Source organism: Methylobacterium sp. 22177 (assembly GCF_052045615.1).
Lineage (GTDB): Bacteria > Pseudomonadota > Alphaproteobacteria > Rhizobiales > Beijerinckiaceae > Methylobacterium > Methylobacterium radiotolerans.
On sequence record NZ_JBQEPK010000011.1, the window covers coordinates 1 to 55911 of the forward strand.

Genomic DNA, 55911 nt, shown 5'->3' on the forward strand with positions numbered 1-55911 from the left:
ACCCGGGTCTTCGACCAGAGGTGATGGTTCTCGTCGATCTTCACGTAGCCTTCGGGCGCGCCCTTGAACTCGATCCCGGGCGAGGCCGCCACCACCTTGTCGACGTCGAACGAGCCGGCCTTCTCGCAGGCCATCTTCCACAGGAACGGGCCGAGATAGGCCGCCTGCGTCACGTCGCCGATGACCGTCTTCTCGCCCCACATCTTCTTGAAGGCGGCGACGAACGCCTTGTTGTTCTCGTTCTGGATCGACTCGAAGTACTTCATGCAGGCGTAGGCCCCGGCGATGTTCTCGCCGCCGATGCCGTCGATCTCGTCCTCGGTGACCGAGATCGTCATCAGCACCTGCTTCGACAGGTCGATGCCGGCCGCCTTCAGCTGCTTGTAGAACGCCACGTTCGAGCCGCCGACCACGTCGGCGAAGATCACCTTCGGCTTGGTCAGCTTGATCTTGTTGATGACCGAGTTGAACTGCGTGTGGCCGAGGGGGAAGTACTCCTCGCCGACGACCTTGCCCTTGAGCACGGTCTCGATGTGCCTGCGGGCGATCTTGTTGGAGGTGCGCGGCCAGATGTAGTCGGAACCGATGAAGTAGAAGCTGTCGCCGCCCTTCTCCTTGTGGACCCAGTCGAGGCCGGCGAGGATCTGCTGGGTGGCCTCCTGGCCCGTGTAGAAGACGTTCTTCGACTGCTCCAGGCCCTCGTAGAAGGTCGGGTAGTAGAGGAGGCCGTTGTACTGCTCGAAGACCGGCAGCACCGCCTTGCGCGACGCCGAGGTCCAGCAGCCCATCACGGCGGCGCAGTGGTCGTTGACGAGGAGCTTCTTGGCCTTCTCGGCGAAGGTCGGCCAGTCGGAGGCGCCGTCCTCCTGGATGATCTTGATCTTGCGGCCGAGCACGCCGCCGGCGTCGTTGATCTGCTGGATCGCCAGCTTCTCGCCCTGGCTCGGCCCGGTCTCGGAGATCGCCATGGTGCCGGTGATCGAGTGCAGGATGCCGACCGTCACCTCGCGGTCGGTCACCGCCAGCCCGCCGGCATCGGCGGCCGCCGCGACGCGCGGCAGCGAGGCCGCCAGCGGCGCCGCCGCCAGGCCGAGCAGCAGGCGCCGGCGGAGGGTGAAGTGCGCGGGATCGTCTGTCACCATGGCGGGCTGATCCTTCCGATCGTCCGAGAGGGTTGAGCCGCCCCATCCGCAGCGGATCAGCCGTCACGCAGGGGATCGTCTCCGCACGCATATTTCTTCCAAAGAAAATATCTTTCCTCAAGATGAAAACATCGGCAGCCTGCCCATATCGCCGGCGGCGTGCCGCCCTCGGGGGCTATTTGCGGCGGCGCGCCGGCGCGAGGCCGGTCAGCGCCGCGAAGGCGCAACCGGCGGCCGCCTCCAGGCCCGCCGCGAGGGTCCCGCCGTCGGGCGCGAGGAGCCGGAGGCCGAGGCCGGCCGCGTTCGGCAGCGGGCTGAGCCCGGCCCGGCAACCGGTGCGGTCGGCCGCGGCCTGGACGTCCCCGGGGTCCGGCAGGCACGGGGCCGGACCGAGGATGACCATGGCGCCGTAGGCCCGCCACGGGCCGAGCGGCGAGTCGGGAGCGTGGAACTCCGCGCCGGCGATGCGGGCCCGCTCGCGGACCAGGACTGCCCCCGCCGCCGTCTCGATGCCGAGGCCGAGTTCGACCCGGTCGAACGGCCTGCCGCGGCCCTCCGGGTCGTGGCAGGCGATGCTCTCGGACACGACGGCCCGGGCGCCGGGCTCGAGCGTGATCTGGGTCGTGGCCGAGAGGGCGGCGCCCGGGAACAGGATCAGGGGATCGGGCACGCAGTGCAGGAAGGCGTCCGCGGCGACGCGGATCCGCGTGTCCTGGCGGGCCGGCCGATCGGCGCTGCGATGGACGACCGTGGCGGCCTGGGTGGTGACGTGCGCCGCCGAAGCCGGGCCCATCGCGATGTCGAGGCCCAGACGGTCGCCGCGGTAGAGGCCGCCGGAGGCCGATTGCAGGTACAGGGTGATCAGCTCCGGCCGCTGCGGATACAGGCGGAACGGCTTGGTGATGTGGAACGGGTACGGCACGTGCTGGTCGGCGAGCACGCTGGTGCCGCCGCCGCGCACGAAGCCGAGGCGGGCCGTCGCGCGGCGGCCGGTCTGGATGTCGTCGGGCACGGCTAGGGCGTGAACAGCACGGCGCGGCCGATGGCATCCGCCACCCGGTCGATGCCGAGGCCCGCGCGCGCGTTCGTGGCGATCACCGGCTTGCCGCCCCGGACCCGCGCGGCCTCCGCCAGCATCCCCTCGAGGTCGACGCCGACATGCGGCGCGAGGTCGATCTTGTTGATCACGAGGAGGTCGCAGCGCAGCACGCCCGGACCGCGCTTGCGCGGGATGTCGTCGCCGCCGGCCACGTCGATCACGAAGATCCACCAGTCCACGAGGTCGAGGGAGAAGGTCGAGGCGAGATTGTCGCCGCCGGATTCGAAGACGAGCAGCTGCAGCCCCGGGAAGCGCGCCTCCAGCGCGTCGCCCGCGGCGATGTTGAGGGTCGGATCCTCCCGGATCACCGTGTGCGGGCACGCCCCGGCCTCCACCGCCTCGACGCGGCTCGGATCGATCAGCCCGGAGCGGCGCAGCCGCTCGGCATCCTCCTTGGTGACGAGATCGTTCGTGATCACCGCGAGATCGACGCCCCGCGCCTGCAGCACGGGGATCAGCCGCTCGATCAGCGCGGTCTTGCCGGATCCGACCGGGCCGCCGATCCCGATCCGGGCGGCGTTCGCGGGAGTCACGTCGGTCATGGGGAGCTGGGCCGTGAGAGGGGTGTCGGGGTTCGGCGGCGCTCAGCGCAGCATGTAGCGCTGGGCGAGCGGCAGGGTCCGGGCCGGCTCGCAGGTGGCGAGCACGCCGTCGACGAAGACGTCGAAGGTCTGCGGGTCGACGCGGATCTCCGGGCAGGCGTCGTTCCAGAGCATGTCGGCCTTCGTGAGGGTGCGGGTCCCGCGGGCCGGCAGGAGCGCCTTGCGGAGGCCGAGCCGGCCGCCGAGATCGGCCTCGATCGCCAGGGGATGGACGAAGCAGGCCGAGAGCGCCTGCTTGGCGCGCCCGAAGGCGCCCCATTGCGGGCGCATCAGCATCGGCTCGCAGGTCATGAGCGAGGCGGCGGAATCGCCCATCGCGCCCCAGGCGATGAAGCCGCCCTTGATCACGAGCTCCGGCTTGATCCCGAAGAAGGCCGGCCGCCAGATGACGATGTCGGCCATCTTGCCGGGTTCCAGCGAGCCGATATGGTCCTGAATGCCGAAGGTGCGCGCGGCGTTGATCGTGTACTTGGCGATGTAGCGCTTGATCCGGGCATTGTCGCCGAAGCCCGGTCTCTCCTCGGGGAGCGGGCCGCGCTGGTCCTTCATCTTCGAGGCGAGCTGCCACGTCCGGCAGATGACCTCGTGGATCCGGCCCATGCCCTGGCTGTCGGAGCCGAGCATCGCGATCGCCCCGATGTCGTGGAGCACGTCCTCGGCCGCGATGGTCTGGGCGCGGATGCGGCTCTCCGCGAAGGCCACGTCCTCCGGAAGGGCCGGGTTGAGGTGGTGGCACACCATCGTCATGTCGAGGTGCTCGTCGAAGGTGTTGACCGTGTAGGGGTTGGTCGGGTTCGTCGACGACGGCAGGCAGTGCGGCAGCCCGGCGACCCGGATGATGTCCGGCGCGTGGCCGCCCCCGGCCCCCTCCGTGTGGTACATGTGGATGGTGCGGCCGCCGATCGCCGCCAGCGTGTCCTCCACGAACCCCGACTCGTTCAGCGTGTCGGTGTGGAGCTGGACCTGGAAGTCGTAGGCGTCGGCGAAGCCCAGGCAGGCGTCGATCGCGGCCGGCATCGCGCCCCAGTCCTCGTGGATCTTGAGGCCGAGCACGCCGGTCTCGAGTTGCTCCTTCAGGGCGGCCGGCCGGTGGGTGTTGCCGCGCCCGAGGAAGCCGAAATTGACCGGCCAGGCCTCGGCGGCCTGGAGCATGCGGCCGGTGTTGAACGGGCCGCCGGAATCGATGCCGACCGTGATCGGCCCGAGCGAGCCGCCGAGCAGGGTCGTGACGCCCGAGGCGATCGCGTGGTCCGGCAGGCCGGCGGAATCGAAATGCACGTGCACGTCGATGGCCCCGGGCGTCGCGATCAGGCCCTCGCAGTCCCGCACCGTCGTCCCGGCCGACACGATCAGGCGCGGGTCGACGCCGTCCATGATCGCCGGGTTGCCGGCCTTGCCGAGCGCCACGATCCGCCCGTCCTTGATGCCGAGATCGCCCTTCTGGATGCCGAGGACGGGGTCGATCACCACGACGTTGCACAGGAGGAAGTCGAGCGCCCCCTGCGCGGCGGTCACCCCGGGCGCCATCCCGATCCCGTCGCGCAGGGTCTTGCCGCCTCCGTGCAGGCACTCGTCCCCGTAGACGGCGTGATCGTGCTCGACGACCGCCACCAGGGAGGTGTCGGCGAGCCGCACCCCGTCCCCGGTGGTCGGCCCGTAGAGGGCGGCGTAGTCGCGGCGCGGGATCGTCACCATGGCACTCTCCTCAGGCGCCCTTGAAGCCGCGGGCCTTGGCGCGGGCGAGGGCCGCCGCCCGCGCCGCGTCGTCGGGCAGGGTCCCCTGCGTCAGGTCGTTGAGCCCGGTCAGCTCCCGGGCGCCGCCGAAGCCGACCAGCGTCACGGTCTTGCGCTGGCCCGGCTCGAAGCGGATCGCCGTCCCGGCCGGGATGTCGAGGCGGTGTCCCAGGGCCGCCGCCCGGTCGAAGTCGAGCGCGCGGTTCACCTCGAAGAAGTGGTAGTGCGAGCCGATCTGGACCGGGCGGTCGCCGGTGTTGACGACGTCGAGGGTGACCCGCGGGCGGCCCGCGGCGAGCTCGATCGCGCCGTCGGCCGGCAGGATCGCGCCGGGCTCGAGGGTGTCGGCGGGAGCACCTTCCCGGGCGCGGATCGGCTCGTGGACCGTGACGAGCTTGGTCCCGTCCGGGAAGACGCCCTCGACCTGCAGGATCGGCAGCATGGCGGCGATGCCCGGCATCACGTCCTCGATCGACAGGATCGTGGAGCCCCAGCCGATCAGGTCGGCGACGCTGCGCCCGTCGCGCGCGCCCTCCAGGATCTCGTCGGTGATGAGCGCCACCGCCTCCGGGTAATTGAGCTTGAGGCCGCGGGCGCGGCGCTTGCGCGCGAGCTCGGCCGCGGTGAAGATCGTGAGACGTTCGAGCTCGGTGGGCGTGAGCAGCATCGCGCGCTCCCTAGTTGGCGAACAGGCGCAGGTCGGCGCGCGCGTGCCGCATCGCGGCGACCTCGATCAGCGGCGTGAAGCCCGTGAGGACGATGGCGCCGTCGGGGTCGTCCGGCACCGGCCGCTCGGCGATCTCCGCGACGAGCGGCAGCACCGCCTGCACGGCCTGCTGACCCTGGATGGCGCCGACCTGCCCGAGCCGGACCGCGGCCGAGACCAGGCCGGAGACGAGCTGATAGCCGGCGATGGCCGCCGCCTCGGGTTCCGACAGGCCCAGGGCGCGCCACAGGGCGCCCTGCACGGTGGCGAGGTGCCCGAGCATGAGCCCGGACCGGATGGCGGCGCGGATCTCCGCGGCACCGGGTGTCGCGAGCCGCGCGTGCGTGGTCAGCAGGGAGGCGCCGTTGCGCCGGCTCCCGGTGCGCATCGCCTCGACGAGCGTGGCCGCCTCCACGGCGGCGTCGACGCGGCCGAGCCGGACCGGATCGGGGCCGGCGCGATGGGCGAGGATCAGGGCGACGCGGTCGCTCTCCGCCCAGCGGAAGCGCACGAGGGCCGTGAGCGTCCGCGTCAGGCTCTCCGTGTCGAAGGCCGGGTCGCCCGCGATGAGGCCCTCGATCCCGTTGGAGAAGGCGAAGCTCCCGCTCGGGAACGCGGCGTCGGCCTGCTGGAGGGACAGGAGCCGGCTCAGCACGGCGCCGCCTCGTCGAGGATGGTGTGGGTCACCTGCCCGTCGGTGACGAGGGCGCCGAGGCGGACGAGGTAGTCGTCGGCCGGCCCGTCCAGGGCCACCAGGAGGGCTCCCTCGGCGAAGCGCACCCGCCAGTGGAGGTTGCCGGCGTGGTAGCCGAGTTCGAGGGCGGCGGCCTGGCTTGCCGGGACGAGGCGAAGCCAGCGCTCGGCGCCGACCCGTGCGACGAGGGCGCGGTCCGCGTCCAGCGCCAGCACGGCCCCGTCGAAGAGCGGCTCGTCCCGCGGCAGGGCCAGGGCGATCTCCTCGCCGGACTGGGTGGTCGCGCGGATCCGCCGCCGGGCGACGTCGGTGCTCGACACGACGAGCACGTCCACCGCGCCGTGATGCGCGAGATGGTGCAGGCGATGCGCCATCGCGGCGTCCTGCCGGCTGCCCAGGATGCGATGAATGACGCGCATGTCGGCCGCTCCTCCCCCGTCCGGATCCGTCCGCGGGAGCGCCTAGCAAAAGCGAGTCCGTCGACGCTCCGGGCGACGCGGGGCGGCCTCTTTCGATGGTCGGGCGGCCGCGGCCGACCGCGGCACGGCGCTCTCGGGCTCGGGCGTCCCGTCCCCGCTCAGCCCTGCAGCCGGCCGCCGCCGCGCACGACCAGGCACAGGCCGACACTCGCCGCTGTCAGGCCGAACATGATGACGTAGAGGTGGTCGACCTGAAGTCCGGCGGCCGGGTAATAGGCCGACCGCATCCATTCGGCCAGCTGCAGGGCCGGGTTGAACTTGGCCCAGTAATAGAGCCTCTCCGGCAGATAGCTCGGCAGGAAGAGAACGCCGCTGGAGACGTACAGGACGATGCTGAACAGGGCGTAGCCGATCAGCCATCCGGGGAAGAAGCCGATGATCGCGACGTTGATCGTGCCGATCCCGATCCCGAGCGTGATGGCGGCGAGATAGCCGCCCACCGCCGTCAGCGGGTCCGCCGGCACCGGGTCCGTGCCGAGCGCGACCAGCACGGCGCTCACGACCAGCAACGCCAGGAAGCCGGTCACGATCTCCACGAGCACGCGGGAGAACACCAGATCGAACAGCCGCACCTGCGGGTAGTAGGTCAGGGGCCGATTGGTGATCACCGACTTCATGACCTCGCGCGAGATGTACTGGAAGACGAGGACGGGAACGGCGCCCGTCGCGAAGAACAGCGCCCTGTCGTCGCCGAGCGGCGCGGCCAGTTTCTGAACCGTGTAGATCGTGATCAGCACGAAGACGTGCACGCACGGCCAGAGGACGACGACCCCGTAGCCCCACATCGACGCGCCGAAGCGGGTGCGCATGTCGCGCAGGATCAGCGCGTGCAGGACGTGCAGGTAGGCCTCGAACGGACTCTTTCGCGACTTCGCGCTCGATCGCTCGCGCATGGAACATGGCCTCTGCTGGTCCGGGAAGGGCCGGACGAGACGACGGTGCAGATGTGCGGAGGCTCTCTCGGGGGCGATTGCAGTCCGACGTCGCCCCCTCGGCGCGGTGTCCGGGAGATCCGGGTCGTTGATCGAGGCCCGGCCCGCACGGACGCGCGCCGCCTAGGCGGCGCGCGTCCGCGATGCGTCGCGCATGATCGCCACCCTCAGCCAGGCCGCAGAGACGAGGAAATAGAAGGCGCCGAACGCCGCGTAGGGCGCGACATCCACGATCCCGGGGACCGCGGCGCCGGCGGCCTGCTTGATGAAGAAGCCTCCGGCGAGCGCCGATTGGGCGCCGCTCAGGACCATGGCCCACTGTGCGCCGGCCCTCCAGCGCCGCGCGCCGGTCAGAAGCTGGAACAGTCCCGAGAGGATGGCCCAGGCGCCGAACACCGCGAGCACCGCGTTCGGCCCCCATCCGAGTGCGACGGCGACCGCGAGCGCGGTCACCGAGCTGATCGCCGCGTTGAGGGCCTGACTGGGATTGTCCGCGAGGCCGCCGTTGCGCCGCGCGTCGACCAGGTTGGCGAGCGCGTCCCAGGCGGGATACGCGACCAGAAGCGTCGCGGCGACGGCCGGCATGCCTCTGCCGAAGGCGAGGGCGGCTGCCACCCAGCCGGCGGCGACCCCGGCACGCACGAAGTAATAGGCGCTCAGCCAGGGCAACGCAGGATCGCGATCGTGCTGCGGGACGGCTCTCATCGTCGGCTCCTTCGTGTCATGAGCGCGGAGCGGCGGGCCGGATCTATTCGTGAACATCCCAGATGGACACGACGGGTGCCGATTTATAGCTTTGTTGATCCGGATGCGCCGAGCGAATACCCGCTGCGATGGATCCACGTGTAGGATCGGGGGCCGAGGCCGACCATGTCGGAAACGCTGGAAAACTTGACCGATCTTCCGGATGGCGGCCCGCGCAGCGCGGCCTCCGGCGACCTGCTCTCACACGTGCTCGCCCAGATCCGCCTGACCGGCGACCGCGTCGAATCCCGGCCGGTCGCGCCGGGCGAGCGCCTGGATCTGGATGTCGGCGCAGGTCACGTCCTCGTGGTGGTCGCGGGCGCCCTGCGCCTCGAAGGCGGCGCGGCGGCTCTTACAGTCGGCGCCGGCGACCTGCTGTTCCTGCCTCACGGCCTCGGAACCGGGCGATTGATCGCCTCCGAGGGCGCGGAGGTCGTCGTCTGCCGATTCTGGTTCGATCCCTACAGTCTCCGCAGCATGATCGCGCTCCTGCCGCAGCACATCTGCATCCGGCGCGAGGAGGGCGCCGGGTGGCTCGACGGCCTCGTGCATTTCCTGCTCGTCGAGACGACCGACGCCGAACCCGGCGCGGCCTTGATGATCTCCCGCATCATCGACCTCGCGGTCATACGCACGCTGCGGACCTGGGTTCATCTCGGCCGGACATCGGGGTGGCTCGCCGGCCTGGCCGATCCCCGGATCGCCCGCGCCCTCAAGGTCATGCACGAGAGGCCCCTGCAGCGCTGGAGCGTGGAGACCCTGTCGGACGTCGCCGGCATGTCGCGCTCGAGCTTCTGCGAGCGGTTCAACGCGCTCGTCGGTCGCTCACCCCTGCGCTACCAGAACGAGTGGCGGCTGAACCTCGCGCGGGACATGCTCGCCGCGGGCGACGGGCGCGTCGGCGAGATCGGGCTGCGCGTCGGATACGAGTCGGAGGCGGCGTTCAGCCGGGCCTACAAGGCGCTGTTCGGCCACTCGCCCAGGGAGGCGACCGGTCGAGCGGCCGGAGCGCGGCTGGAAAGCTGAGCTCCGGCGCTCCGACCCGCTCCGCCCGGGCCGATGCCGGCCCATCCCCGTGTCAGCTCCCGCGATAGGTCGCGTAGCTCCACGGGGTGATGAGCAGCGGTACGTGGTACTTGGCGTCGGGGTCCGAGACCCAGAAGCGCACCGGCACGCGGTCGAGGAAGGGTCGCTCGGCGCCGGCGCCCGTCCCGGCGAAATAGGGGCCGACGGCGAAGACGAGTTCGTAGGTCCCGGGCGTCAGGGCCTCGCCGGCGAGCAGGGGCGCGTCGGTCCGCCCGTCGCCGTTGGTCGTGGCCGACGCGAGGATCTCCCCGGTGCCGTCCTCGGCGAGGCGCCGGAGCTCGACGGTGACCCCGGCCGCCGGCTTGCCCGCGGCCGTGTCGAGGACGTGTGTCGAAAGATGGCCCATCGGCGTCCTCCCGGACGGAGAGGCCCGCGCCCGCCGCCCGCTGCGGGCGGAGGTCCGTCGGGCCGAAGGAGACGGGCGAGAGGAGCACGCGGCGGGGACTCGGACAACCCGGAAAGCGCTCGGCATTTTCCGAACGATTTTGAAGGTCCTTGGCGCCGGAGCGGGTCGCTGCCGGCCCCGGTTCCGGGCACACCCGGGGCAGCGGCTCGGGCCGAACCACGAGCCGCGATCGAGGCCGAACCCGGCCCCGTGACAGATCGCGGAGGATCCGTCCCATGTATCCGATCCTGCACGAATGGGGCGGGTTCCTCATTCGATGGACCCACGTCGTCGCGGCGATCGCCTGGATCGGCGCGTCGTTCTACTTCATGCATCTCGACGCCAGCTTGCGCGCCATTCCGGCAATCCCGACCGGCAAGGGCGGCGAGGCCTGGGAGGTGCACGGCGGCGGCTTCTACCAGGTGCGCAAGTATCTCGTCGCGCCCGACCGCGTGCCGGAGCACCTGATCTGGCACAAGTGGCAATCCTACGCGACCTGGCTGTCGGGCTTCTCGCTGCTGTGCTGGGTCTATTACGGTCAGGCCGACCTCTACCTGATCGATCCGGCGGTCCGCGTGATCACGCCGATGACCGGGGCGGCCATCGGCCTCGGCGCCCTCGCCCTCGGCTGGCTGATCTACGACGGGCTCAACCGCTCGCCCCTGGCCAACCGGCCGCCGCTGCTCGCGGCCGCCGTGTTCCTCACCGTGGTCGCCTTCGCGTACGGCTTCCAGCAGGTCTTCTCCGGCCGGGCCGCGATGCTGCACACGGGCGCGGTGATCGCGACCTGGATGACCGGCAACGTGTTCTTCGTCATCATGCCCAACCAGCGCAGGGCGATCGCCGAGCTGGTCGCGGGCCGGGTCCCGAACCCCGCCTGGGGCAGGCAGGCGAAGAATCGCTCGTCCCACAACAACTACCTGACGCTGCCGGTGCTGTTCTTCATGCTGTCCGGCCATTACCCGATGGCGTGGTCCTCACCCTACAGCTGGAGCATCGTCGGCCTCGTGGTGATCGCGGGCGGCGTGGTCCGGCACTACTTCAACGTGCGCAACGCCGGCGGGGGCGACCGCTGGTGGACCTGGGGCGTCGCGACGGCCTGCGTGGCGGCGGCGGTGGCGATCAGCGTCGCCTCCTCGCCGGGCGCCCGCGAGCGGATCGGCCTGTCGGCCGCCGCCGAGCCGGCCTCGGCCCCGGCGATCAGCCTCGCGGCGGCCGGGACAGGCGCCCTCGAGGGCCCCGCGGTCGACGACGCCGTGATGGCCGTGGTCGGGACGCGCTGCGCCATGTGCCACGCCGCCGAGCCCCTGTGGCCGGGCATGACGGGCCCGCCCAAGGGCGTGCTCCTCGACAGCCCCGAGCACGTCGCGCGCTTCGCGCCGGCCATCCGCCTGCAGGCCGTCCTGACCCACGCGATGCCGCCCAACAACATCACCGACATGCAGCCCGAGGAGCGGGCGGCGCTCGCCCGCTGGCTGGCAGCGCGATAACCGTCAGGCCCCGCCTCCGGCCCCACGCAGGATCCCGCCCGTGACCGCACCGCATACCGACGGCCCCCCGCGCGACTTCGTCGGCTACGGCGAGACGCCGCCCGACGCCCGCTGGCCCGGCGGCGCCCGCGTCGCCGTCCAGTTCGTGCTGAACTACGAGGAGGGCGGCGAGCGCTCCGTCCTCGACGGCGACCCCCACGCCGAGATCTTCCTCTCCGAGATCGCCGGGGCCACGCCGTTCCCCGCCCGGCACATGAGCATGGAGAGCCTCTACGAGTACGGGGCGCGCGCGGGCGTCTGGCGGATCCTGCGCCTGTTCCGCGAGCGCGGCGCGCCCCTCACGGTCTTCGGCGTCGCGCAGGCGCTCGCCCGCAACCCGGCCGCCGTGGAGGCCTTTCTCCGCGACGGCCACGAGATCGCCGGCCACGGCTGGCGCTGGCTGCCCTACCAGGACGTCCCGGAGGCGCTCGAGCGGGAGCACCTCGCCCGCGCGGTCGAGACGATCCAGCGCCTGACCGGGGAGACGCTGCTGGGCTGGTATACCGGCCGCGACAGCCCGAACACCCGGCGGCTCGTGGTCGAGCACGGCGGCTTCCTCTACGATTCCGACAGCTACGCCGACGACCTGCCCTACTGGGTGCAGGTCGCCGGCCGGGACCACCTCGTGGTGCCCTACACCCTCGACACCAACGACATGCGCTTCTCGATCCCCGGCGGCTTCCCGTCGGGCGACCAGTTCTTCGCGCACCTGCGCGACGCCTTCGACTGCCTCTACGAGGAGGGGGCGAGCGCCCCGAAGATGCTGTCGATCGGGCTGCATTGCCGCCTCGTCGGGCGCCCCGCCCGCCTGCCGGCCCTCGCCCGGTTCCTCGACCACGTCCTGGCCCGGCCAGACGTCTGGGTGACCCGGCGGATCGACATCGCCCGGCACTGGGCGGCCCACCATCCTCCCGGCGCCCCGGCGGCGGGACCGACCCCGGAGAGGACGATCCCGTGATCACCGTCGCCGCGCTCAACGCGCTCGCGCGCGACGCCTTCGTGGACCTCCTCGCCGAGGTCTACGAGCATTCCCCCTGGGTCCCCGAGGCGGCCTTCGACCGCGGGCCCTTCGCGGCGCGCGCGGACCTGCACGCGGCGATGGAGGCGGCGGTGGCCGGCGCCGACCGGGTCCGTCAGCTCGCCCTCCTGCGGGCCCATCCCGAACTCGCCGGGCGGGCCGCACAGCGCGGCGAGCTCACCGCGCATTCCAGCCGCGAGCAGGCCGGAAGCGGCCTGCTGGGCGGCCCCTCCCCGGAGGTGGCGCGACTGCAGGACCTCAACCGGGCCTACGCGGAGCGCTTCGGCTTCCCGTTCATCATCGCCGTCCGGGGCCTCGACCGCGACGCGATCCTCGCCCGGCTGGAGCAGCGGCTCGGCAACCCGCCGGAGGCCGAGCGGGCCGAGGCCCTGCGGCAGGTCGGACGGATCGCCGCCCTGCGCCTGGAGGCCCTCGTCGCGGACTGACGCGCCCGCGTCAGACCGCCCGGGCGCCGACCAGGGCGAGTTGCTCGCTCACGTGCTGGCGCAGCGCCTCGTGCGTCATGTCGACGAAGGTCTTGGTCCGGGCCGACAGCATCTTGCGGGACGGGTAGAGCAGGCCGAGCGTCACGCTGGTCGGCGGGGTGTGCTCCAGGACCTGCACGAGCCGGCCCTCGGCGAGGTGCGCCGCGACCTCGAACAGCGGCTTCAGGACGATGCCCTCGCCCGCGAGCGCCCAGGCGGTGAGCGTGTCGCCGTCGTCGGCATCGATATGCCCCGCGACCGGCAGGGTCACAGTCTCCTGCCCGTCCACCAGGGTCCACCGGAACTGCTCGGAGCCGGGATAGCGCAGCAGCAGGCACTCGTGCTGCAGCAGATCCGCCGGCTCGGCGGGTGCGGGGTGCTCGGCCAGGTAGGCCGGCGCCGCGCACAGCACCCGGTCGATCTCCGCGACCTTGCGCAGGGTGAAGGTGGAGTCGCGCATCTGCGACAGGCGGATCGCGACGTCGACCGCCTCCTGGACGAGGTCGAGGAGGTGCTCCGACAGGCGCAGGCGGAGATCGGTCTCGCCGTGGCGGGCGCGGAAGCGCGGCACGAGCGGCGCGACGACCCGGCGGCCCAGACCGAGCGGCGCCGTCACCTTCAGCACCCCGCGGGGCACCGCGCCCGCGATCTCGACGCTCTTCTCCGCCTGCTCCACCGCCGCGGTGATGTCGAGGCAGCGGTCGTAGAAGATCCGGCCGGCCTCCGTGAGGCTCATGCGCCGCGTCGTGCGGGTCAGCAGCAGGCAGCCGAGATGCTCCTCCAGGGTCTGTATCCGGTAGCTCACAACCGACGGTGACAACCGGAGCGAGCGGCCGGCCGCCGAGAAGCTCCCCGTCTCCGCCGAGCGTAAGAAGATGCGGATGCTCTCAAGGGACATCATGCGTCGAGATCTTCAGACGCATCCGGAAGCTGTCAACGAAATTTCCCGGGCGCGTTCGGACACTGCGCCGGTCGTCTCCCGGCCGCGAGGGCTGCGGCGGCTCGGCAAGGGGCCCGACCGCGCCGTCCCTCAGAACACGTGGAAGGCGACCCCGGCGAGGAAGCTCTTCTCCTCGGTGCCCTTGAAGGTCGCGGTCTCGACGTTCCCGAACTTGTTGTGCCAGTACTGGAAGCCGACGAAGACATCGACCCGGTTGGGCCGATCGTAGACGAGCTTGCCGAGGTCGAGTACGAGATTGGTGCGCGACAGGACTTCGAGCCCGCGGGGCGGGTTGAAGGCGAAGGCGGCCGGGTTGCGGACGCCGCGCCCCTTCGGCAGCACGATGTTGTTGAAGCCGACGAGGCTGAGCGGCAGCCCCGTGAAGGTCAGGGGAAAGCTGTAGACCAGTTCGAATTCCGGAACTGTGTCGAAGCTCTGGTCGCGGTCCGGCTGGAGATTGAACCCGTTCCGGTTCCATTCCTTGTAGGCTTGCACGGAGAGGTTGAGAAAGCCCGCCGGCACGTCGAAGGCGAAGTTCAGGCCGCCGACGATGTCGCGCTTCTTCGAGCCGAAGGCGTCGTTCTGGGCGTTGGCGTCGAAGCCGAAGGCGAGGGACACCTCCTTGACGAGGCCGGGAACGGTGAAGGCCTTCGTGCCCGTGAGCGCGTTGAGGCTCAGCGTGCCGCGGTACAGCCCGTAGGCTTCGGTGTTGCCGTAATCGGCGAAGAACGGGGCGGCGACGGAGCCCGGCGCGTTGGTGGTGCCGGCCGGGAACTGGGATCCGGACTTGAGGATGTCGAGGGAGAAGAAGTTCGTCCCATAGGCCCAGGCATCGGCGTGGGAGATGTTCAGGATCTGCTTGGGCGCCTCGCGGGAGACGAAGCTGCCGTCGGGGCGCTGGATCTGGACGCCCGGCGAGACGGTGGGGAACTGGTAGCGGTAGCTGATCTGGGTGTCGGCGAAGAGGAAGAACGGGCCGTCCTCCACCACCGTCGTGGCCTCGGGCGCCACCGGCGCCGAGGAGGCCGTCCCGAGGTCCTGCGCCCCCGCCGCGCACGTCATCCCGAGCGGCAGCAGCGCGGCCGCGATCCGACAAGCCATGGTCATGTCCACCCCCTCCTCCCGGCCGCCTTCAGTTCGAAGCGTCGGCCCGCAAACCCGCGCGCTGGCGCGCGACCTCGTCCGGCGTGACCGCCCGCCCCTGCCCGCCCCATTCGGCCCGCATCCAGGTCGCGAGGTCGGCGAGCGCCGCGTCGTCGATCAGGGCGGCGAAGGGCGGCATGGCCTCCATGCGCTCGTTGCCCGGGAAGCGCTGCGCCGGGAGCCCAGCGAGGATCGCCCGCAGGAGGCCGCCCGCGCCCGCGACCCGCATCGCGGCGTTCGTCCGCAGCGGCACCGAGACGTGGGGGATCCCCTCCCCCGCCCCGCCGTGGCAGCCGGCGCAGAGGCCGGCGTAGCTGGCCCGTCCGCGGGCCGCGACCGCCGCGGGGATCGCCGCGGGGGTGGCGGCGACGGGCGTCTCGGGCTCGGCCGGCAGGGCGTCGCGGTCGAACAGGTAGGCGGAGAGCGCCGCGAGGTCGGCCTCGTCCATGTGCTGCGTCGAGAAATGCACGACGTCGAACATCTGGTGCGTCGCGCCGCCCTGGGCCGAGAGGCCCGTGCGCATGAACCCGACGAGCCCGTGCGGGGTGAAGCCCATCCGCGCGAGGCCCGCCGGCGTGATGTCGGGCGCCTCGACGCCCTCGATCGTGGCGCCGCGATAGACGGCGTCCGGGCGCATGGCCTGGATCACGGTGCGCGGCGTGTGGCACTCGCCGCAATGGCCGAGGGCGTCGGCGACGTAGCGGCCCCGGTTCCACAGGGGGGAGCGGCCCGGATCGGGCGCGGCGACCGTGGCCGGCAGGCTCAGGAGGTTCCAGGCCGCCAGGGTCCAGCGCTGGTCGAACGGGAAGGCGAGGGTGTTGGCCCTGTTCTCCACCGCGACCGGCGCGCGGGTCATCAGGTAGGCGTAGAGGGCGTCGACATCCTCCGGCGTCAGGCCGCGATACGACGTGTAGGGCATCGCCGGGTAGAGGTGGCGGCCGCCCGGCGCGATCCCGTCGCGCAGGGCCCGGTGGAAGTCGGCGCGGCTCCAGCCGCCGATGCCCTGCGGGCTCGGCGAGATGTTGGTGGCGTGGATCGTGCCGAAGGGCGTCTCCAGGGGCAGTCCCCCCGCCCAGGGCGCGCCGCCCCGGGCGGTGTGGCAGGCGAAGCAGTCGGCCGCGGCGGCGACCTCGGCGCCGCGGGGGGCGAGGCCGCGCAGGGCCTCAGCGCTCAGCGGGGTCTCGACGTCGCGGCCGACGACGCTGCGCTCCAGGGTGCCGGAGGCGACGAGGCCGGCCGCCGAGACGGCGACCGCGAGGGCCGCAGCGAGCCCGGCGCCGACGCGCCGGGCGGGGGTGGTGAGGGACGGGATCCGCACGGCGCGCCTCAGGCGGTCACCAGACCGGGGGTCGCCAGCACGAGGTCGCGCACCGCCTGATGGTAGCGGACGTAGCCGGTGCAGCGGCAGATGTGGCGGTCGAGCGCCTCGGTGACGACCCGCTCGACCTCGTCGCGGCGGATCGGCTCGCGCCGCAGGCGCTCGATCAGCACGCTCGCCCCGGTGACGAAGCCCGGCGTGCAGTAGCCGCACTGGAACGCGAAGTTCTTGATGAAGGCCTGCTGGACCGGCGAGAGCACGACGGTGCCGTCCGGCGCGGTGCGGGCATGGCCCTCGACGGTGCGGATGCTGCGCCCCTCGAACCAGTGGGCGCCGGTGATGCAGGCGCGCATCTCCCGCGGGCCGGCCGCCTCCTCCAGCATCACCGTGCAGGCGTGGCAGATGCCCTGCCCGCAGCCCATGCGGCTGCCGGTGAGGCCCAGCCACTCGTGCAGGACGTCGAGCAGGCTCGTGCCGACGGGGACGGGGATCGGACCGACCGCCGCGCCGTTCACGCGGAGCGAGAGGTCCTTGATCTCGATGGCGGCGCTCATGCCAGTGCCTCGCGGATGCGCTCGGGCCGGATGGGGAGTTCGTGGAAGCGGTGGCCGATCGCGTGCGCGACGGCGTTGGCCAGCGCCGGGACGACGGCGATCATCACGACCTCGGCGATGCCCTTGGGCGGGTCGGTCTCGGAGAGCGGCGGCAGGATCTCCACCGTCTGGTTCCACGGGGCCACGTCGCTGGCGCGGGGGAGCTCGTAGCGGTTCCAGTTCCACGTGCCGTCGCCGGGGCCGTCCTCGTAGAGGGGCAGCACCTCCTTGAGGGCGTGGCCGATCCCCATGGCGAGGCCGCCCTGCACCTGGCCGGAGACCAGCGCGGGCACGATCTGGCGGCCGCACTCGAGGATCGAGTGGTGGGACAGGATCGTCACGTCGCCGCTGGCGGTGTCGACCGCGACCTCCGCCAGGGTGGCCATCGGCGCGTAGTAGGTCGTGCCGACATTGTTGCGCTGGGTCGGCGGGTAGAAGACCGCCGCCCGGGGCACGAAGTGCCAGCCCGCATCCGCCATCAGGGCGCGGCGCTCGGGCGGGGCCCCGGCGCCGTAGCGCACCGATAGGGCGTCGATCGGCAGGCGCGTCCGGCCCGTTCCGGGCAGGTCGAACTCGGCCTCGGCCCATTGCCAGCGGTTGAAGGTGTGGAGGGTCACGCCGACCGGCAGCCCGAGCCGGTGCGCCTCGGCGGCCACCTCCTCCAGCGACAGCGGCGGGAGGCCGCCGCCCAGCACTTGCCCGTCCACCAGCCGCAGGTCCTCGCGGGCGACCACGTGGTAGGAGGTCAGCGCCCCGCCGCCGCCGCCCCGCGCCCAGAGTGCGCGGGCGGCGGGCCAGACGGCGTGGTCGACGAGGAACCGCGCGGCCGTCCGGGTGGCGTGGCCGAGGTAGTAGGCCGAGTTGGTCGCACTCATCGGCGAGGTGAAGCGCGGCGTCCAGCGGGGGTTCTGCGCCCGGCGGTCCTCCTCCTCCTGGGACGTCGTGTAGGGCTGGTCGGAGGTCTCGAGGGGCATCTCGGGCCAGCGCACCATGCCGAACGCGGTCTCGCCGGGGACCCGGCCGAGGATCTCGGCCACCATGACCGCCTGCGAGGTGGTGACGCCCGGGCCCATCTCGTGGGCGACGTGGCGCAGGCTCAGGCGGCCCCGCGGGTCGAGCTCCAGCGAGGCGACCGCCGCCTCGGCGCCCGTGCCGTAATCCTTGTGCACCTGCGCGAAGCCGACGCCGTAGCGGCGGCCGGGATGGGCGGCCTCGTAGGCGGCCTTGCGCGCCGCCCGGTCCCGCCAGAGGGGGTGCGCGGCGGCCTTCGTCAGGATCTCCGCGTTGCGCAGCGCCCCGGCCGGGACCGCGCCCTGGCTGTTGCGCTGGCCGGAGCGGAGCACGTTGCGCAGGCGCAGGTCGATCGCGTCGATGTCCAGGAGCGCCGCCGCCTCGTCGACCATCATCTCGGTGGCCGACATGGTCTGGAGCGTGCCGAAGCCCCGGGTCGATCCGGCCTCCACGGCCCGCGAGGCCAGGGCGATCGCCTGGAAGTCGCTCTTCGGCAGGTAGTAGATCGACTGCGCCGCGGTGGCGCCGACGAAGGAGACCGCGACGGAGTAGTTGGGGCGCCCGCCGCCGTCGCAGGCGAAGCGCCCGGTCATGGCCCGGAACCGGCCGCTGGCCCGATCCACCAGCAGGACGGTGTCCATGCGGAAGGCGTGGCGCTTCAGCCCGTTCTGGAACTGCTCGAACCGGTCGTTGGCGAGGCGCACCGGCCGGCCGCCCGCGTAGAGGGCGGCCACGACGCAGAGGAACGGGAAGATGTGGTGGTCCTTCGTCCCGTACCCGACCGTGTAGCCGACCTTGAGATCGACCTCCCTGAGCGGGAACCGGGACTTCGAGACCAGCGCGGCGGCGGCCTCGGCGACGTCGTAGGGCGACTGCGTCGCCATCATCAGGCGCAGCGTGCCGGTGGCCGGATCGTACCAGACGTTGCCGTTGTCGGCCTCCATGGCCGAGGCGTCCGTCGACTGCGACCGGTAGGTCCGCCGCATCACCAGGGCGTCCGCGCCGGCGCCGTCGATCTCGGCGGCGATGGCGGCCGCCGCCGCCATACCCCTGGCGAAGGGGCCGTCGTCGCCGGCTTCCGGCCAGGCGGGCTCGTCGCCGGAGAAGCCGGCGAAGATCGGGGACTGCTCGAACGGCGAGAACCGGTCGGGCGCGTCCGGCGCGTCGCCCTCGATCCGCACCCAGCGCGAGGCGCCGTAATGGGCTGGCGGCCTGGGACCGGTCTCCGCGCCGTACCGCACGACGTCGTCGGCGAAGCGCAGGGCGCGCTTGGCCGCGGCGAAGCGCGGGAAGTCGTCGTAGATCAGGATCGCCACCGGCTGCCCCAGCAGCCGCGGCGTCTCGCCCTGGGGCACGAGGAACCAGTCGCCGAAGAAGTCGGCGTGCGGGACCGAGACCCCGTCCGCCACCAGGTCATCGTGCCGGACGATCCGGTCCGGCTGCAGGGAGGCCGGGAGCCGCGACAGGTCGAGGCCGGTGAAGCGGCGGTCGGCGCGGGTCGCGGCGACGAGGAAGGCGTGGGCTTGGCCGTCGGGCCAGCCGGCGAGGTCGCGGGCCCGGTAGTCGCGGGAGAAGGTCTTGGCGCCCGTGACCTTGGCGACGGCGTCGAGGCGGTAGCGGGGCCGACCCGGCGCGGTCCACGGGGAGCCGGCGGACAGGCCGGTCTCGGCGAGCTGCGCCCGGGCCGGGGGCGCCAGGAAGGAGACCTTCACGGCGACGCTCGCCGCCGCGCCGGCCTTCAGGAAGTGGCGCCGCGAGAGCGCCCCGATGGTCTCGGTCGACATGACGTCTCCCCTTCAGGCCCGGTCCAGGACGGCCGCGTGCGCGAAGTCGGGCTCCGCGTCGGCGGCGCGGTGCTCGGCCCCGGCACCGAGACGGTCCGAGTTCAGCAGCAGGTTCAGGACGATCGCGCCGATGGCGCCGAGGGTGATCCCGCTGTGCAGGATCGGCCCGGCCCAGTCCGGCGCCGTGGCGGCGAAGAGCTTCGGCGCCGCCATCGGGATGAGGCTCAGGCCGATGCTGACCGCGACGACGATCTGGTTGCGGCGGTCCCCGAGATCGGCGCCGCTCACGATCTTGAGCCCCGCCGCCGCGACCATGCCGAAGATGACGATGCCGGCGCCGCCGAGCACGGCCGGCGGGATCGACGCCACCGCGAAGGCGACCTTGGGCAGGAGGCTGACGCCCAGGATGATGAAGCCCGCCGCGACCGTGACGTAGCGGCTGCGCACCCGCGTCATGTTCACGAGGCCGACGTTCTGCGAGAACGAGGTGTGCGGGAAGGTGTTGAGGCAGCCCGCGATCAGCGTCGAGAGCGAGTCGGCCATCAGGCCGCGGGTCAGGGTCCGCTTGTCCACCGGGCGCCCGACGATGTCGCCCACCGCCAGGAACATGCCGGTCGACTCGACCAGCGTGACCATCATGACGATGCACATCGCCGCAACGGCCGTGAGGTGGAAGGTGGGCCAGCCGAAGTGGAACGGCGTGACGAGGGCGAGCAGCGGGCGCTCGGCCAGCCCGTCGAGGCGGAACAGGCCGAGCGGCCAGGCGAGGCACAGGCCCGCGACGAGGCCGATCAGCACGGCGACGTTGGCGGCGAAGCCGGTGGCGAAGCGGCTGACCACCAGGATCACCGCCAGGACGAAGGCCGCGACGCCGAGATGGACCGGTGCGCCGAAATCGGGGGCGCCGAAGCCGCCGCCCGCCCAGTTGATCCCGACCGGCAGCAGCGTGACGCCGATGATCAGGATGACCGTGCCGGTCACCAGCGGCGGGAAGAAGCTCGCGAGCCTGGAGAAGAACGGCCGGAGCAGCAGCCCGAACACCCCCGCCCCGATGGTCGCGCCGAAGATGCCCGGCAGGCCGATGGTCGGGTCCTGCGCCATCGCCACCATCGGGCCGACCGCCGCGAAGCTGACGCCCATGATGACCGGCAGGCGGATGCCGAAGATCCCCAGGCCAAGGGACTGGATCAGGATCGCGATGCCCGTCACCAGCAGGTCGCAGTTGATGAGGTAGGCGACCGTCTCGGTCGGCAGGTTCATCGCCGCGCCGAGGATGAGCGGCGGCGCCACCGCCCCCGCGCTCATCACGAGCACGTGCTGCATGCCGTAGGCGAGGAGCTTGGGAAGCGGCGGGATCGCGTCGACCGCGTCCACCTCGCGCGTTGTCCTGTCGTGAGACGTCATGGGCGTGTCCTCCGCCAGCCGGGACCTGTCGAGGCGTCGTCCCGCGATGGTGTCGTCAGGGACCCGGCAGCGGTGGCCGGACCTCTTCCGGGTCCGGGCCGCCAGGAGCGGGTGTGGGGCCAGTCGCAGGGCGGGCCGTGGCGGCACGCCCGGGGGCGGGGGAGCGGGCTCTCGGCGGCCGCTCCGGGGTCATGCGCTGCCGACTTGGCTGGCTCTCAAACCTTGCATGGCTGGCCGCGAATGCCATGCCGGGATTTCGGAAGCAGTTTGCGAAAAATCGCCAAGGTGGCCGGTGGCTGCTGCCGTATGCTGCGGCCCGCTGACGGCCCCGAGACGGTGCGCCCGGCACGGCGTTCCTGCCGCCAGAGGGCGGCATCTGGCCGTGGGGAGGCGGCGCGGCCCATCCGGCGCGGCCTCCAGGGTGCACCCGGAGAGACGCGATGACCTCCCTGCTGCTGACGAACGCCGATATCCTGGTGACGATGGATGCGCAGCGCCGGGAGATCCCCGGCGGCGCGGTCTACGTGGAGGACAACCGCATCGTCGCCGTCGGCCCCGCCGCCGAGGTGCCGCAGCGGGCCGATACCGTCCTCGACATGCGCGGCCACGCGGTGCTGCCGGGCCTCGTGAACACCCACCACCACATGTACCAGACGCTCACCCGCGCGGTGCCGGCCGCGCAGGACGCCGAGCTGTTCGGCTGGCTGAAGGCGCTCTACCCGATCTGGGCCCGGCTCACGCCGGAGATGGTCCGCGCCTCGACGCAGACCGCGATGGCGGAGCTGATCCTCTCGGGCTGCACCACGTCGAGCGACCACCTCTACATCTACCCGAACGGCTGCCGGCTCGACGATTCCATCGAGGGCGCCGAGGAGATCGGCATGCGCTTCCACGCCGCCCGCGGCGCGATGAGCGTCGGGGAGAGCGCGGGCGGTCTGCCGCCGGACTCGGTGGTCGAGGACGAGGCGGCGATCCTCGCCGACACGCGCCGTCTGATCGAGCGCTGGCACGATCCGGAGCGCTTCGCCATGCGCCGGATCGTGGTGGCGCCCTGCTCACCGTTCTCGGTGAGCCGCGGCCTGATGCGCGACGCCGCCGAACTGGCCCGGCACTACGGCGTCTCGCTCCACACCCACCTCGCTGAGAACGACGACGACGTCCGCTACAGCCTGGAAAAATTCGGAATGACGCCGGCGGCGTACGCCGCCGACCTGGGCTGGACGGGCCCCGACGTGTGGCACGCCCACTGCGTCAAGCTCGACCGCGCCGGCATCGCGCTGTTCGGCCGGACCGGGACCGGGGTGGCGCACTGCCCGTGCTCCAACATGCGCCTGGCCTCGGGCATCGCGCCCATCCGGCAAATGCGGTGCGAGGGCGTTCCGGTCGGGCTCGGCGTCGACGGCTCGGCCTCCAACGACGGGTCGCACATGCTGGGCGAGGCGAGGCAGGCCATGCTGCTCGCCCGCGTCGGCTCCGGACCGGCGGCCATGACGGCTCGCGAGGCGCTGGAGATCGCGACGCTCGGCGGCGCGAAGGTGCTGAACCGGGACGATATCGGCGCGCTGGCCCCCGGCATGGCGGCCGACATCGTCGCCTTCGACCTGCGGGGTCTCGGCATGGCGGGGGCGCTGCACGACCCCGTCGCCGCCCTCACCTTCTGCGCGCCGCAGACGGTAGCCTGGAGCGTCATCAACGGGAAGATCGTGGTCCGCGAGGGCCGCCTGACCACCCTCGACACGAAGGCGCTGGCCGCCCGCCACAACGCCCTCGCGGCGGCCCTGGTGCGAGACGAGGCGTAGGCCGCGCCCCTCCCCCGCACAGGGACTCGCGGATCCAGACATCGGGTTCGGCAGCGCGACTTAACGATCGGGCGCGGGTCCCCACTAGCGCACGGGGGGGCGTCGCGCTCCCGCATCAGCGTCGCGATCCGCTGGAGATATGATCATCGCCATCCGCAGAGCGGAGACAGAACCGGGCCCCTCACCCGTGGGCGGCGCCCGTCGAGCCGGTCAGAAACCCACCTCGGTCGCCAGCCCCTTCGCCAGAGCACGGTCGACGGCCACCGCGGCGACCGCGAGGTCCTGCAGTCCGACCCCGGTTCCGTCGAAGACCGTGATCTCGGCGTCCGACACGCGGCCCGGATGATCGCCGTTGATCACCGCGCCGATCTCCACGATGGAATCCGCGGCGAGGAGCCCCCGCGCGACGGCGTGCTGCGCCTCGCCGAGGCTGACCGACTGCGCGACCTCGTCGGTGAACACCGTCGCGGCGGCGAGCAGTTCGGCCTCCACCTCCTGCTTGCCGCGCGTGTCCGTCCCCATGCAGGCGACGTGCGTGCCCGGCCGGACCTGCGCGGCCTTCAGGATCGGCGCGAAGGAGGACGTGATCGTCACGACGACGTCGGCCTCGGCGCCGAGGCGGTCGAGGTCCACCACCTCGAACGGCACGCCGCGCTCCCGCGCCACCGCCTCCATCCGGCCGAACATGCCGGGATGCAGGTTCCACGCGAGGACCCGCTCGAACGGCCGCTGCACCAGCGCCGCGCGCAGCTGGAACGCCGACTGGTGGCCCGCGCCGATCATGCCGAGCACGCGCGCGCCCTCGCGAGCGAGGTGCCGGATGGAGATGGCGCAGGCCGCGGCGGTGCGGAGCGCCGTGAGGAGGTTGCCCCCCACCACGGCCCGGCAGCGCCCGGTATCGGCGTCGAACAGGAACACCGTCGACTGGTGGTTGGTCAGGCCCTTCGCGGCGTTGCCGGGCCAGAAGCCGCCGGCCTTGAGCCCGAGCGCGAGGCTGTCCCGGTCGAAGCCGGACTTGAAGCCGTAGAGCGCGTCGGCGTGGCCGATGGCTTCCCGGACGACCGGGAAGTTCCCGGCCCGCCGCCGCGCCATGGAGGCGAAGACCTGCTCGACGGCGCCGAAGCACTCCGCCTCGGTCAGCAGCCCGTCGATCGCGTGCTCGGGAACGATGATCATCGCGGATGTCTCCTCGGTTCGTGAGCCGTCGTATCGCCTCCGTCATCGCGGGCGGAGCCAGGCGCCCCAGGGCAGCGGGCCCTTTTCAGGCGCGGCGCGTCCCCGGATCGCCGCGCTGCGCCCGCAGCGACGGAGTGTGTGCAGCGCGAGTCAGTAGGCCTTGCCGCGGGCCGAGACCGGCCAGAGCGTCTCGACCCGGCCGTTGCGCACGCCGACGTACCAGTCGTGGACGTTGCAGGTCGGATCGCAGTGGCCGGGGACGAGGCGCAGACGGTCGTTGACCTTCAGCCTGCCTTCGGGATCCTCGATCACCCCGTGCTCGTCCGAGCACTTGATGTACGTCACGTCGTCGCGGCCGAAGACGAAGGGCAGGCCGGAATCGACCGACTGGACCTTCAGGCCCGCGTCGCAGATCGCCTTGTCGGCCTTGGCGTGGCTCATCACGCTGGTGAGGATGAACAGGGCGTTCTGCCACTCGCCCGCGTCGATGCGGTTGCCGTCCCGGTCGCGGATGCGCCCGTAATCGGCGTCCATGAACGCGTAGCTGCCGCATTGCAGCTCGTTGTAGACGCCGGATCCGGCCTCGAAATAGTAGCTGCCGGTGCCGCCGCCGCTGACGAGTTCCGGCTCGAGTCCCACCCGGTTCAGCGCCGCGACGGCGTCGCGCACCTGGGCGATGGCCGCGTCGAGCTTGGCGCGCCGTTCCTCGTAGCCGTCGATGTGCTGCATGGCGCCCTGGTAGGCCTGGAGCCCCGCGAAGCGCAGGTTCGGCGCGGCTTGGACGGCTTGGGCGATCGCCACCACCTCGGGCGTCGTCCGCACGCCGCAGCGGCCGGCGCCGCAATCGATCTCGACGAAGCAGTCGAGCTGCGTGCCGTGCCTCTGCGCCGCCGCCGAGAGTTCGGCGACGTTCGCCACGTCGTCGAGGCAGACGATGATGCGGGCGCCGTGGCGCGGCAGCCGCGCCAGCCGATCGATCTTGCCCGGGTCGCGCACCTGGTTCGAGACGAGGATGTCGGTGATGCCCGCGCGGGCGAAGACCTCCGCCTCCGAGACCTTCTGGCAGCAGACGCCGCAGGCGCCGCCGAGGCTCTGCTGGAGCTTCAGGATGTCCACGGACTTGTGCATCTTGCCGTGGGCGCGGTGGCGCATCCCGTGCGCCCTGGCGTAGTCGCCCATCTTGCGGATGTTGCCTTCCAGCGCGTCGAGATCGAGGATCAGGCAGGGCGTCTGGATCTCGTCCTCGCGCATGCCGGGCAGCGCCGGGACGTCGAAGCCGACTTCGAGATCGGCCGTCCGGGCGTTCATGTGCCGGGCGTTCAGCTGCATTGTAAGCCTCCCATTATTGCCAGGGCAGCGCGTCGAGGTCGACGTTCCCGCCCGTGATGATCACGCCCACCCGCTTGTTCGCGAAGACGGGGCGGTTCTTGAGCACCGCCGCCAGGGCGACGGCGCTCGACGGCTCCGTGACGATCTTCAGCCGCTTCCAGATCAGCTGCATCGCCGCGACGATCTCGGCCTCGGAGACCGTGAGGATGTCGGCGACGTGGTGGCGGACGAAGTGCCACGTGAGGTCCTTCAGCGGCACCTTCAGCCCGTCGGCGACCGTCACCGGCGCGTCGTCCGCGATGATCCGCCCGGCCTTCAGGCTGCGATGGGCGTCGTCCGCCTGCTCGGGCTCGGCCGCGTAGACGGCGATGTGCGGGGCGAGCCCGGCCAGGGTCAGGCAGGTGCCCGACACCATGCCGCCGCCGCCGATCGGGGCGATCACCGCGTCGAGATCGGGGACCTGCGCGATCAGCTCGCGGGCGCAGGTCGCCTGCCCGGCGATGACCCGGGGATCGTTGTAGGGGTGCACGAACTCCGCGCCGGTCTCGGCGACGACCTCGGCGAAGACGGCCTCGCGGGAGGAGGTGGACGGCTCGCACTCCACCACCCGGCCGCCGTAGCCGCGCACGGCGTCCTTCTTCGCCTGGGGCGCGGTGCGCGGCATCACCACCGTGCAGGGGATGCCGCGCCGGCCCGCCGCGTAGGACAGGCAGGTGCCGTGGTTGCCCGACGAGTGGGTCGCCACGCCCCGGGCGGCCTGCGCGTCCGTGAGGCTGAAGACGGCGTTGGAGGCACCCCGCGCCTTGAAGGCGCCGGCCTTCTGCAGGTTCTCGCACTTGAAGAACAGCTGCGCGCAGGCCGCCTCGTCGAGGAGCCGCGAGGTCAGGACCGGTGTCTCGTGGATGTGCGGCCGGATGCGCGCGTGGGCAGCCAGAACGTCGTCGAGGGTGGGCGTGATCAGGGCGCTTTCCATGGCGCTCCCCCTCAGGCGGCCGCGCGCAGGCCGGCGGCCGGGGCGCGGCGGTACACCGCCTGCGCGGCCGCGACCCCCGATCCCAGCTCGATGCGCAGGCCGAGATCAGCCATCGCCATCTCGGCCGCGGCGATCCCCGACAGCGCCATCACGTCCGTCAGGCTGCCGAGATGGCCGATGCGGAAGACCTTCCCGGCCACTTCGCCGAGCCCCACCCCGAAGGCGACGTCGTAGTGGCGCGCCGCGTGGGTGACGATCCGCGTGGCGTCGAAGCCCTCCGGGGTGCGGATCGCGCTCACCGTGTCCGAGTAGAGGTCCGGGCGCGCGGCGCACAGCTCCAGGCCCCAGGCGGCGACGGCGGCGCGGATGCCGTCGGCGATGCGGCGGTGCCGGGCGAAGACGTTGTCGAGCCCCTCGGCCAGGAGCAGTTCCGTCGACAGCTTCAGGCCGTTCAGGAGGCCGACCGCCGGCGTGTAGGGGTAGGCGCCGTTCGGGTAGCCCTTCGCCATGTCGCGGACGTCGAAATAGGTCCGCGGCAGCGTGGCCGTCGCGGTGGCGGCCATGGCCCTCGGCGAGAAGGCCACGATGGCGAGGCCCGCGGGCAGCATGAAGCCCTTCTGCGAGCCGGTGACGGCGACATCGACGCCCCACTCATCCATGCGGAAATCCATGGAGGCGATCGAGCTGACGCCGTCGACCAGCAGCAGGGCCGGGTGGCCGCTGGCATCGAGGGCGCGCCGCACGGCGGCGACGTCCGAGCGGACGCCGGTCGCCGTCTCGTTGTGCGTGACGAGCACGGCCCGGATGCGGTGCGCCGTGTCGGCCGCGAGGGCCTCGGCGAAGCGGTCCGCCGGAAGACCCTCCCCCCAGGGGGCCTCGATCACCCGGACATCGAGGCCGTGGCGGCGGGTCATGTCGATCCAGCGATGGCTGAACATGCCGTGGCGGGCGGCCAGCACAGCGTCGCCGGCGCTGAGCGTGTTGGAGAGCGCGGTCTCCCACCCGCCGGTCGCCGTCGACGGGAAGACGAACACTTCGGCGTCCTGGCTCTTCAGCACCGTCTTCACGCCGGCGAGCGCCGGGTGGAGGATCTGCGCGAACAGCGGCGAGCGATGATCCAGCGTCGGCATGTCGGCCGCGCGACGAAGCACTTCCGGCATATTGGTCGGGCCGGGAATGAAGACGGGATTCTGTGCGAACATCGGCGGCGCTCTCCTCCAATACGCGGACGATAGCACCGCCCCCGCCACATTGATATTTTTTTGAAAAACTTTTTCATTAAAGCGTCGGCCGTGAAAACGCGCGTCGCGGCAGAGGCTTATCTTTTTCCGTTGAGAGAAAAAATTTTCCACTCTACGGAAGGCGGGGACCGGGAGGGGCGAGGACGCCATGGATACGGGAAACCGGCGGCGCGGGCGGCCGAAAGGGTTCGGCGGCGCCAAGCCCACGGCGACCATCCAGGCGCTCGACCGCGCCCTCGATGTCCTCGACGTTCTGGCGGGCGGCGACGGGCTGACGCTCTCCGAACTGGCCGGGAGGCTCGAGCAATCCGTCGCGACCATGCACCGGGTCCTCGCGACGCTCGAGCGCCGCGGACTCGTCGAGATCAGCGCCGACAAGCAGGAGTGGCACGTCGGTGCGGAGGCCTACCGGCTCGGATCGGCCTTCCTGCGCCGCCACAACGTCGTCGAGCGGAGCCGGTCGATGATGTGGACGCTGATGCAGGAGACCGGCGAGACCTCCAATCTCGGCGTCGAGAAGGACGGCAACGTCCTGTTCGTCAGCCAGGTGGAGACCCACGAGACGATCCGCGCCTTCTTCCCGCCGGGATCCCTGTCGCCGCTGCACGCGTCGGGCATCGGGAAGGCGCTGCTGAGCACCTACGCGCCGGCCCGGACCGAGCGCCTGTTCCGGGGGAGGACCTTCGCGCGCTTCACCGACAAGACCATCGGCTCGCTGGACCAGCTGCGCGACGACGTCGAGGCGACCCGCCGCCGGGGCTACGCGATCGACGACGAGGAGCGGAGCATCGGGATGCGCTGCGTCGCCGCCCCGATCCTCAACGTCCACGGCGAGGCCATCGCGGGGATCTCGGTGTCGGGGCCGACGCACCGGCTGTCCGACGAGAAGCTGCGCGCGATCGGCGAGCGGGTGCGGAGAGGCGCCGCCGCGGTCTCGCGCGCCCTCGGCGCGCCCGCCGCGACGACCGAGGCGCCGGACGAGCCCGGCCGGGACTGACCAGTGGGGCTCCGGCGCGGAGCGCCCTAGCGCTCGCGATGCGGGCGGCGCGGATCGGCGATTCCGACCGTCGGCGGGCGTTTGCCGCCGGCGTCGAGAATACCGGCGCGCCCGTCCGGCGCCGTGCGCGGATCCGCGACCGCCGCGCGGCCCTGGAGGCCCCCGGGAGCCGTGACGGCCGGGATGCCGGCGGGGGCCGTGAAGCTCTGCGCCAGGGCGGGCCCGGACAGGGCGGGCCCGGAGAGGCCGATCCCGATCAGGGCGCCGATCAGTCGACGAGAGGTCATGGCGGCGGTCCAGCTCAGATCTGTCGCCGGGATCAGCCCGGCCGCGTTCCTCGAGATGTGGGATCGGCCAACCCGCGGTCCAACACGCGGCCCGACCCGCCAGCCAGACACCCGTGCGCCCGCGCACGGCACCGAACAGCCCGGTGCCGCCCCCGGCCGCGCGACGCGCGTACAGGGCCCCGTAACCGGGGTGGACGAAATTCCGGAACGGGAAAGCCGAGCTTCGAGTTGAGGGGCCGCTGAATCGGGGGCCAACCGTGAGACCGTCTCTCCTCGCAACGCTCGGGCTGCTGCTCGTCGCCTGCCCGCACCCGTCCAGGGCGCAGGATGTCCGCGATCCTCAACGTGTCCAGAGCGTCCAGCAAGACGTGCAGGACGTCCGGGGCCTGCCCGCCGCCACCGTCGAGCCGGGCGAGCCCCGCCCGGGACCGCCCCCGCCGCTCCCGGACATCTCCGACCCGAACGGCCGGGCCGGCGAGGCCCTGAACGAGCCGGGCGAGCGCTCCGGCATCCCGAAGGCCCTGCGCTCCTCCGGGTCGAAGGCGGGCGGGCCGGCCAACGACCTCAACCCGAGCGGCCGGGCCGAGGCGCCGGCACCGCCGAAGGGCGACCTGGGCCGGGTCATCGCCGGCAAGGAGCTGTTCCACGGCAATTACTGCGGCACGGGGCAGCGCGGCGAGGGGCTGCCGCCGACCGACGCCCTCGATGCGGCGTGCATGCGCCACGACGCCTGCTACGACACGGCGGGATACCGCTCGTGCGCCTGCGACGCGGCGCTGAAGCGCGAGGCCTCCGCCATCTCGGACAGCCCGAACGCGGCGCTGGAGGTGCGGCGCCGGGCGCTGAGCGTGATCGAGGCCGCGACCGCGATGGCGTGCCGCGCGCCCTGAGAGCCGCGCGCGGCCGGCGGCCGTCGCCGGGGCCGCCGCGGCGCGCGAATCCGCCCCGGTGACGCCACCATGGGCTTGCATCCCGGCGCATGCCTGCTTTGACGGGCCGCTGTCGAAGTCCGGTCTCGCCCTTTGCCCCACCTCTCCTCATCGCAGGGTCCTGATGCGAGCGCGGCCCGCCGGGGGGCGGGCGCGGCGCGGTGGATCGCGCCCGCGATCCTGGCCGCCGGCCTGCTCGCGACCGGGGTCAGCACCGCCCTCACGTGGCAGGCGGCGGCGCTGCGCGAGCGCCTTACCTTCGAGCACGCCACCGAGATCGAGCTGCGCACCGTCGAGGACCAGTTCCGCACCTACACGGCCCTCCTGCGCGGCGCCGCCGGCCTGTTCGCCGCCGAGGACGACACCGTCACGCTGGCCCAGTTCCGGGCCTACGTGCAGCGGATCGAGCTGCAGCGCCTCTATCCCGGCTTCCTCGGCATCGGCTTCACGCCGACCCTGCCCGCCTCGGCGCGGGAGACCTTCGCCGCGCGCGCCGAGGCGCTGGGCGTCGAGAAGTTCCGGGTGCGGCCGCCCACCGACAACCCGATGATCAGCCCGGTCCTGTTCGCCGAGCCGCCGAACCCGCGCAACCTCGCCGCCATCGGCTACGACGTGATGTCCGACCCGGTGCGGCGCGACATGGTCGAGCGCGCCCGGGACACCGGCCGGCCGGCCGCCTCGGCGCGGATCCAGCTCGTGCAGGAGATCGACGCGAACAAGCAGGCGGGCTTCCTCGTGGCCATGCCGGTCTATGCCGGCGGCGCCGTGCCGCCCGACCTCGAAGACCGGCGCCGGCGCTTCCTGGGCTTCGTGTTCGGCGCCTTCCGGGCCGACGACCTGTTCAACAGCATCGTGGCGGCCGAGGCCGAGGAGGACGCGGCCTTCGCCATCTACGACGGCGCGCCGAGCGAGGCGAACCTGCTGCACCGGTCCGCGCGGGTCCCCGCCGCCGGGGCGGGGCGCCTGACCCGCGAGGCGCATCTCGAGCTCGGCGGCCGCACCTGGACCGTCGCGTTCGCGCAGCGCGTCTCGCCCCGGCGCGGCTCGGCGCTGCCGGAGATCTGGCTCGTCTGCGGCGGGGGCCTGTTCGCCACCGCGCTGCTGGCCCTCGCGGCCTACCGGCAGCGCCGCACGCAGGACGAGATCCGCCAGCTCAACGCGTCGCTGGAGGCCCGCGTCGAGGAGCGGACGCGCGATCTCCGGGCGGCGGCCGACCGTCTGCGGCAGGCCGGGGAGGAGCGGGCGCGCATGGAGGAGGCGCTGCGCCAGTCGCAGAAGATGGAGGCGGTGGGCCAGCTCACCGGCGGGCTGGCGCACGACTTCAACAACCTGCTGGCGGGCATCTCGGGCTCGCTGGAGCTCATCGAGGCCCGCATCGCCCAGGGCCGGTCGAAGGATGTCGGCAAGTACATCGCCGCCGCCCAGGGGGCCGCCCGGCGGGCCGCGGCCCTGACCCACCGCCTGCTCGCGTTCTCGCGCCGCCAGACGCTGGCGCCCAAGGCCATCGACGCCGACCGGCTCGTCCGCGGGATGCTCGACCTGATCCAGCGCACGGTCGGGCCGAGCGTCGAGGTGCGGCACGTCGGGGCGGACGGGCTCTGGACCGTCCTGGCGGACCCGTCCCAGCTGGAGAACGCGCTCCTGAACCTCTGCATCAACGCGCGGGACGCGATGCCGGAGGGCGGCCGGATCACCATCGAGACGGACAATTGCTGGATCGACCGGCAGCGGGCCGAGGCGCAGGACATGCCGGAGGGGCCGTACCTGTCGCTGTGCGTGTCAGATACCGGCACCGGCATGCCGCCGGCGGTCGTCGCCCGGGCGTTCGATCCGTTCTTCACCACCAAGCCGATGGGCGAGGGCACCGGCCTCGGCCTGTCGATGATCTACGGCTTCGCCAAGCAGTCGGGCGGACAGGTCCGGATCAACTCGACGGTCGGCCGGGGCACGAATGTGTGCATCTACCTGCCGCGGCATTTCGGCGAGGCGGACGCGGACGGGCCCGACCCGGGCAGAGGCCGGATGGCGCCGGCCGAGGCGGGCGAGACCGTGCTAATCGTGGACGACGAGCCGACGGTGCGCATGCTGGTGACGGACGTGCTGAGCGACCTCGGCTACACGGCGATCGAGGCGGCGGACGGCGCCGGCGGGCTCAGCGTGCTGCAGTCGGGCGCGCGGATCGACCTGCTCGTCACGGATGTCGGTCTGCCCGGCGGCATGAACGGGCGCCAGATGGCGGACGCCGCGCGCGTCGGCCGACCGGACCTGAAGGTGCTGTTCATCACCGGCTTCGCCGAGTCGGCGCTGCCGGGCGACGGGCGTCTCGAGTCCGGCATGGCTGTGCTGACCAAGCCGTTCGCCGTGGAGGCCCTGGCCGCCCGCATCCGCGAGATGATCGCGCGCGGAACCTGACCGGCCCTGGCGGCGGCCCGCGGGCGCTCCCGCCCTGCGCCGGATCGGCGCAGGGCGCCCTCCGGCGGCACGGCCGCGGCCATCGCCGCCCTGCCATTCGTTGAGATCGCGGCCCCGGAGGCCTATGCAGGGGCATCATGGAACTGCAAGCGACCGCCGACCGCCCCCTGGCGCCCCCCGTCCGCACGCCGTCGCCGCGCGGGCCTGCGGCGCCGTTCCTGCCGATGAGCCGCGCCGAGATGGCGGCCCTCGGGTGGGAGTCCTGCGACATCGTGCTGGTGACGGGTGACGCCTACGTGGACCACCCGAGCTTCGGCATGGCCATCATCGGCCGGCTGCTCGAGTCGCAGGGCTTCCGGGTCGGCATCATCGCGCAGCCCGACTGGCACTCGGCGGAGCCGTTCAAGGCGCTCGGCAAGCCGAACCTGTTCTTCGGCGTCACCGGCGGCAACCTCGATTCGATGGTGAACCGCTACACGGCGGACCGGCGGCTGCGCCACGACGACGCCTACACGGCCGGCGGCGAGGGCGGAAGGCGCCCGGACCGCTGCACCATCGTCTACACGCAGCGCTGCCGCGAGGCCTTCAAGGACGTGCCGGTCGTGCTCGGCGGCATCGAGGCGTCGCTGCGGCGCATCGCGCACTACGATTACTGGTCCGACAAGGTGCGCCGCTCGATCCTGGCAGACGCCAAGGCGGACCTGCTGATCTACGGCAACGCCGAGCGCGCCGTGGTCGAGGTGGCGAACCGCCTCGCGGCCGGCGAGGCGCCGCACCAGCTCGACGCGATCCGGGGCGTCGCCCTGTTCCGCCGCGTGCCTGCCCACTACACCGAGCTGCCCGCCGACGACCTCGACTCGACGGACGAGGCCGCGACCCGCCGGCCGGGCGAGACCGTGATCCGGCTGCCCGCCTACGAGCAGGTCAAGGACGACAAGGAGGCCTACGCCCGCGCCTCGCGCGTCCTGCACCGGGAGGCCAATCCCGGCAACGCGCGCCCCCTCGTCCAGCGCCACGGCGACCGCGATCTGTGGCTCAACCCGCCCCCGATCCCGCTGACCAGCGACGAGATGGACGCGGTCTACGACCTCCCCTATGCCCGCGCGCCCCACCCGTCCTACGGCGACGCGAAGATTCCCGCTTGGGACATGATCAAGTTCTCGGTGACGATCATGCGCGGCTGCTTCGGCGGCTGCACCTTCTGCTCGATCACCGAGCACGAGGGCCGCGTCATCCAGAACCGCTCGGAGGGCTCGATCCTGCGCGAGATCGAGCGGATCCGCGACAAGACCCCGGGCTTCACGGGCGTGATCTCGGATGTCGGCGGCCCGACCGCCAACATGTACCGGATGGCCTGCAAGGACCCGAAGATCGAGGCGGCGTGCCGGCTGCCCTCCTGCGTCTTCCCGGACGTCTGCCCGAACCTGAACACGTCGCACGACGACCTGATCCGGCTCTACCGCAAGGTCCGCGAGGTGAAGGGCGTCAAGAAGGTGATGGTCGCCTCGGGCGTGCGCTACGACCTCGCGGTCAAGAGCCCCGAATACATCAAGGAGCTCGTCACCCACCACGTCGGCGGCCGCCTGAAGATCGCGCCCGAGCACACCGAGCGCGGCCCCCTCGACAAGATGATGAAGCCGGGGATCGGCACCTACGACCGCTTCAAGGAGATGTTCGACGCCGCCGCCAAGGAGGCGGGGAAGAAGTACTACCTGATCCCGTACTTCATCGCGGCGCATCCGGGCACGACCGACGAGGACATGATGCACCTCGCGCTCTGGCTCAAGAAGAACAACTACCGCGCCGACCAGGTCCAGACGTTCCTGCCCTCGCCGATGGCGACCGCCACGGCGATGTACCACACCGAGATCAACCCCCTGCGGGGCGTGCGCCGCGGCAGCAGCGAGCCGGTCGAGGCGATCAAGGGGCTGCGCCAGCGACGGCTGCACAAGGCGTTCCTGCGCTACCACGACCCCGAGAACTGGCCGCTGCTGCGCGAGGCCCTGCGGGAGATGGGCCGCGCCGATCTCATCGGGCCGCGGCCGGACCAGCTCGTGCCGTTCTCGCAGCCGCCGGGAACCGGGGCCGGCGCGGGCCGCTCGGGCGGCCAGCCGCGACCCGTGTACCGTCCGGGCGGTCAGCGCTTCACCACGAAGGGCGTGCCGCTGCCCAAGTGACGGGTCCGGCGCGTCGGGTCATGGTGGGCGCCGAACCGGCCCCGACCCGCGCTGGCCGGCGCCCCTGAGCGCCGCCCGGTGCGATCCCGGGCTGGTCCGCCCGTTCGAGGAGGCCGTCGCGCCCGCGCGACGGGCGCCTCAGCCCGCCTTGGCCGGCAGGGTGAAGAGGTCGATGAAGGACCGCGCCAAGTCGATCGCCCCCGCGACCGCGAGCGTGCCGCCGGCGCCGTCCCGGTCCAGGGGCGCCTTGCCGTAGATCGTGCGGCGCAGCGCCAGCGTGTCGCCGGTGAAGGCGAGGTCGGGCGCCTCCGCGACGCCCCGGCGCACGCGGATCTCGCCGCCGGCCACCGTCGCGACGAAATCCTCGCCGGGGAAGTGGAACGCGACCGTCGCCGATAGCGCCGCCGCGCGCCCGCGATCGACCAGGGCCTGGAGCGACATCATGGCCGAGGCCGCCGACATGACTAGGCTCGGGTCGTGCCGCGGCGAGCGGGCGGCCCAGCGGCCCAGGTCGCGCATCAGGGGCGCGGCGTCGCGGCCCCAGTCGGTGAGATCGTAGACCTGCACGTTGGCCGGCGACGGCAGCCGGTAGCGCAGGACGATGCCCGCAGCCTTCAGGCTCTCGAGCCGCTGCGTCAGCACGTTCGCGCTGATCCCCGGCAGGTTCGCCCGGATCTCGCCGAAGCGGCGTGGGCCGTAGACCAGTTCGCGCATGATCAGCAGCGACCAGCGCTCGCCGATGAACTCCAGCGCGAGGGCCGTGCCGCAGGCGTCGTCGTAGACGCGTTCGCGCGGCCCGGACGCCGAAACAGTTACTTTTTCTGACTTCATGGTTGCTTTGTGTAACCGAGAGTGCGAGCCTGGGCAAAGCGGGGCCGGAGGGGGCGCCGCGGAGCGGCCGTAGCGCCGATTGTCACGGAGGAGCGCCCGATGCCACCCGCCGAGGGGACACCCATCTGGTTCGAGCTGAACGGAACCGACCCGGACGCCGCACAGGCCTTCTACGAGGCGGTCGCGGGCTGGCGCGTCGCGCCGTCGCCGATGCCCGAGCACGGCGGCTACCGGATCGCGGAGGCCGACGGGGTGCCCGTGGCCGGGATCCGCCGGTCGATGCCCGAGGCGCCCGGCCTTCCCGGCTGGGCGATCTACCTCGCGACGCGGGACGTCGACGCCGTGGCGGCCCGCGCGGTCGAACTCGGTGGCGCGGTCCCGTTCGGACCCGTCGACATCCCCCATGTCGGCCGCTTCGCCATGGTGAGCGACCCGCAGGGCGTGATCTTCGCCGTGATGGATCCGGCCAATCCCGGCGCGAGCCGGGCCTTCGGGCCGGTACCCCTCGGCACGGAGCGGACCCGCGGCCACGGCGTCTGGATCGAGCTCGCCACTCCCGATCCCGCGGCGGCCCTCGCCTTCTACGGCGCGCTCTTCGGCTGGGAGAAGCTCGGGGCCATGCCGATGGGCGACATGGGCGAGTACGCCTTCATCGGGCGGGGCGACCTGCGCCCCGGCGCGGTGATGTCGAGCGCGGCCACCGGCGCGCCAGCCCGGTGGAACTGGTACGTCCACGTGGCCGACATCGACGGCGCGCTCGCGACTGTCCGGGATCGGGGCGGCACGGTCCTCCAGGGGCCGGACCCGATCCCCGGAGGCAGCTACGCGGCCAACATCGCCGATCCCGCGGGCAACCGGCTCGGCCTCGCCGGCCCGCGGCCCGTGTCGTGAGGGAGGCGGCGATGGCGAGCGACACGCTGACGACCTGCCTGTGGTTCGACCACGGCGAAGCCCGCAGGGCCGCGGAATTCTACGCCGCGACCTTTCCCGACAGCCATGTCGGCGCCCCCATGAACGCCCCATCGGATTTCCCCGGCGGGTCCGCGGGCGACGAACTCACGGTCGCGTTCACGGTGCTCGGCCGGCCGTTCATCGGCCTGAATGGCGGCCCCGCCTTCCGGGCCAATCAGGCGGTCAGCTTCATGGTGCTGACCGAGGATCAGGCAGAGACCGACCGGTACTGGGACGCCATCGTGGGCCACGGCGGTGCGGAGAGCCAGTGCGGCTGGTGCACGGACCGTTGGGGCTTCTCCTGGCAGATCACCCCGCGCGCGCTCCTGCGCGCCAACAGCCACCCCGACAGGGAAGCGGCCCGGCGCGCGTTCGAGGCCATGATGACCATGCGCCGGATCGACATCGCCCGGATCGAGGCCGCCATCCGCGGAGACTCGGCCCATGCGTGAGATCACCGGCTCCCTCTTCCAGTCCCTCGACGGGGTGATCCAGGCGCCGGGCGGATCGGAGGAGGATCAGACCGGCTTCGCGCACGGCGGCTGGACCTTCCCGTATTTCGACGCATCCCTCGCCGCGCCGATGGGCAAGCTGCTCGGAGGCGCTTACGAGCTGCTTCTCGGTCGACGGACCTACGAGATCTTCGCCGCCTACTGGCCGCACAACGCCGATCAGCCCATCGGCGCGACCTTCAACGCGATCCGCAAGCATGTCGTGACCGCGTCCGACGGGGCGCTCGGCTGGAACAACAGCTTCCGGCTCGCTGGCGATCCTGTCGCGGCGATCTCCCGCCTCAAGGAGAGCGACGGGCCCGACCTCCTCATCCAGGGCAGCAGCATGCTCTACCCGGCGCTGCTCCCGGCGGGCCTCATCGACCGGATGGTCCTGATCACCTTCCCGGTCATGCTCGGTCGCGGCAAGCGCTGGTACGCGGACGACCCGTCGGCGGCCCGCACCTGGACGCTGGTCGAGCAGACCCACTCGCCGAAGGGTGTCCACGTCGCGATGCTCGCGCGGGACGGGGCGGTTCGGACCGGCAGTTTCGCCACCAAACCCCCGAGCGCGGACGAGCGCGCGCTCCGCCAGCGCCAGGCGGCGGGTCGCTGGTAGGCAGGCGCCCAGCAGGCCGCCGAGTGAGATCCGGAGGCTCACCGTTCGGCCGGACCAAGATCCGGCGGACCCTGACCACGCATGATCGGAACCGGGTCCCGGCCCTACTTCCTGTCGCCGGGCAGGACCGAGCTCAGCACCTGCCGGGCGGTGTCGGCGAGCAGGTGACGCTCCTTGGGGTCGCCCTTGCCGAGCATCGACATGAAGTTCTTCACCTGGTCCAGCGTGAAGAAGGGCGGCAGCGGCGGCACCTCGGGATCCGTCTTGACCTCCAGCACCACCGGCACCGGGCTCGCCAGCGCCTCGTCCCAGGCCGGGCCGACCCGGGCGGGATCGTCCACGTAGATGCCTTTCAGGCCGATCAGTTCGGCGAACTTGTGATAGGGCACGTTCGGGATGGTCTGGCTCGCCTCGAACTTCGGGTTGCCCTCCATCACCCGCTGTTCCCAGGTGACCTGATTCAGGTCCTCGTTGTTGAACACGCAGCAGATCCAGGTCTTGTTGGACCAGCGGTGCCTGTACTTCGCCACCGTGATCAGCTCGGCCATGTTGTTCATCTGCATGGCGCCGTCGCCGACCAGCGCGATCACCGGCCGGTCAGGATGGGCGACCTTGGCGGCGATGGCGTAGGGCACCGCCGCGCCCATGGAGGCGAGGCCGCCCGAGAGCGAGCACATCTGGCCGCGACGCATCTTCAGGTCGCGGGCGTACCAGTTGGCGCAGGAGCCGGAATCCGACGTGACGATCACCCGCTCGGGCAGGCGCGGCGAGAGCTCCCAGGTGACGCGCTGCGGGTTCACCGGGTCGGCCTTGGCCATGGCCCGATCCTCGGCCTCCTTCCACCAGGAGGCGACGCCCTTCTCGATGCCGGCGCGCCAAGCGCCGCCTTCCTTCTTCTGCTCCAGGAGCGGCAGCAGGGCAGTGAGGGTCTCGGCCGACTCGCCGCAGAGCGGCACCTCCATCGGGTAGCGCAGCGACAGCATCTCAGGGGCGATGTCGATCTGCACGCCGCGGGCCTGCCCCTCCTCGGGCAGGAATTCGGCCCAGGGGAAGCCCGAGCCGATCATCAGCAGCGTGTCGCATTCGGCCATCATGTCGGAGGAGGGCTTGGAGCCGAGGAGCCCGATCGTGCCGGTGACGAAGGGCAGGTCGTCCGGCAGCGCCGCCTTGCCGAGCAGCGCCTTGGCGACGCCGGCCTGGAGCTTGTTGGCCACCGCGATCACCTCGTCGGTGGCGTGCAGCGCGCCCGCGCCCACGAGGATCGCGACCTTCTTGCCGGCATTGAGCACGTCGGCGGCCCGGCGCAGATCGGCGTCGAAGGGCACGACCCGCGGCATCGTGTAGCCGACGCCCGAGAAGGTGTTGCCGTGCTTGCGCACCGGCGCCTCGTAGGGGACGTCCTGCAGGTCGTTGGGCAGGATGATCGCCGCGACCTTCCGCTCGGCCTTGGCGATGCGCATGGCGCGGTCGACGATGTGGCGGACCGAGGCCGGGCTCGCCGCCTGCTGCACGTAGGCGGCGACGTCCTTGTAGACGCTCGTGAGGTCGAGCTCCTGCTGGTAATGCGCCCCGTTGACGTTGCGCGCCTGCTGGCCGGCGATGGCGAGCAGGGGGACGTGGTCCGAATAGGCGTCGTACATGCCGGTGAGCAGGTGCGTCGCGCCGGGGCCGGACGTGGCGAGACACACGCCGACCTCGCCGGTGAACTTGGCGTAGGCGGTGGCCATGAACGCCGCCATCTCCTCGTGGCGGACCTGGATGAACTCGAAGGGCAGGTCGTTGCGCTGGAGCGCGCCGAGGAGCCCGTTGATCCCGTCCCCGGGGTAGCCGAAGATCGTCTTGACGCCCCATTCGGCGAGGCGCTTCCAGAAGAAGTCGGCGACGGCATCGGCCATGGGGGTGCTCCTCGATCCCGCGCGGCCGCGCGTCCCTGCGGAGGGGCGCGCGCCTCGGTACCTGCGCCGGGATTCCTGACTCGGCGCGCTGCGTCGCGCCCTGTGTCACGGGCTAACCGGCGGTCGCCGGGGGCGTTCCTGCCGGATGCGCGGGCGTTCTGACGTTCCCGTGAGGTGGCCGCGACGCGCGGCGCCCTCACCCACCGGCCAGGTCGATGGCGTAGAGGTGCTCCTTCGCGGTGATGAACAGGCGCCGCTCGTCCGGGCCGAAACAGCAATTCGAGCAGGCCTGCGGCGTCGGGATCAGTCCGAGACGATGGCCCTCGGCCGAGAAGACCTGCACCCCGGCCCCCGAACTCGTCCAGACCCAGCCGCGGCGATCGACGCGGAGCCCGTCCGGCACGCCGGGCTCGACCTGGGCGAGGACGCGCCGCTCGCCGAGGTCTCCGTCGGGCCGCAGGGGATAGGCGTAGATCGTGTGCCCGTCCCCGCCCTCCGTGCGCGAGGTGTCGCTGACGTAGAGGATGCGGCCGTCCGGCGAGAAGGCCAGCCCGTTCGGCTGGCCGAGGTCGGCCATGCGCCGCAGGCTGCCGTCGGCGGGGTCGAAGCGGTAGACGCTGTGATGGCCGAGTTCCGACTCGTCGAGCACGCCCTGTTTGGGCTGCCGCAGGCCGTAGGCGGGATCGCTGAACCACAGGGCGCCGTCGGCGGCGCAGGCCACGTCGTTCGGGGCGTTGAAGCGGCGGCCCGCGTAGGTCTCGACCAACGGCGTGGTGCGGCCGTCGGGCGTGGTGCGCGACAGGCGGCGGTTGCCGTGCTCGCAATGGATCAGGTTGCCGGCCCCATCGACGGTGTTGCCGTTGATGAACGGCGTGGCGTCGATCACCACGCGGACGCAGCCGTCCGGATGCCAGCCCAGCACCCGGCGGCCCTCGATGTCCGACCAGACCAGGATGTCCCGCGCGGGCCACCACGTCGGGCCCTCGCTGAACGTCGCCTGATCGTAGAGCGAGACGAGGCGGGCGTGGTGGGGCACCACCGCAGAGAAGCGCGGATCGGAGGCCCGCGGGGGATCGACGTGCGGCACGGGCGCGGGCGGGCCGGGTCGACGCAGGAGGTCCGATGCGGCTTCGGCGTTCATGACACTCCGGCGAATGGCCTGTCGGGGACCGGATCTCGGCGGTCCTCGAGAAAACAATCGCCTTCGTCAGATGTCGTTCGCTCGACCCGGGTGTCGGCGGACCCGACCGATCGGTCCGACCGGAGGCGGCCTCCGCGCGCGTCGACCCAGCCGAGCCCGTCTCGCCCGAACGCCTGCCGCCCGAGATCGAGCCCGCGTTCTCCGACGAGACAAACATAGATCGAGGCCAGGCCCGCCGGCCTCCCCTAGACCTCGACCGACCGACGGATCCGATGTCTCGCGGAGGCGGACGCGCGGAATGGTGCAGATCTTCCGACCGGGCGCCGACGCCGTCGCCCGCTTGGTCCTCGTGTCCCTCGCCGCCGCGCCGGTCTTCGGGGTGGGCCTCGCCTACGCCTACTGGCGCTCGCCCTACGCCACCCAGCAGGACGTGACCCGCGAGCAGCCGGTGCCGTTCAGCCACGAACACCACGTGGGCGGCCTCGGGATCGATTGCCGCTACTGCCACACCTCCGTGGAGAAGGCCGCCTTCCCGGGCATCCCGCCGACCGAGACCTGCATGAGCTGCCACTCGCAGATCTGGACCAACGCGCCGATGCTCGCCCCCGTGCGCACCAGCCTCGCCGAGGGGCGCCCCCTCGAATGGCGCAAGGTCCACACCCTGCCGCACTACGTCTACTTCAACCACGCGGTGCATGTGGCGAAGGGCGTCGGCTGCACCACCTGCCACGGGCCGATCCAGACCATGAAGCTCGTGCGGCAGGTGGCACCGCTCACCATGGGCTGGTGCCTCGACTGCCACCGGAACCCGGGCCCCAACCTGCGCCCCCGCGAGGCGGTGTTCGACGTGACGTGGACGCCGCCGCCCGATCAGAAGGCCGCGGGGGCGCGGCTCGCCGAGGCCTATCACGTCAAGTCGCCGGACCGGCTCAGCGAGTGCTCCATATGCCACCGCTGACCCCGCCGACCCGCCGCACGGCCCTGGGCCTGCTCTCCGCCGGCATCGCGGCGGGGCTCGGCGCCTGCGCGAAACCCTCCGAGGAGCTGGTGCCCTACGTGGTCGAGCCGGAGCGGCTGCTGCCGGGCGTGCCGGTCCGCTACGCCACCGCGCTCTCCCTCGGCGGCTGGGCGCGGGGCGTTCACGCCATCGCGGTGGACGGGCGGCCGATCAAGATCGAGGGCAACCCGCTCCATCCCGCCAGCCTCGGCGCCACCGACGTCTTCGCGGAAGCCGCGATCCTCGACCTCTACGATCCCGACCGCTCCCGCACCGTGACCGAGCGGGAGACCGGCATCGCCTCGTGGGACATGGCCGAGCGGGCCCTGGCCGCGCCCCTGGCGCAGGCGCGCCGGGAGAATGGCAGGGGGCTGCGCCTGCTCACCGGACGCGTCACCTCGCCGACCCTGGCCCGCCAGATCGCGGCCCTGCTGGCGGCGCTGCCGGAGGCGCGCTGGCACGTCCACGAGCCCCTGGACGACACGGCGGCCCTGCGCGGCGCCGATCTCGCGTTCGGCCGCCGCTACCGGACGCTGTCCGATCCCGGCCGGGCCGAGACGATCCTCTGCGTCGGCGCCGACCCGCTCGGGCCCGGGCCGGACCAGATCCGCTTCAGCCGCGCCTTCATGGAGCGCCGCCGGGATCCGGCGCGGTTCGGGCGGCTCTACGTGGCCGAGACCGCGCTGACCCAGAGCGGCATCAAGGCCGATGCCCGCCACGCCCTGTCGCCCCGCGACGCGGGAGGATTGCTCGCCGCGATCGCCAACGGGCTGGGCGCGGGGCTCCCCGTGCCCGATCTGCCGCCGGAGACGGCGCGGTTCGCCCACGCGGTGGCGGCGGACCTGACGCGGGCGGAGGGCCGCGCCCTGGTCCTCGTGGGCGGCGCCCTCGCGCCGGAGCTTCACGCCCTCGGCCACTGGATCAACGGGCGGCTCGAGGCACCCGTCGCCTATCTGCCGCCGGAGGAGGCGGCGCCCGCCGATCTCGCCGCCCTGGCGGCGGATCTCGATCGGGGCGCGGTCACCTGCCTCGCGATCCTCGGCTGCAACCCGGTCCACACGGCGCCCGCCGACCTCGCCCTGGCCGAGCGGATCGGCCGGGCCGGCTTCTCGGTCCATGCCGGGACACACGGCGACGAGACCGCCGGCGTCACGCACTGGCACCTGCCGCTGGCGCACGAGCTCGAGAGCTGGTCGGACCTGCGCGCGCCGGACGGCACGGCGAGCCTCGTCCAGCCGCTGGTGCGGCCCCTCTACGGCGGGCGCTCGGTCCACGAGATCCTGGCGCTCCTCGCCGGAGAACCCGCCACCGCCGGCTACGACCTCGTGCGCGCGACGTGGCGCGACCGGGGCGGGGACGATTTCGAGGGCTGGTGGCGCCGGGCCCTGCACGACGGCGTGATCCCCGCCAGCGCGGCCCTGCCGGTCGCCCCCGGCGCGGCGCGGCTCCCGACCCTGCCGGCGCGCCGGCCCGTCACCGGCCTCGCAGTCGAATTGCGAGCGGATCCCTGCCTCTACGACGGCCGCTACGCCAACAATGCGTGGCTGCAGGAATGCCCGAAGCCGGTCTCGAAGCAGGTCTGGGGCAACGCGCTCGCCCTCTCGGCGGCGGAGGCCGCCCGTCGCGGTCTCGCGGCCGGCGACGTGGTGCGCCTCGGGATGGACGGCCGGACCATCGAGGCGCTGGTCGCGGTCGAATCCGGCGTCGCCGAGGGGGCCGGCGCCCTGACGCTCGGCTACGGGCGCCCCCGCGCCGGAGCGATCGGCAACGGCATCGGCACGGACGGCTACCGCCTCGCCACGGCGGCGTCGCCGCGCCTGCTGGCGGGCGTCAGCGTCGAACAGCTCGACCGCCCGGGCGAGGTGCTGCGCACCCAGAATTACACGCAGATCGAGGGCGAGACCCGGAAACTCTTCCGCCAGATCGCGCTGGCGGACCTGAAGGACACAGAGCCCGAGGGCATCGGCGACGACCGGCCGACCCTGCTCGCCCCCTGGACCGGCGACGCGGACGGCCATGCCTGGGCGATGGTGATCGACACCCACGCCTGCATCGGCTGCAACGCCTGCGTCGTCGCCTGCCAGTCCGAGAACAACGTGCCCGTCGTCGGGCCGGAGGAGATCGCCCGGGGTCGGATGATGCACTGGCTGAGGGTCGACCTCTACGATTCCGGGACGCCCGAGGCGGTGAATGCCGGCTTCCAGCCGGTGCCGTGCATGCATTGCGAGCACGCGCCCTGCGAGCCGGTCTGCCCGGTGGCGGCCTCGGTCCATGACGGCGAGGGGTTGAACCTCCAAGTCTACAACCGCTGTGTCGGGACGCGCTTCTGCGAGGCGAACTGCCCCTACAAGGTCCGGCGCTTCAATTTCTTCGGCTACGCCGACGGCCAGCCCTACGCGACCATGGGCGTCGAGAGCGTCAAGGCGCAGCGCAACCCGAACGTCACGGTCCGCGCCCGGGGGGTGATGGAGAAGTGCACCTACTGCGTCCAGCGGATTGCCAACGCGCGCCAGGACGCCGCGCGCGACGGGCGGCCGATGGGGGCCGTCGCCACCGCGTGTCAGTCCGCCTGCCCGACCCGCGCGATCACCTTCGGCGACCTCGCCCGGCCCGGCGACCCGGTCCTGAGCCTGCGGCAGGATCCACGGCACTACGCCCTGCTGGAGGAGCTGAACACGCGCCCCCGCACCACCTACCTCGCGGATCTCCGCGCCCCGAACCCCGACCTCGGGGGCCGGACATGAGCGGCGACCCGCAGGCCCATCGCTGGATCGCCCCGGCGCAGCTCAGCCACGGCGCGATCTCGGCGGCGATCGCCGACCCGATCCAGAAACGGGGACCGGGCCGGCTCTGGGTCTACGCCCTGCTGGCGACCCTGCCCTTCGTGCTGGTGACGCTCGGCGCCGTCGGCGCGGTGCTCACCGTGGGGATCGGCCTGTCGGGGGTGAACACCACCGTCGTCTGGGGCTTCTCCATCGCCAACTACGTGTGGTGGATCGGCATCGGCAATGCCGGGACGCTGATCTCGTCGATGCTGCTGCTCACGCGCCAGCGCTGGCGCGCCTCGATCAACCGCTTCGCCGAGGCGATGACCCTGTTCGCCGCCGGGATCGCCGGCATCTTCCCGATCATCCATCTCGGGCGGCCGCTCTACGCCTACTGGCTGGCGCCCTACCCCAACACCATGGATCTCTGGCCGCAATGGCGCTCGGCGCTGGTGTGGGATTTCTGGGCGATCCTCAGCTACATCCTGTTCTCGGCCCTGTTCTGGTTCACCGGCCTGCTGCCCGACCTCGCGACGATGCGCGACCGGGCCACGACCCGGCGGGGCCAGGTGATCTACGGCGCCCTGGCGCTCGGCTGGCGCAACTCCGCCCGGCACTGGCAGGTCTACGAGACCTTCCACAAGACCATGGCGGCGCTGGCCGTTCCGCTGGTCTGCTCGGTGCACTCGATCGTCGGCCTCGACTTCGCCGCGAGCCTCATGCCCGGCTGGCAGGAGAGCATCTTCCCACCCTACTTCGTCGTCGGTGCCATGTATTCGGGCTTCGCGATGGTCGTGATGATCGCGATCTTCGTCCGCTGGGGCCTGAACCTCCAGGCGGTGATCACGCCGGCCCATTTCGACGTCATGGGCAAGGTCATGCTCTTCGCCAGCGTGGTGATGACCCTGTCGTACGCCACCGAATGGTTCACCGCCTGGTACGGGGGCGAGCATCCCGACCGGGACGTCGTGCGCTACTTCTTCGCGGGTGATTACCGCTGGCTGTACTACGCCCTGATCGTCTGCAACTGCGTCGTGCCGCAGGCCCTGTGGTTCCCGTTCGCGCGCCGCAACCTCTGGGTGCTCGCGGGGATCGCGGTCGTGATCAATGTCGGGATGTGGTTCGAGCGCATCCTGATCGTGTGGAACACGCTCTCGCACGGCCACGCGATGAGCCTGTGGCGCACCTACCATACGAGTCTCTACGACCTCGCGATCCTGTTCGGGCCCCTCGGCCTGTTCGTGCTCGGCTTCCTGGTGCTGGTTTGGATCTTCCCCGCGGTCTCGATGCACGAGGTTCGGCAGCTCAGCCACGAGGCGGGGGCCGCCGCATGAGTGCCGCCAGCCGCGCGCCGCTCCTCGCCGAGTTCGAGACCCCCGACGCCCTGGCGCGGGCCCTGCGCCTCGTGCGCGGCGACGGCCACCGGCCGCTGGACGCCTACACGCCCTTCCCGCTGGAGGAGCTGTCCGGCGCGCTCCCGCCCGCGCGCAACCCCGTGCGGTTCGTGATGGCCGTGGCGGGGTTCGGCGCGGCGGCCGCGATGTACGGGCTGCAATGGTACAGCGCGGTCGTGGATTATCCGCTGAATTCCGGCGGCCGGCCGCTCCATTCGTGGCCGGTCTTCACCCTGGTGCCGTTCGAGTTCGGAGTGCTGGCGGCGGCCGTCGCGGGCTTCGCCGCGATGCTCTGGGCCTGCGGCCTGCCGCGGCTCAACCACCCGGTCCACGACATGCCGCAGTTCGAGCGGGCGAGCCAGGACCGCTTCCTGCTCCTCGTCGCGCCGAAAGCCGAGCCCGCAGCGCTGCGGCGGCGGCTGGAGGAGGCCGGCGCGGTCCTCGTGTCCGAGTTGCGGGCATGAGGGCCGCCCTCCTCCTCGCCGCCTTGCCGGCCCTGTGCCTCGCGGCCTGCGACGACCAGTCGATGCGGGTGCAGAACCGCTACGAAGTCTACGGCAAGGCGCCGCTCTTTCCCGGGGGCGCCGAGGCGCAGACGCCGCCCGATGGAACGGTGGCTCAGGGTGACCTCGCCGTCGCGGACGGTCTCGCCACGCCGCCGCATCTCGACGCGGCCCTGCTGGCCCGGGGCCGGGAGCGCTACGAGGCGATCTGCACCCCCTGCCACGGCTATACCGGCGCGGGCGACGGCATGGTCGTGCAGCGGGGCTTTCCGCCGCCGCCCTCCTACCAGGAGGATCGCCTGCGCGCGGCGCCCGCCCGGTACTTCGTGGACGTGATCACCCGAGGCTACGGGGTGATGTACCCCTACGCCAACCGCGTGGAGCCCCGCGACCGCTGGGCGATCGCCGCCTACATCCGCGCGCTGCAGCTCTCCCAGGGAGCCCGCGTCGCGGCGGTGCCGGGCCTCGCGGAGCACCTGCCATGATGGACGCCCTCGCCCGGGGCTGGCTCGTCGCGTGGCTCGTCTGGAGTGCGGTGCCGGTGGGCAGCCTCGTCCTGATGCTGATCCACGGCGTGACCGGTGGACGCTGGGGCGAGGCCCTGGCCCCCGCCCTGCGCCCGGCCGCCGCCCTGGTGCCGCTCGCCGGCCTGGCCTTCCTCGGCGTCGCGCTCGGCCTGCCCGCCCTCTATCCCTGGGCGGCCGAGGCAGGGAGGGTGAAGCCGGACGTCGCCCGGCTCTATCTCGATCCGGCCCTGTTCGACCTGCGGGCGGCGCTCGCGCTCGCCGGCTGGTCGGCCCTCGCCCTCCTCTACATCGCCGGGCGCTGCGGGCCGCTGGTCGCGGCTCTGGGCCTGAGCTTCTACGGGCTCACGATCAGCCTCGTGGCCGTGGACTGGATCCTCTCGGTCGAGCCGCATTTCACCTCGTCCGCCTTCGCGGCGGGGATCGCCCTGCACCAGATCCTGGCGGCCCTCGCCTGGGCCGCTGTCGCGAGCCCGCCGGGGCTCGACGAGGCCCGCGCCGCGGACCTCGCCGGGCTGATCCTCGCGAGCCTGCTCGGCGTCCTCTACCTCGGCCTGATGTCCTACATCGTCGCGTGGTACGGCGACCTGCCCGCCAAGGCGGCGTGGTACCTGAAGCGCGGCACCGGGGCCTGGGTCGCCGTGCTCGCCGCCGCCGTCGCGCTCGGCGGGATCCTCCCCTTCGCGGCCCTGCTCTTCGCGAGGCTGCGCCGGAGCGCCGCCGCCCTGCGGGTCGTCGGGCTCCTCGTGCTGGTCGGAATCGCCCTGCACCTCGCGTGGTACGTGCTCCCGGCCTACGGCGCGGATGCGGGGCTCGCCGCCCTCTTCGCCGTGCCGGGCCTCGCCCTGCTCGCCTCCGCCTCGCGGCCGGTCGGCCGCCGCGTCGCCCGCATCCGCGCCGCCGGGAGGCCGCGCCATGTCTGACCGAGCGCCTGACCGAGCGCCTGACCGAGCATGCGACCGACCGGTGCCTCCGGCCGAGGGCCAGCTCCACACCGGCGTCCACGACGACGCGGTCGGCCATGCCCGCCCCGGCACGGAGGCGCCCGTCCTGGCCCTGCGCCCGGTGCTGCTGACCGGCCTGTTCATCGTGGTCTTCGTGGGCGCGACGCTGGCGGGCCTGCGCGTCTACTACACCCGCACCGTGACCCTGCCGCTGATGCGGCCGCCGCGCGATGTCCCCGAGCCCCGCCTCCAGCGTGCCCCGGCGCGCGACCTCGACGCCTTCCTGAGGGAGCAGAAGGCGCGGCTCACGGGCTATGCCTGGATCGACCGCGAGAAGGGCATCGCCCGCATGCCGGTCGACGCGGCGATGGCCCGCCTGGCGGCGCAGGGCGATGCCGGCTTCGCCGCGCCCCTCCAGCCCGAGCGGGTGCCCCCTCTCGGCAGCCGGGGCGGCGCCTCGGGCGCCCTGCCCTCCCCCGACGGGCAGCCCGGCAGCGCGCAGCGCGCCGCCTCCGAGGGGGAGCGCTGATGGAATCCCTCCTGCCCGCTTGGCTGATGCCGGTGGCGGCCTCGACGCAGGCCGCCAAGGTCGACCGGATCTTCATCGGCCTCACGATCATCTCCGCGCTGATCGTGCTCCTCGTGGTCGGCCTCGTGGTGACCTTCGCGATCCGCTACCGGCGGGGGTCGAAGGCCGACCGCGGGCCGCTGCCGGAAGTGGTCTCCCGCGAGTTCGAGATCGGCTGGACCGCCGCCACGCTGTTCGTGTTCGTCTTCATCTTCTGGTGGGCTGCGTCGGCCGAGATCACCGCCTTCTCGCCGCCCAAGGACGCGCTCGAGGTCCACATCATCGGCAAGCAGTGGATGTGGAAGGCGCAGAGCGCCAACGGCGCCCGCGAGATCAACGAGCTGCACGTGCCGGTGAACGCGCCGGTGCGCCTCGTCCTGACCTCGCAAGACGTGATCCACTCCTTCTACATCCCGGCCTTCCGGCTGAAGCGCGACGCGGTGCCCGATCAGACGACCGAGGCGTGGTTCCAGGCCACCAAGACCGGCACGTTCCAGCTGATGTGCACCGAATATTGCGGCACCGACCACGCCCGGATGCTCGGCCGGGTGATCGTGATGGAGCCGCAGGACTACGCGTCCTGGCTCTCGGCCCAGCCGGAGGGCGACGACCTCGCCCACCAGGGCGAGCGCCTGTTCTCGGCCCGGGGCTGCTCGGGCTGCCACGCCCCGGGCTCGTCGGTCCACGCCCCGAGCCTCGCCGGCATCTGGGGGCAGGCGGTGCAGCTCGCGGGAGACAAGCGCGCGACGGTCGACGCGGCCTATATCCGCGACTCGATCCTCCAGCCGGCCCGGGACATCGTGGCGGGCTACGCGCCGGTCATGCCGAGCTACGCCGGCCTGCTGTCGGACGGGGAGATCCAGGAGCTCACCGCCTATATCCGCTCGCTGGGCGCGGGCCCGCGGGTGATCCGCACGCCCGGCCTGCCGCCCCTGTCGTCGCGGGTTCCCGGCACCGCGCCCGCCCGCAGCCCCGCCATGGTGCCGGGCGCCCCCGTCTCCGACACCCCGGCCCCCGCCGGACCGGCGGTGCGGCCGTGACCCCGTCCCGGCGACCAGGAGAGCGCGCATGAGCAGCCGCGTCGCGCAGAGCCCCCTCAGCCTCGCCGACCCGGACGAGCTGGCCCTCGGCCTGCCCGAGAGCTACCTCGCGGCCGGGAGCACGCTCGGATCGTGGCTCACGACCACCGACCACAAGCGCATCGCGATCCTCTACGCGCTGTCGGTGACCCTGTTCTTCTTCATCGGGGGCGCGGCCGCCACGATGGTGCGGCTGGAGCTGTTCACGCCCCAGGCCGACCTCGTCGGCGCCGACACCTACAACAAGCTGTTCACGCTCCACGGCGTGATCATGGTGTGGTTCTTCCTGATCCCGTCGATCCCCACCACGTTCGGCAACTTCCTGCTGCCCCTGATGATCGGCGCGCGGGACCTCGCCTTCCCGAAGCTCAACCTCGCGAGCTGGTACCTCAACGTCGTCGGCGGGCTGATCACCGCCGCCGCCGTCGTGGCGGGCGGCATCGACACCGGCTGGACCTTCTACGTCCCCTATTCCACCACCTTCTCCAACACCGCCGTCACGGTGGGCGTGCTCGGCGTGTTCGTCTCCGGCTTCTCGACCATCGCCACGGGGGTGAACTTCATCGCGACCACGCACCTGCTGCGGGCGCCGGGGATGACGTGGTTCCGTCTGCCGCTCTTCGTCTGGGCCATGTACACGACGAGCCTGATCTTCGTGCTCGCCACCCCCGTGCTGGCCCTGACGCTGCTCCTCGTCGTGGCCGAGCGCAGCCTCGGGCTGCCGATCTTCGACCCCGCGAAGGGCGGCGACCCGATCCTGTTCCAGCACCTGTTCTGGTTCTACTCGCACCCGGCCGTCTACATCATGCTCCTGCCGGGCATGGGTATCGTCTCGGAGGTGATCACCTGCTTCGCGCGGCGGCGGATCTTCGGCTACGAGTTCATGGTCTACGCGCTCGTGGCCATCGCGGTGATCGGCTTCTTCACCTGGGGCCACCACATGTTCACCTCGGGCATGTCGCCCTACGCGGCCCTGATCTTCTCGTTCCTGTCCTTCGTGGTCGCCGTGCCCTCGGCGATCAAGGTGTTCAACTGGACCGCCACCCTCTATCGCGGGCAAGTCGGGTTCGAGTCGCCGATGCTCTACGTGCTGGGCTACATCGGCCTGTTCACGGTGGGCGGCCTGACGGGGCTGTTCCTCGCCTCGATCCCGATCGACGTGCACGTGCAGGACACGTATTTCGTCGTGGCGCACTTCCACTACATCATGGTCGGCGCGACCGTCTCGGCCTACTTCGCCGGGCTGCACTTCTGGTGGCCGAAATTCACCGGTCGAATGTACCCGGAGACCTGGGCGAAGTTCGCAGCCGTGCTGATGTTCTTCGGATTCAACCTGACCTTCTTCCCGCAATTCATCGCGGGCTACCTCGGCATGCCGCGGCGCTACCACGTCTACCCGCCGGAATTCCAGCTCTGGAACGTGCTCTCCTCCTCCGGCGCCGCGGTGCTGGCGGCGGCCTACCTGATGCCGCTCGGCTATCTGACGTGGTCGCTGTTCTTCGGCGCGCGGGCGGTGAACGATCCGTGGAACGCCGCGGGCCTCGAGTGGCGCACCACCTCGCCGCCGCCGCGGGACAACTTCGTCGGTCGACCGGCCGTGCTCGGCAAGCCCTACAACTACCACCCGGAGGGCGCGGTCCCCCTCCAGGACCAGCCGCGCGTCCCCTCGCAGGGCTCGCTGACATGAGCGATCCCGCCGTCGCCCCCGACGCCCTGCTCCGCGAACCGTGGGACGGGCTGAAGCTCCCCGAGGACGCGGCGCTGTCCGCCCAGCGCTTCGGCGCAACCTTCGGCATCTGGATCTTCATCGCCAGCGAGGTGCTGTTCTTCGGGGCCCTGTTCCTGTTCTACGCCGCCGTGCGGCTGGAGCACGCCGAGGCCTTCGCGCAGGCCGCCCGGGAGACGAACATCGTCTACGGCACCCTCAACACCGCGATCCTCCTGACCAGCGGGCTGACCGCCGCCGTCGCCTCGCGCGCCTCCGACCACCCGTCCCTGCGCCGCCTGACGCTGTGGTGCCTCGCGGCGACCGCGCTCCTCGGCCTCGCCTTCCTGGCCGTGAAGGGCCTGGAGTATCGCGAGGACATCGCCGAGCACCTCGTGCCGGGAGCGGCCTTCAAGCTCGAGGAGCCCGCCACGCAGCTGTTCTTCGGCTTCTACTGGCTGTCGACCGGCATTCACGGCCTCCACCTGATGATCGGCGTCGGGATCGTCGCGCGGCTGGTCCGGATCGGCTGGCGGGACCCCGGGCGCCTGCCCGGAAGCCCGCAGGTCGAGGTCGCGACGCTCTACTGGGGGTTCGTCGACATGGTCTGGCTGTTCCTCTATCCGGCTCTCTACCTCGTGGGGCGCGCGGGATGAGCGCCCCCGTCTCCGCGGGCGCGATCTGGCGCCGCGTGCTGCCGGTCTGGCTCGGCCTGATGGCGCTGCTGGCGGTCGGCTGCGCGCTCGCCTACGTGCCGCTGGGCGCCTGGAACCCGGCGGTGAGCTTCGCCCTCGCCGCCACGCAGGCCGGTCTCGTGGCCCTCCTGTTCATGCGCCTCGTCCGGGCCCCGGCCCTGATCCGCCTGACGGCCGCCTGCGGCCTGTTCTGGTCGGCGATCCTGTTCACGCTGACCCTGGCCGACGTGCTGAGCCGCCTCGCGCGGACCTGACGCCGTCTCAGCCCGCCCGCTTCACCGTGATCTTGCCGCTGGGCTCCAGGGTGATCCGGGCGGTCTCGCCGACGCTGTCGATCCCCGCCTGCCGCAGCGCTTCCGCGAGATCCGCCGCGCTCACCGACTGGCGCAGCCGGGCGGCTTCGTCGAGCCGTCCGCCGCGGCTCAGATCGATCGCCGCACCCTCGACGAGCCACGCCAGACGCGGGGACCGCGTCGCGCCCTGCGCGAGCAGCCAGTGGAGCAGCACGAGGATCGTGCTCGCCGCCATCGTGCCGAACAGCGGCGCGCTTCCGGTCAAGGCCCGGCTGAGGGAGGAGCCGAGCATGATCGACACGACGATATCGAGCACCGACCACTTGCCGAAGGTCCTCCGGCCCGAGAGCCGCATCAGCAGCAGCCCGTAAGCGAAGATGAGCACGGCGCGCGCATTCCTGCCAGAGGGTCAGGTCGCGGCCGGTGCCGAAGAGGGTGTCGAGGAACATCGCGGTGACCTCTGGGTGCCCGAATCCTCCGACAGCGCAACCGCCCTGCCGCGGGATCCCACGGGCCGCAGGCGCGGCCTGGAAATAGGTCACCTGAAATCGACCCGAGGCACTCCGTCCGCACGCGGGCCGATCCGATCGGGCGGAATGCCATCGGCGCTTACCGAAAGCGGTCAGTATCGCGCCTTCTCCGGCAAGGGTTACTGTGCTCGTCCCGGCCCGTCCCTCAAACCCAATCGCAAAGCCATCGCGAGCAGGGCGCTCAGCGTGATCCAGTCACCGCCATCGATCCGCCAGCGGGCGAAGTCGTCATCCGGTTCAACCGTGTAGCCGTGACACTGAAGGACCGCGACCGCGTCGAGCACTGGGTCATCGCTTTCGTCTACGCGGGTATTCTTTCGGTCACGAGCGTGGGTCATGGCTGCGGCTCACCACATCCGCGATCTGGAACAGGAGGTCGCCCACGACGCTGATCGGCAGCAGGACGCAGAACTCACTGTCGTCGGGCGAGCGCAATCGAACCGCCAGCGTGTCGCCGCCGTCGATGATCTCGACTGATCGCACGCCCGCGGCTCCCAGTACGAACGGGACCTCGTTGTACGACGCCGTCATCCTGAGGCCGATCACGCGGCTTCCGTCTCGAGGGCGACGTCGGCCAGATAGGCCGCTAGGCGCGCGCGAGCCTGAAAGTCCGACGCTTCGATGACGAAGCCCGCACCGCCGGGGGACGTGTCAAAGCGTCGAAGAACGGATTCGGCCTTGAGCGCAGCCTCTCGCTCAGTCGTCGCGAGGAGGATGCGCCGGTCGCCGTTGATACAGATCGTGATGCGGAATGGAGCGCGCTTCATGCCTGGACCGCCTAGATCTTCTCGCCGCGCTATCGCGATCGATTGGTCCAGTTACGGTCAAGCTGGCAAAACCGTTCCTCGAGCCGAGCGGGGATTTCTGGTCGCGTCATTCGCGGCGGTCTCCATCAGGCTCACACTCGGCGCACCCGTTAGAGCGCCGGGGGGATGCGTTCCAACGATCTGGCATTCGCCATCGTCCAGGTCGACGGAGGCTGAGGCCCAGCCCTCGATCAAAGATGGAGACGCAGGTCGGCTCAACGGCCCGCGCGCAGATGACGGCCGCGCGCGGCACTCCGACCGGCTTCTCAGCCGAACCCCGGACATCGGCAAGCTCAAGATCCGTGAGGAGCACGAACTCCGGGAAGCGCCGGAGCGATCGAACCGGCGCCCGTGATGGACCGCGTGTCGCCTCGGTCACAGCCGGCACGCCCATGCGGTGACCGCGCTGAGGCTGCGATAGCGACTGGACGCGAGGCACTCGCGCAGCCGCCGCGCCCTCTTCGTGGATGATCGAGACGATCACGGTGCATCTCACGGGCATCGCCGGAGTGATCCATCTTCGGATTGGCCTTTACGATACAGCTGACACAGCGCGATCTCCCTGCTCGGGGTAGGCTCAGGTGAGGAAGCGCTTGAGGCGCTTCCGCCGTCCGGAACGGATCGCTCAATCGTTCGGAGGCGACATCGGCGGATAGCCAAGGACTATCGGATGGATACAGCCTCGGTGGGCAGCCGGTGAGGGGGTCATTCAAGGAGACGAGGAGCGGCGCGAGCGACCACCGCGGCTGTGTCTGCTTCGGTGTCTCGATCGACCAGAAGCGGACGGGCAGACAGCCACCCGCCTCGGACGCCGAGGGGAGGTGCCAACCATCAGGCGCCGCCCCCTCAATCTGACCGACTTTGGTCGTCTTCGAAGCACCGCTGATCGTCGGCGCGGTGTTCCCAGCCCCGCCGACGCTGGTAACGCTCCCCACCATCAACGCATTTGTGAAGTGTCGGGCGCCGGCGTCGGGCAACCAATGCCGTGCGGTGTCCGTCGAGAAAACGAATTGCCACCGGGTCACCGTCGCGCAGCGACGCCGTTCCCGACCCGCATCGAGCCGGAGCCGACCATGCCGTCAGCCGCCCGCAAGGCCGTCCTGTACCGGATGGTCACCCCCGAACACACGTGCCCCTACGGCCTGAAGGCCAAGGACCTGCTTGAACGCCAGGGTTTCGAGGTCGAGGATCACCTCCTGACCGACCGGGCCGAGACCGACCGCTTCAAGGCCGAGCACCAGGTCACGTCGACGCCGCAGACCTTCATCAACGGCGCGCGCGTCGGCGGCTTCGACGACCTACAGCGCCACTTCGGCAAGGCCGCCAACGATCCGAACAAGCCGACCTACACGCCCGTCATCGCGGTCTTCTCGATGACGGCGCTGATGGCCTTGGCGGCCAGCTACGCCGTGTACGGCACGCCGCTGACGATGCGCGCGGCGGAGTGGTTCGTCGCCTTCAGCATGTGCGTGCTCGCCCTGCTGAAGCTCCAGGACGTCGAGTCGTTCTCCTCGATGTTCCTGGGCTACGACCTGCTCGGGCGGCGATGGGTCCGCTACGCCTACGCCTACCCGTTTCTGGAGGGGATCGCGGGTGTCCTGATGGTGGCGGGCGCGCTGAACTGGATCTCGATCCCGGTGGCCCTGTTCATCGGCACGGTCGGGGCGGTGTCGGTGTTCAAGGCGGTCTACGTCGATCAGCGAGACATCAAATGCGCTTGTGTGGGCGGGGCGAGCAAGGTGCCGCTCGGCTTCGTCTCGCTGACTGAGAACGTGATGATGGTCGCGATGGCCCTTTGGATGCTGGCGATGCACCACTGAGCGCCGCCCACGCCAGCCCGTCGAGCCGCCTGAACCGTGCGCAGTCGCCGATGGCGCAGGCATCATGCCAGGTCGCGGCCAAGCTTCGTGAGGTCGCGGCCCAGTGACGGGCATCCAGCCTCGCGGACGTACCCCATGGGACCGCTCCGCCCCGTGCACCGTCTCCGGTCGGTGACCGGCGGCATCCGGGGACGAGGCAGGCGTTTGATGGTTCGCGGACTGTCACTGGCCGTGCTCGGGGTGATGACGCTGGCGGGCGACGTCTTTGCGGCCCCCTAGCCCGCCCTGGCCGACCCGCCGCCACCGCAGTTCGGCGGCTGCGGACACAGGGACGTGCGCACCTGCGAGGAGCGCCGATACGTCGGCTTCGGCGGATACGGCTGCGGCCGCTGGTGAGGCGGCATCCGAAGCGGCCGCGGGGCCGACGATGACCGAAGCGTTTTCGGGCCGCCGCCGGCTCAGCTTGGTTTGATGACCGGCCGCGCCTCGCCCTCCCCGCCGCGAAGCCCCATCGGCACACCGTAGGGCGGTGGCATCGCCGCTTTCCGTCCAGGCTGCCGACCAGGCCTCGCTCTCCAATAAAGCCCCAGCCGACGATGGAACGGTCCCTTCGGGAGCGCCGTTCCTGGCCGCGCGTCACGCCAGCACGTGACCGACCTCGGGCGAGGCCACCCCGCGCAAGTCGACGCCTGCCGCTTCGAAGGCAAAACCGGCTCCAGAGCGGGTTTCTCCTCGCGACACACTCATGCTCAACACGATGAATCACGCACATTCCGCTGCCGTTAGTGTTGGCATCGTGCGCGGATATTGCCGTTTTTGCTGGAACGGTTTGCGCAATCTGCCCGTTTCAGCGCCGTACGATCATTCAATCGGAGATTCTACATGCTGAAGCACGTTCGCGTCGCCGCCCTCGCGACGACCTTCGTCATCGGCGGTGCGGCCATGGCCCTCGCCCAGTCGTCCTCGACCGTCGGCACGGGCGGTTCCTCGGCGGGCGGCGGGACCAGCTCCTCCACCGTGGGCACAGGCGGTTCCTCCTCGGGCTCCGGCACCGGCTCCGGCTCGTCCTCGACGCTTGGCACCGGCGGCTCGTCGGCGGGCGGCGGGACCAGCTCCTCCACGGTGGGCACGGGCGGCTCGTCCGCGGGTTCCGGCTCCGGCTCGTCCTCGTCGATGGGCACCGGCGGTTCCTCGGCGGGCAAGGGCACGAGT

52 protein-coding genes (1 of these 52 only partly in view) are annotated in these 55911 nt (G+C 71.8%); 24 read left to right on the forward strand and 28 right to left on the reverse strand.

Features of this window, described 5'->3' with window-relative positions; all coding sequences use genetic code 11:
* The 9 genes from urtA to ACTJK8_RS12560 all read right to left on the reverse strand — a co-directional run.
* A partial coding sequence (gene urtA, locus ACTJK8_RS12520) for an urea ABC transporter substrate-binding protein (RefSeq protein ID WP_440761983.1) occupies window positions 1–1142 on the reverse strand: 1142 nt, incomplete at its 3' end.
* A 175-nt stretch (window positions 1143–1317) separates the two neighbouring features.
* Window positions 1318–2154 carry an urease accessory protein UreD gene (locus ACTJK8_RS12525; RefSeq protein ID WP_440761984.1) on the reverse strand — a complete coding sequence of 279 codons (837 nt, stop codon included), beginning with the start codon at window positions 2152–2154 and terminating at the stop codon, window positions 1318–1320.
* Window positions 2155–2156: 2 nt separating this feature from the next.
* Complete coding sequence (gene ureG, locus ACTJK8_RS12530; RefSeq protein WP_012329898.1) at window positions 2157–2783, reverse strand: urease accessory protein UreG; 627 nt, start codon at window positions 2781–2783, stop codon at window positions 2157–2159.
* A 42-nt stretch (window positions 2784–2825) separates the two neighbouring features.
* Window positions 2826–4538 carry an urease subunit alpha gene (ureC, locus tag ACTJK8_RS12535; RefSeq protein WP_012329899.1) on the reverse strand — a complete coding sequence of 571 codons (1713 nt, stop codon included), beginning with the start codon at window positions 4536–4538 and terminating at the stop codon, window positions 2826–2828.
* Between the two features lie 10 nt (window positions 4539–4548).
* The gene (locus ACTJK8_RS12540; RefSeq protein ID WP_012329900.1) at window positions 4549–5244 is read right to left on the reverse strand and encodes an urease subunit gamma; all 696 of its coding nucleotides are present in this window, start codon (window positions 5242–5244) and stop codon (window positions 4549–4551) included.
* A gap of 10 nt (window positions 5245–5254) precedes the next feature.
* Window positions 5255–5938: an urease accessory protein UreF gene (locus ACTJK8_RS12545; protein WP_012329901.1), complete on the reverse strand. Its 684-nt coding sequence runs from the start codon at window positions 5936–5938 to the stop codon at window positions 5255–5257.
* The gene (ureE, locus tag ACTJK8_RS12550) at window positions 5932–6396 is read right to left on the reverse strand and encodes an urease accessory protein UreE (RefSeq protein ID WP_012329902.1); all 465 of its coding nucleotides are present in this window, start codon (window positions 6394–6396) and stop codon (window positions 5932–5934) included. Before ureE ends, ACTJK8_RS12545 begins: the two co-directional genes overlap by 7 nt.
* A gap of 158 nt (window positions 6397–6554) precedes the next feature.
* The gene (locus ACTJK8_RS12555; RefSeq protein WP_058607734.1) at window positions 6555–7349 is read right to left on the reverse strand and encodes an ABC transporter permease; all 795 of its coding nucleotides are present in this window, start codon (window positions 7347–7349) and stop codon (window positions 6555–6557) included.
* 162 nt (window positions 7350–7511) lie between these two features.
* Window positions 7512–8093, reverse strand: a complete 582-nt coding sequence (locus tag ACTJK8_RS12560; RefSeq protein ID WP_209651288.1) for a DUF308 domain-containing protein — start codon at window positions 8091–8093, stop codon at window positions 7512–7514.
* Between the two features lie 165 nt (window positions 8094–8258).
* On the opposite strand from ACTJK8_RS12560, the gene ACTJK8_RS12565 reads away from it, so the two are divergent.
* Entirely contained in the window at window positions 8259–9158 is a 900-nt protein-coding gene (locus tag ACTJK8_RS12565; protein ID WP_024827478.1) for a helix-turn-helix transcriptional regulator, read from the forward strand.
* Window positions 9159–9210: 52 nt separating this feature from the next.
* Here ACTJK8_RS12565 and uraH read toward each other — a convergent pair whose 3' ends face one another.
* Window positions 9211–9564 (reverse strand): hydroxyisourate hydrolase, encoded by a 354-nt coding sequence (uraH, locus tag ACTJK8_RS12570; RefSeq protein ID WP_012329906.1) that lies wholly within the window; start codon window positions 9562–9564, stop codon window positions 9211–9213.
* Between the two features lie 275 nt (window positions 9565–9839).
* On the opposite strand from uraH, the gene ACTJK8_RS12575 reads away from it, so the two are divergent.
* From ACTJK8_RS12575 to uraD, 3 genes are read left to right on the forward strand one after another with little or no spacing between them, the layout of a single operon-like run.
* Entirely contained in the window at window positions 9840–11093 is a 1254-nt protein-coding gene (locus tag ACTJK8_RS12575; RefSeq protein ID WP_440761985.1) for a urate hydroxylase PuuD, read from the forward strand.
* Window positions 11094–11133: 40 nt separating this feature from the next.
* Window positions 11134–12090, forward strand: a complete 957-nt coding sequence (gene puuE, locus ACTJK8_RS12580) for an allantoinase PuuE (protein WP_127992989.1) — start codon at window positions 11134–11136, stop codon at window positions 12088–12090.
* Window positions 12087–12596, forward strand: coding sequence for a 2-oxo-4-hydroxy-4-carboxy-5-ureidoimidazoline decarboxylase (uraD, locus tag ACTJK8_RS12585; protein ID WP_043074965.1), 510 nt, complete (start codon window positions 12087–12089; stop codon window positions 12594–12596). Before puuE ends, uraD begins: the two co-directional genes overlap by 4 nt.
* Before the next feature lie 10 nt (window positions 12597–12606).
* Here the strand turns inward: uraD and ACTJK8_RS12590 are convergent, their stop codons facing one another.
* From ACTJK8_RS12590 to ACTJK8_RS12615, 6 genes are all read right to left on the reverse strand, one after another.
* Window positions 12607–13536, reverse strand: coding sequence for a LysR family transcriptional regulator (locus ACTJK8_RS12590; protein ID WP_182179814.1), 930 nt, complete (start codon window positions 13534–13536; stop codon window positions 12607–12609).
* Window positions 13537–13665: 129 nt separating this feature from the next.
* Window positions 13666–14682 carry a hypothetical protein gene (locus ACTJK8_RS12595; RefSeq protein ID WP_089231010.1) on the reverse strand — a complete coding sequence of 339 codons (1017 nt, stop codon included), beginning with the start codon at window positions 14680–14682 and terminating at the stop codon, window positions 13666–13668.
* 25 nt (window positions 14683–14707) lie between these two features.
* Window positions 14708–16036, reverse strand: a complete 1329-nt coding sequence (locus ACTJK8_RS12600) for a c-type cytochrome (RefSeq protein WP_440761986.1) — start codon at window positions 16034–16036, stop codon at window positions 14708–14710.
* 8 nt (window positions 16037–16044) lie between these two features.
* Complete coding sequence (locus tag ACTJK8_RS12605; protein WP_182179818.1) at window positions 16045–16590, reverse strand: (2Fe-2S)-binding protein; 546 nt, start codon at window positions 16588–16590, stop codon at window positions 16045–16047.
* Window positions 16587–19424 (reverse strand): xanthine dehydrogenase family protein molybdopterin-binding subunit, encoded by a 2838-nt coding sequence (locus ACTJK8_RS12610; protein WP_059408963.1) that lies wholly within the window; start codon window positions 19422–19424, stop codon window positions 16587–16589. Before ACTJK8_RS12610 ends, ACTJK8_RS12605 begins: the two co-directional genes overlap by 4 nt.
* A gap of 12 nt (window positions 19425–19436) precedes the next feature.
* Entirely contained in the window at window positions 19437–20828 is a 1392-nt protein-coding gene (locus tag ACTJK8_RS12615; RefSeq protein WP_440761987.1) for a nucleobase:cation symporter-2 family protein, read from the reverse strand.
* Between the two features lie 440 nt (window positions 20829–21268).
* Between ACTJK8_RS12615 and ACTJK8_RS12620 the strand changes: the two genes are divergently transcribed.
* Window positions 21269–22627, forward strand: coding sequence for an 8-oxoguanine deaminase (locus tag ACTJK8_RS12620; protein ID WP_440761988.1), 1359 nt, complete (start codon window positions 21269–21271; stop codon window positions 22625–22627).
* A gap of 210 nt (window positions 22628–22837) precedes the next feature.
* On the opposite strand, the gene bhcD is transcribed toward ACTJK8_RS12620, so the two are convergent.
* From bhcD to bhcA, 4 genes are all read right to left on the reverse strand, one after another.
* A complete protein-coding gene (bhcD, locus tag ACTJK8_RS12625) occupies window positions 22838–23803 on the reverse strand; it encodes an iminosuccinate reductase BhcD (protein ID WP_043074969.1) in 966 nt (321 codons plus the stop codon).
* Between the two features lie 150 nt (window positions 23804–23953).
* Window positions 23954–25111 (reverse strand): 3-hydroxy-D-aspartate aldolase BhcC, encoded by a 1158-nt coding sequence (gene bhcC / locus ACTJK8_RS12630; protein WP_029357833.1) that lies wholly within the window; start codon window positions 25109–25111, stop codon window positions 23954–23956.
* 34 nt (window positions 25112–25145) lie between these two features.
* On the reverse strand, window positions 25146–26105 hold the full coding sequence (bhcB, locus tag ACTJK8_RS12635) for a beta-hydroxyaspartate dehydratase BhcB (RefSeq protein WP_029357832.1): 960 nt from the start codon (window positions 26103–26105) through the stop codon (window positions 25146–25148).
* 11 nt (window positions 26106–26116) lie between these two features.
* Complete coding sequence (gene bhcA / locus ACTJK8_RS12640) at window positions 26117–27307, reverse strand: L-aspartate--glyoxylate aminotransferase BhcA (RefSeq protein WP_029357831.1); 1191 nt, start codon at window positions 27305–27307, stop codon at window positions 26117–26119.
* 187 nt (window positions 27308–27494) lie between these two features.
* On the opposite strand from bhcA, the gene bhcR reads away from it, so the two are divergent.
* Window positions 27495–28343 carry an HTH-type transcriptional regulator BhcR gene (bhcR, locus tag ACTJK8_RS12645; RefSeq protein ID WP_012329921.1) on the forward strand — a complete coding sequence of 283 codons (849 nt, stop codon included), beginning with the start codon at window positions 27495–27497 and terminating at the stop codon, window positions 28341–28343.
* Window positions 28344–28369: 26 nt separating this feature from the next.
* Here bhcR and ACTJK8_RS12650 read toward each other — a convergent pair whose 3' ends face one another.
* A complete protein-coding gene (locus tag ACTJK8_RS12650; RefSeq protein ID WP_440761989.1) occupies window positions 28370–28630 on the reverse strand; it encodes a hypothetical protein in 261 nt (86 codons plus the stop codon).
* Window positions 28631–28887: 257 nt separating this feature from the next.
* Here ACTJK8_RS12650 and ACTJK8_RS12655 point away from each other — a divergent pair, with 257 nt between their 5' ends.
* The 3 genes from ACTJK8_RS12655 to ACTJK8_RS12665 all read left to right on the forward strand — a co-directional run bounded on the left by ACTJK8_RS12655 (window position 28888) and on the right by ACTJK8_RS12665 (window position 34148).
* Entirely contained in the window at window positions 28888–29520 is a 633-nt protein-coding gene (locus ACTJK8_RS12655; RefSeq protein ID WP_440761990.1) for a hypothetical protein, read from the forward strand.
* 132 nt (window positions 29521–29652) lie between these two features.
* On the forward strand, window positions 29653–31971 hold the full coding sequence (locus tag ACTJK8_RS12660) for a CHASE domain-containing protein (protein WP_440761991.1): 2319 nt from the start codon (window positions 29653–29655) through the stop codon (window positions 31969–31971).
* Window positions 31972–32108: 137 nt separating this feature from the next.
* Entirely contained in the window at window positions 32109–34148 is a 2040-nt protein-coding gene (locus ACTJK8_RS12665) for a YgiQ family radical SAM protein (protein ID WP_440761992.1), read from the forward strand.
* 138 nt (window positions 34149–34286) lie between these two features.
* Here ACTJK8_RS12665 and ACTJK8_RS12670 read toward each other — a convergent pair whose 3' ends face one another.
* Window positions 34287–34979 (reverse strand): winged helix-turn-helix transcriptional regulator, encoded by a 693-nt coding sequence (locus tag ACTJK8_RS12670; RefSeq protein ID WP_440761993.1) that lies wholly within the window; start codon window positions 34977–34979, stop codon window positions 34287–34289.
* A 99-nt stretch (window positions 34980–35078) separates the two neighbouring features.
* On the opposite strand from ACTJK8_RS12670, the gene ACTJK8_RS12675 reads away from it, so the two are divergent.
* The 3 genes from ACTJK8_RS12675 to ACTJK8_RS12685 are packed head-to-tail and all read left to right on the forward strand — an operon-like array spanning window position 35079 to window position 37040.
* Window positions 35079–35870: a VOC family protein gene (locus ACTJK8_RS12675; RefSeq protein ID WP_287081733.1), complete on the forward strand. Its 792-nt coding sequence runs from the start codon at window positions 35079–35081 to the stop codon at window positions 35868–35870.
* 11 nt (window positions 35871–35881) lie between these two features.
* Window positions 35882–36382: a VOC family protein gene (locus ACTJK8_RS12680; protein WP_029357825.1), complete on the forward strand. Its 501-nt coding sequence runs from the start codon at window positions 35882–35884 to the stop codon at window positions 36380–36382.
* Entirely contained in the window at window positions 36375–37040 is a 666-nt protein-coding gene (locus ACTJK8_RS12685; protein ID WP_440761994.1) for a dihydrofolate reductase family protein, read from the forward strand. The genes ACTJK8_RS12680 and ACTJK8_RS12685 overlap by 8 nt, the downstream gene beginning before the upstream one ends.
* A gap of 104 nt (window positions 37041–37144) precedes the next feature.
* Here the strand turns inward: ACTJK8_RS12685 and ACTJK8_RS12690 are convergent, their stop codons facing one another.
* Together ACTJK8_RS12690 and ACTJK8_RS12695 are read right to left on the reverse strand one after the other, a co-directional pair.
* Window positions 37145–38935, reverse strand: coding sequence for a thiamine pyrophosphate-requiring protein (locus ACTJK8_RS12690; RefSeq protein WP_012329930.1), 1791 nt, complete (start codon window positions 38933–38935; stop codon window positions 37145–37147).
* A 196-nt stretch (window positions 38936–39131) separates the two neighbouring features.
* Window positions 39132–40076, reverse strand: coding sequence for an SMP-30/gluconolactonase/LRE family protein (locus tag ACTJK8_RS12695; RefSeq protein ID WP_440761995.1), 945 nt, complete (start codon window positions 40074–40076; stop codon window positions 39132–39134).
* 298 nt (window positions 40077–40374) lie between these two features.
* On the opposite strand from ACTJK8_RS12695, the gene ACTJK8_RS12700 reads away from it, so the two are divergent.
* The 11 genes from ACTJK8_RS12700 to ACTJK8_RS12750 are packed head-to-tail and all read left to right on the forward strand — an operon-like array spanning window position 40375 to window position 51504.
* Complete coding sequence (locus tag ACTJK8_RS12700; RefSeq protein WP_024827459.1) at window positions 40375–41034, forward strand: cytochrome c3 family protein; 660 nt, start codon at window positions 40375–40377, stop codon at window positions 41032–41034.
* A complete protein-coding gene (locus ACTJK8_RS12705) occupies window positions 41022–43817 on the forward strand; it encodes a 4Fe-4S dicluster domain-containing protein (RefSeq protein ID WP_043074976.1) in 2796 nt (931 codons plus the stop codon). Before ACTJK8_RS12700 ends, ACTJK8_RS12705 begins: the two co-directional genes overlap by 13 nt.
* On the forward strand, window positions 43814–45172 hold the full coding sequence (gene nrfD, locus ACTJK8_RS12710; protein WP_440761996.1) for an NrfD/PsrC family molybdoenzyme membrane anchor subunit: 1359 nt from the start codon (window positions 43814–43816) through the stop codon (window positions 45170–45172). The genes ACTJK8_RS12705 and nrfD overlap by 4 nt, the downstream gene beginning before the upstream one ends.
* Window positions 45169–45696 carry a DUF3341 domain-containing protein gene (locus ACTJK8_RS12715; protein WP_440761997.1) on the forward strand — a complete coding sequence of 176 codons (528 nt, stop codon included), beginning with the start codon at window positions 45169–45171 and terminating at the stop codon, window positions 45694–45696. Before nrfD ends, ACTJK8_RS12715 begins: the two co-directional genes overlap by 4 nt.
* A complete protein-coding gene (locus ACTJK8_RS12720; RefSeq protein ID WP_127992980.1) occupies window positions 45693–46220 on the forward strand; it encodes a c-type cytochrome in 528 nt (175 codons plus the stop codon). Before ACTJK8_RS12715 ends, ACTJK8_RS12720 begins: the two co-directional genes overlap by 4 nt.
* Complete coding sequence (locus ACTJK8_RS12725) at window positions 46217–47182, forward strand: hypothetical protein (RefSeq protein ID WP_012329937.1); 966 nt, start codon at window positions 46217–46219, stop codon at window positions 47180–47182. Before ACTJK8_RS12720 ends, ACTJK8_RS12725 begins: the two co-directional genes overlap by 4 nt.
* Window positions 47175–47732: a hypothetical protein gene (locus ACTJK8_RS12730; protein ID WP_058607998.1), complete on the forward strand. Its 558-nt coding sequence runs from the start codon at window positions 47175–47177 to the stop codon at window positions 47730–47732. The genes ACTJK8_RS12725 and ACTJK8_RS12730 overlap by 8 nt, the downstream gene beginning before the upstream one ends.
* Window positions 47729–48811, forward strand: a complete 1083-nt coding sequence (coxB, locus tag ACTJK8_RS12735) for a cytochrome c oxidase subunit II (protein ID WP_440762054.1) — start codon at window positions 47729–47731, stop codon at window positions 48809–48811. The genes ACTJK8_RS12730 and coxB overlap by 4 nt, the downstream gene beginning before the upstream one ends.
* A gap of 28 nt (window positions 48812–48839) precedes the next feature.
* Window positions 48840–50537: a cytochrome c oxidase subunit I gene (gene ctaD, locus ACTJK8_RS12740; protein ID WP_012329940.1), complete on the forward strand. Its 1698-nt coding sequence runs from the start codon at window positions 48840–48842 to the stop codon at window positions 50535–50537.
* Window positions 50534–51211, forward strand: coding sequence for a cytochrome c oxidase subunit 3 (locus ACTJK8_RS12745; protein WP_440761998.1), 678 nt, complete (start codon window positions 50534–50536; stop codon window positions 51209–51211). The genes ctaD and ACTJK8_RS12745 overlap by 4 nt, the downstream gene beginning before the upstream one ends.
* Window positions 51208–51504 carry a cytochrome C oxidase subunit IV family protein gene (locus ACTJK8_RS12750; protein ID WP_440761999.1) on the forward strand — a complete coding sequence of 99 codons (297 nt, stop codon included), beginning with the start codon at window positions 51208–51210 and terminating at the stop codon, window positions 51502–51504. Before ACTJK8_RS12745 ends, ACTJK8_RS12750 begins: the two co-directional genes overlap by 4 nt.
* Before the next feature lie 7 nt (window positions 51505–51511).
* Here ACTJK8_RS12750 and ACTJK8_RS12755 read toward each other — a convergent pair whose 3' ends face one another.
* The 3 genes from ACTJK8_RS12755 to ACTJK8_RS12765 all read right to left on the reverse strand — a co-directional run bounded on the left by ACTJK8_RS12755 (window position 51512) and on the right by ACTJK8_RS12765 (window position 52840).
* Window positions 51512–51928, reverse strand: a complete 417-nt coding sequence (locus tag ACTJK8_RS12755; protein ID WP_440762000.1) for a DUF421 domain-containing protein — start codon at window positions 51926–51928, stop codon at window positions 51512–51514.
* 466 nt (window positions 51929–52394) lie between these two features.
* Window positions 52395–52619 carry a hypothetical protein gene (locus tag ACTJK8_RS12760; protein ID WP_440762001.1) on the reverse strand — a complete coding sequence of 75 codons (225 nt, stop codon included), beginning with the start codon at window positions 52617–52619 and terminating at the stop codon, window positions 52395–52397.
* Window positions 52616–52840, reverse strand: coding sequence for a hypothetical protein (locus ACTJK8_RS12765; RefSeq protein WP_440762002.1), 225 nt, complete (start codon window positions 52838–52840; stop codon window positions 52616–52618). The genes ACTJK8_RS12760 and ACTJK8_RS12765 overlap by 4 nt, the downstream gene beginning before the upstream one ends.
* A gap of 1112 nt (window positions 52841–53952) precedes the next feature.
* Between ACTJK8_RS12765 and ACTJK8_RS12770 the strand changes: the two genes are divergently transcribed.
* Entirely contained in the window at window positions 53953–54699 is a 747-nt protein-coding gene (locus tag ACTJK8_RS12770) for a MauE/DoxX family redox-associated membrane protein (RefSeq protein WP_012329948.1), read from the forward strand.
* A gap of 878 nt (window positions 54700–55577) precedes the next feature.
* Here the strand turns inward: ACTJK8_RS12770 and ACTJK8_RS12775 are convergent.
* Window positions 55578–55911 carry the final stretch of a hypothetical protein gene (locus tag ACTJK8_RS12775; protein ID WP_440762003.1) on the reverse strand. The gene runs 527 nt beyond the window's last position, so only the last 334 of its 861 coding nucleotides appear in the window; its start codon lies beyond the right edge, outside the window — the gene reads right to left on this strand; it ends in the stop codon at window positions 55578–55580.

Coding starts and splice junctions, on each gene's coding strand:
- ACTJK8_RS12610 (WP_059408963.1), bottom strand. CDS start 19,424: ATGTCGACCGAGACCATCGGGGCGCTCTCGCGGCGCCACTTCCTGAAG.
- ACTJK8_RS12715 (WP_440761997.1), top strand. CDS start 45,169: ATGAGTGCCGCCAGCCGCGCGCCGCTCCTCGCCGAGTTCGAGACCCCC.
- ureE (WP_012329902.1), bottom strand. CDS start 6,396: ATGCGCGTCATTCATCGCATCCTGGGCAGCCGGCAGGACGCCGCGATG.
- ACTJK8_RS12555 (WP_058607734.1), bottom strand. CDS start 7,349: ATGCGCGAGCGATCGAGCGCGAAGTCGCGAAAGAGTCCGTTCGAGGCC.
- ACTJK8_RS12650 (WP_440761989.1), bottom strand. CDS start 28,630: ATGACCTCTCGTCGACTGATCGGCGCCCTGATCGGGATCGGCCTCTCC.
- ACTJK8_RS12540 (WP_012329900.1), bottom strand. CDS start 5,244: ATGCTGCTCACGCCCACCGAGCTCGAACGTCTCACGATCTTCACCGCG.
- ACTJK8_RS12695 (WP_440761995.1), bottom strand. CDS start 40,076: ATGAACGCCGAAGCCGCATCGGACCTCCTGCGTCGACCCGGCCCGCCC.
- ACTJK8_RS12595 (WP_089231010.1), bottom strand. CDS start 14,682: ATGACCATGGCTTGTCGGATCGCGGCCGCGCTGCTGCCGCTCGGGATG.
- ACTJK8_RS12575 (WP_440761985.1), top strand. CDS start 9,840: ATGTATCCGATCCTGCACGAATGGGGCGGGTTCCTCATTCGATGGACC.
- bhcD (WP_043074969.1), bottom strand. CDS start 23,803: ATGATCATCGTTCCCGAGCACGCGATCGACGGGCTGCTGACCGAGGCG.
- bhcR (WP_012329921.1), top strand. CDS start 27,495: ATGGATACGGGAAACCGGCGGCGCGGGCGGCCGAAAGGGTTCGGCGGC.
- ureC (WP_012329899.1), bottom strand. CDS start 4,538: ATGGTGACGATCCCGCGCCGCGACTACGCCGCCCTCTACGGGCCGACC.
- ACTJK8_RS12730 (WP_058607998.1), top strand. CDS start 47,175: ATGTCTGACCGAGCGCCTGACCGAGCGCCTGACCGAGCATGCGACCGA.
- ctaD (WP_012329940.1), top strand. CDS start 48,840: ATGAGCAGCCGCGTCGCGCAGAGCCCCCTCAGCCTCGCCGACCCGGAC.
- ACTJK8_RS12725 (WP_012329937.1), top strand. CDS start 46,217: ATGATGGACGCCCTCGCCCGGGGCTGGCTCGTCGCGTGGCTCGTCTGG.
- ACTJK8_RS12680 (WP_029357825.1), top strand. CDS start 35,882: ATGGCGAGCGACACGCTGACGACCTGCCTGTGGTTCGACCACGGCGAA.
- ACTJK8_RS12720 (WP_127992980.1), top strand. CDS start 45,693: ATGAGGGCCGCCCTCCTCCTCGCCGCCTTGCCGGCCCTGTGCCTCGCG.
- ureG (WP_012329898.1), bottom strand. CDS start 2,783: ATGACCGACGTGACTCCCGCGAACGCCGCCCGGATCGGGATCGGCGGC.
- uraH (WP_012329906.1), bottom strand. CDS start 9,564: ATGGGCCATCTTTCGACACACGTCCTCGACACGGCCGCGGGCAAGCCG.
- nrfD (WP_440761996.1), top strand. CDS start 43,814: ATGAGCGGCGACCCGCAGGCCCATCGCTGGATCGCCCCGGCGCAGCTC.
- ACTJK8_RS12765 (WP_440762002.1), bottom strand. CDS start 52,840: ATGAAGCGCGCTCCATTCCGCATCACGATCTGTATCAACGGCGACCGG.
- ACTJK8_RS12670 (WP_440761993.1), bottom strand. CDS start 34,979: ATGAAGTCAGAAAAAGTAACTGTTTCGGCGTCCGGGCCGCGCGAACGC.
- ACTJK8_RS12615 (WP_440761987.1), bottom strand. CDS start 20,828: ATGACGTCTCACGACAGGACAACGCGCGAGGTGGACGCGGTCGACGCG.
- ACTJK8_RS12685 (WP_440761994.1), top strand. CDS start 36,375: ATGCGTGAGATCACCGGCTCCCTCTTCCAGTCCCTCGACGGGGTGATC.
- ACTJK8_RS12665 (WP_440761992.1), top strand. CDS start 32,109: ATGGAACTGCAAGCGACCGCCGACCGCCCCCTGGCGCCCCCCGTCCGC.
- ACTJK8_RS12675 (WP_287081733.1), top strand. CDS start 35,079: ATGCCACCCGCCGAGGGGACACCCATCTGGTTCGAGCTGAACGGAACC.
- ACTJK8_RS12620 (WP_440761988.1), top strand. CDS start 21,269: ATGACCTCCCTGCTGCTGACGAACGCCGATATCCTGGTGACGATGGAT.
- ACTJK8_RS12705 (WP_043074976.1), top strand. CDS start 41,022: ATGCCACCGCTGACCCCGCCGACCCGCCGCACGGCCCTGGGCCTGCTC.
- ACTJK8_RS12565 (WP_024827478.1), top strand. CDS start 8,259: ATGTCGGAAACGCTGGAAAACTTGACCGATCTTCCGGATGGCGGCCCG.
- ACTJK8_RS12690 (WP_012329930.1), bottom strand. CDS start 38,935: ATGGCCGATGCCGTCGCCGACTTCTTCTGGAAGCGCCTCGCCGAATGG.
- ACTJK8_RS12750 (WP_440761999.1), top strand. CDS start 51,208: ATGAGCGCCCCCGTCTCCGCGGGCGCGATCTGGCGCCGCGTGCTGCCG.
- bhcA (WP_029357831.1), bottom strand. CDS start 27,307: ATGTTCGCACAGAATCCCGTCTTCATTCCCGGCCCGACCAATATGCCG.
- ACTJK8_RS12605 (WP_182179818.1), bottom strand. CDS start 16,590: ATGAGCGCCGCCATCGAGATCAAGGACCTCTCGCTCCGCGTGAACGGC.
- ACTJK8_RS12700 (WP_024827459.1), top strand. CDS start 40,375: ATGGTGCAGATCTTCCGACCGGGCGCCGACGCCGTCGCCCGCTTGGTC.
- bhcC (WP_029357833.1), bottom strand. CDS start 25,111: ATGAACGCCCGGACGGCCGATCTCGAAGTCGGCTTCGACGTCCCGGCG.
- ACTJK8_RS12590 (WP_182179814.1), bottom strand. CDS start 13,536: ATGATGTCCCTTGAGAGCATCCGCATCTTCTTACGCTCGGCGGAGACG.
- bhcB (WP_029357832.1), bottom strand. CDS start 26,105: ATGGAAAGCGCCCTGATCACGCCCACCCTCGACGACGTTCTGGCTGCC.
- ACTJK8_RS12560 (WP_209651288.1), bottom strand. CDS start 8,093: ATGAGAGCCGTCCCGCAGCACGATCGCGATCCTGCGTTGCCCTGGCTG.
- ACTJK8_RS12745 (WP_440761998.1), top strand. CDS start 50,534: ATGAGCGATCCCGCCGTCGCCCCCGACGCCCTGCTCCGCGAACCGTGG.
- ACTJK8_RS12770 (WP_012329948.1), top strand. CDS start 53,953: ATGCCGTCAGCCGCCCGCAAGGCCGTCCTGTACCGGATGGTCACCCCC.